At 60.4% G+C, this 49,471-nt stretch carries 47 protein-coding genes, 1 tRNA gene and 2 pseudogenes (1 of these 50 running past the window's edge); 27 read left to right on the top strand and 23 right to left on the bottom strand.

What is annotated here, in order from left to right; genetic code table 11:
- The first annotated feature begins 687 nt into the window (after positions 1 to 687).
- Positions 688 to 1,338 carry an inovirus-type Gp2 protein gene (locus tag AAFM31_RS11660; RefSeq protein ID WP_341708109.1) on the top strand — a complete coding sequence of 217 codons (651 nt, stop codon included), beginning with the start codon at positions 688 to 690 and terminating at the stop codon, positions 1,336 to 1,338.
- A 230-nt stretch (positions 1,339 to 1,568) separates the two neighbouring features.
- On the opposite strand, the gene AAFM31_RS11655 is transcribed toward AAFM31_RS11660, so the two are convergent.
- Positions 1,569 to 2,507, bottom strand: a complete 939-nt coding sequence (locus AAFM31_RS11655; protein ID WP_341708108.1) for a DUF4352 domain-containing protein — start codon at positions 2,505 to 2,507, stop codon at positions 1,569 to 1,571.
- A gap of 169 nt (positions 2,508 to 2,676) precedes the next feature.
- Between AAFM31_RS11655 and AAFM31_RS11650 the strand changes: the two genes are divergently transcribed.
- Positions 2,677 to 3,243 (top strand): recombinase family protein, encoded by a 567-nt coding sequence (locus tag AAFM31_RS11650; RefSeq protein ID WP_341708107.1) that lies wholly within the window; start codon positions 2,677 to 2,679, stop codon positions 3,241 to 3,243.
- 369 nt (positions 3,244 to 3,612) lie between these two features.
- Positions 3,613 to 4,482 (top strand): annotated as a pseudogene (locus AAFM31_RS11645) (YifB family Mg chelatase-like AAA ATPase); the annotation flags it as partial.
- Positions 4,483 to 4,632: 150 nt separating this feature from the next.
- On the opposite strand, the gene AAFM31_RS11640 reads toward AAFM31_RS11645, so the two are convergent.
- Entirely contained in the window at positions 4,633 to 6,321 is a 1,689-nt protein-coding gene (locus AAFM31_RS11640; RefSeq protein ID WP_341708106.1) for a bifunctional diguanylate cyclase/phosphodiesterase, read from the bottom strand.
- A 303-nt stretch (positions 6,322 to 6,624) separates the two neighbouring features.
- On the opposite strand from AAFM31_RS11640, the gene rep reads away from it, so the two are divergent.
- A complete protein-coding gene (gene rep / locus AAFM31_RS11635; protein WP_341708105.1) occupies positions 6,625 to 8,634 on the top strand; it encodes a DNA helicase Rep in 2,010 nt (669 codons plus the stop codon).
- A gap of 58 nt (positions 8,635 to 8,692) precedes the next feature.
- On the opposite strand, the gene AAFM31_RS11630 is transcribed toward rep, so the two are convergent.
- Positions 8,693 to 9,112 carry a c-type cytochrome gene (locus AAFM31_RS11630; protein ID WP_341708104.1) on the bottom strand — a complete coding sequence of 140 codons (420 nt, stop codon included), beginning with the start codon at positions 9,110 to 9,112 and terminating at the stop codon, positions 8,693 to 8,695.
- Positions 9,113 to 9,369: 257 nt separating this feature from the next.
- Between AAFM31_RS11630 and AAFM31_RS11625 the strand changes: the two genes are divergently transcribed.
- The 4 genes from AAFM31_RS11625 (at position 9,370) to AAFM31_RS11610 (ending at position 12,026) form a co-directional block, all read left to right on the top strand.
- Positions 9,370 to 9,446 (top strand) — tRNA-Arg (locus tag AAFM31_RS11625).
- 527 nt (positions 9,447 to 9,973) lie between these two features.
- Complete coding sequence (locus tag AAFM31_RS11620) at positions 9,974 to 10,690, top strand: hypothetical protein (RefSeq protein WP_341708103.1); 717 nt, start codon at positions 9,974 to 9,976, stop codon at positions 10,688 to 10,690.
- Between the two features lie 173 nt (positions 10,691 to 10,863).
- Complete coding sequence (locus AAFM31_RS11615; protein WP_341708102.1) at positions 10,864 to 11,718, top strand: SDR family NAD(P)-dependent oxidoreductase; 855 nt, start codon at positions 10,864 to 10,866, stop codon at positions 11,716 to 11,718.
- A gap of 98 nt (positions 11,719 to 11,816) precedes the next feature.
- A complete protein-coding gene (locus tag AAFM31_RS11610; RefSeq protein ID WP_341708101.1) occupies positions 11,817 to 12,026 on the top strand; it encodes a YgdI/YgdR family lipoprotein in 210 nt (69 codons plus the stop codon).
- Positions 12,027 to 12,053: 27 nt separating this feature from the next.
- On the opposite strand, the gene AAFM31_RS11605 is transcribed toward AAFM31_RS11610, so the two are convergent.
- The 3 genes from AAFM31_RS11605 to AAFM31_RS11595 all read right to left on the bottom strand — a co-directional run bounded on the left by AAFM31_RS11605 (position 12,054) and on the right by AAFM31_RS11595 (position 14,659).
- On the bottom strand, positions 12,054 to 12,476 hold the full coding sequence (locus AAFM31_RS11605) for a hypothetical protein (protein ID WP_341708100.1): 423 nt from the start codon (positions 12,474 to 12,476) through the stop codon (positions 12,054 to 12,056).
- A 105-nt stretch (positions 12,477 to 12,581) separates the two neighbouring features.
- Positions 12,582 to 13,223 (bottom strand): RICIN domain-containing protein, encoded by a 642-nt coding sequence (locus tag AAFM31_RS11600; RefSeq protein ID WP_341708099.1) that lies wholly within the window; start codon positions 13,221 to 13,223, stop codon positions 12,582 to 12,584.
- Between the two features lie 50 nt (positions 13,224 to 13,273).
- Positions 13,274 to 14,659 carry a hypothetical protein gene (locus tag AAFM31_RS11595; RefSeq protein ID WP_341708098.1) on the bottom strand — a complete coding sequence of 462 codons (1,386 nt, stop codon included), beginning with the start codon at positions 14,657 to 14,659 and terminating at the stop codon, positions 13,274 to 13,276.
- A gap of 615 nt (positions 14,660 to 15,274) precedes the next feature.
- Between AAFM31_RS11595 and AAFM31_RS11590 the strand changes: the two genes are divergently transcribed.
- Positions 15,275 to 15,925: a response regulator transcription factor gene (locus tag AAFM31_RS11590; RefSeq protein ID WP_341708097.1), complete on the top strand. Its 651-nt coding sequence runs from the start codon at positions 15,275 to 15,277 to the stop codon at positions 15,923 to 15,925.
- Here AAFM31_RS11590 and AAFM31_RS11585 read toward each other — a convergent pair.
- The 3 genes from AAFM31_RS11585 to AAFM31_RS11575 all read right to left on the bottom strand — a co-directional run bounded on the left by AAFM31_RS11585 (position 15,895) and on the right by AAFM31_RS11575 (position 20,231).
- Positions 15,895 to 17,646 (bottom strand): hybrid sensor histidine kinase/response regulator, encoded by a 1,752-nt coding sequence (locus AAFM31_RS11585; protein ID WP_341708096.1) that lies wholly within the window; start codon positions 17,644 to 17,646, stop codon positions 15,895 to 15,897. The two genes, AAFM31_RS11590 and AAFM31_RS11585, sit on opposite strands and share 31 nt — an antisense overlap.
- Positions 17,647 to 17,754: 108 nt before the next feature.
- A complete protein-coding gene (locus tag AAFM31_RS11580) occupies positions 17,755 to 17,910 on the bottom strand; it encodes a hypothetical protein (protein WP_341708095.1) in 156 nt (51 codons plus the stop codon).
- Between the two features lie 137 nt (positions 17,911 to 18,047).
- On the bottom strand, positions 18,048 to 20,231 hold the full coding sequence (locus AAFM31_RS11575) for a heavy metal translocating P-type ATPase (protein ID WP_341708094.1): 2,184 nt from the start codon (positions 20,229 to 20,231) through the stop codon (positions 18,048 to 18,050).
- A 77-nt stretch (positions 20,232 to 20,308) separates the two neighbouring features.
- Here AAFM31_RS11575 and cadR point away from each other — a divergent pair.
- A pseudogene (gene cadR / locus AAFM31_RS11570) lies at positions 20,309 to 20,754 on the top strand (Cd(II)/Pb(II)-responsive transcriptional regulator).
- Positions 20,755 to 20,757: 3 nt separating this feature from the next.
- Here cadR and AAFM31_RS11565 read toward each other — a convergent pair.
- Complete coding sequence (locus tag AAFM31_RS11565; RefSeq protein WP_341708093.1) at positions 20,758 to 21,441, bottom strand: tellurite resistance TerB family protein; 684 nt, start codon at positions 21,439 to 21,441, stop codon at positions 20,758 to 20,760.
- Positions 21,442 to 21,609: 168 nt separating this feature from the next.
- On the opposite strand from AAFM31_RS11565, the gene AAFM31_RS11560 reads away from it, so the two are divergent.
- From AAFM31_RS11560 to AAFM31_RS11545, 4 genes are all read left to right on the top strand, one after another.
- Positions 21,610 to 22,281 (top strand): NAD(P)H-binding protein, encoded by a 672-nt coding sequence (locus AAFM31_RS11560; RefSeq protein ID WP_341708092.1) that lies wholly within the window; start codon positions 21,610 to 21,612, stop codon positions 22,279 to 22,281.
- Between the two features lie 137 nt (positions 22,282 to 22,418).
- Entirely contained in the window at positions 22,419 to 24,023 is a 1,605-nt protein-coding gene (locus AAFM31_RS11555) for a response regulator (RefSeq protein WP_341708091.1), read from the top strand.
- The gene (locus AAFM31_RS11550; RefSeq protein ID WP_341708090.1) at positions 24,020 to 24,718 is read left to right on the top strand and encodes a HAMP domain-containing sensor histidine kinase; all 699 of its coding nucleotides are present in this window, start codon (positions 24,020 to 24,022) and stop codon (positions 24,716 to 24,718) included. The genes AAFM31_RS11555 and AAFM31_RS11550 overlap by 4 nt, the downstream gene beginning before the upstream one ends.
- A gap of 98 nt (positions 24,719 to 24,816) precedes the next feature.
- Positions 24,817 to 25,188 (top strand): YbaN family protein, encoded by a 372-nt coding sequence (locus AAFM31_RS11545; protein WP_341708089.1) that lies wholly within the window; start codon positions 24,817 to 24,819, stop codon positions 25,186 to 25,188.
- On the opposite strand, the gene amt is transcribed toward AAFM31_RS11545, so the two are convergent.
- The 5 genes from amt to AAFM31_RS11520 form a co-directional block, all read right to left on the bottom strand.
- A complete protein-coding gene (gene amt, locus AAFM31_RS11540) occupies positions 25,185 to 28,580 on the bottom strand; it encodes an ammonium transporter (protein WP_341708088.1) in 3,396 nt (1,131 codons plus the stop codon). The two genes, AAFM31_RS11545 and amt, sit on opposite strands and share 4 nt — an antisense overlap.
- 256 nt (positions 28,581 to 28,836) lie before the next feature.
- Complete coding sequence (locus AAFM31_RS11535; RefSeq protein ID WP_341708087.1) at positions 28,837 to 29,859, bottom strand: NADP-dependent oxidoreductase; 1,023 nt, start codon at positions 29,857 to 29,859, stop codon at positions 28,837 to 28,839.
- 143 nt (positions 29,860 to 30,002) lie between these two features.
- Positions 30,003 to 31,073: a GGDEF domain-containing protein gene (locus AAFM31_RS11530; protein ID WP_341708086.1), complete on the bottom strand. Its 1,071-nt coding sequence runs from the start codon at positions 31,071 to 31,073 to the stop codon at positions 30,003 to 30,005.
- Between the two features lie 54 nt (positions 31,074 to 31,127).
- Positions 31,128 to 31,673, bottom strand: coding sequence for a gamma carbonic anhydrase family protein (locus AAFM31_RS11525; RefSeq protein ID WP_341708085.1), 546 nt, complete (start codon positions 31,671 to 31,673; stop codon positions 31,128 to 31,130).
- Between the two features lie 4 nt (positions 31,674 to 31,677).
- The gene (locus AAFM31_RS11520) at positions 31,678 to 31,803 is read right to left on the bottom strand and encodes a hypothetical protein (protein WP_341708084.1); all 126 of its coding nucleotides are present in this window, start codon (positions 31,801 to 31,803) and stop codon (positions 31,678 to 31,680) included.
- Between AAFM31_RS11520 and prlC the strand changes: the two genes are divergently transcribed.
- Both prlC and AAFM31_RS11510 read left to right on the top strand, forming a co-directional pair.
- Positions 31,802 to 33,844: an oligopeptidase A gene (prlC, locus tag AAFM31_RS11515; protein WP_341708083.1), complete on the top strand. Its 2,043-nt coding sequence runs from the start codon at positions 31,802 to 31,804 to the stop codon at positions 33,842 to 33,844. The genes AAFM31_RS11520 and prlC overlap by 2 nt on opposite strands.
- Positions 33,841 to 34,107 (top strand): YheV family putative zinc ribbon protein, encoded by a 267-nt coding sequence (locus AAFM31_RS11510; RefSeq protein WP_341708082.1) that lies wholly within the window; start codon positions 33,841 to 33,843, stop codon positions 34,105 to 34,107. The genes prlC and AAFM31_RS11510 overlap by 4 nt, the downstream gene beginning before the upstream one ends.
- 45 nt (positions 34,108 to 34,152) lie before the next feature.
- Here the strand turns inward: AAFM31_RS11510 and AAFM31_RS11505 are convergent, their stop codons facing one another.
- Positions 34,153 to 34,797, bottom strand: a complete 645-nt coding sequence (locus tag AAFM31_RS11505; RefSeq protein ID WP_341708081.1) for a hypothetical protein — start codon at positions 34,795 to 34,797, stop codon at positions 34,153 to 34,155.
- A gap of 413 nt (positions 34,798 to 35,210) precedes the next feature.
- Between AAFM31_RS11505 and coxB the strand changes: the two genes are divergently transcribed.
- From coxB to AAFM31_RS11485, 4 genes are read left to right on the top strand one after another with little or no spacing between them, the layout of a single operon-like run.
- Positions 35,211 to 36,335 (top strand): cytochrome c oxidase subunit II, encoded by a 1,125-nt coding sequence (gene coxB, locus AAFM31_RS11500; protein ID WP_341708080.1) that lies wholly within the window; start codon positions 35,211 to 35,213, stop codon positions 36,333 to 36,335.
- A gap of 10 nt (positions 36,336 to 36,345) precedes the next feature.
- Complete coding sequence (gene ctaD / locus AAFM31_RS11495; RefSeq protein ID WP_341708079.1) at positions 36,346 to 37,929, top strand: cytochrome c oxidase subunit I; 1,584 nt, start codon at positions 36,346 to 36,348, stop codon at positions 37,927 to 37,929.
- Between the two features lie 15 nt (positions 37,930 to 37,944).
- Complete coding sequence (locus AAFM31_RS11490) at positions 37,945 to 38,511, top strand: cytochrome c oxidase assembly protein (protein ID WP_341708078.1); 567 nt, start codon at positions 37,945 to 37,947, stop codon at positions 38,509 to 38,511.
- A gap of 29 nt (positions 38,512 to 38,540) precedes the next feature.
- On the top strand, positions 38,541 to 39,428 hold the full coding sequence (locus AAFM31_RS11485; protein ID WP_341708077.1) for a cytochrome c oxidase subunit 3: 888 nt from the start codon (positions 38,541 to 38,543) through the stop codon (positions 39,426 to 39,428).
- Between the two features lie 21 nt (positions 39,429 to 39,449).
- Here the strand turns inward: AAFM31_RS11485 and AAFM31_RS11480 are convergent, their stop codons facing one another.
- A complete protein-coding gene (locus tag AAFM31_RS11480; protein WP_341708076.1) occupies positions 39,450 to 39,662 on the bottom strand; it encodes a twin transmembrane helix small protein in 213 nt (70 codons plus the stop codon).
- Positions 39,663 to 39,714: 52 nt separating this feature from the next.
- On the opposite strand from AAFM31_RS11480, the gene AAFM31_RS11475 reads away from it, so the two are divergent.
- The 5 genes from AAFM31_RS11475 (at position 39,715) to AAFM31_RS11455 (ending at position 43,704) form a co-directional block, all read left to right on the top strand.
- Positions 39,715 to 40,479 carry an SURF1 family protein gene (locus AAFM31_RS11475; protein WP_341708075.1) on the top strand — a complete coding sequence of 255 codons (765 nt, stop codon included), beginning with the start codon at positions 39,715 to 39,717 and terminating at the stop codon, positions 40,477 to 40,479.
- Complete coding sequence (locus AAFM31_RS11470) at positions 40,457 to 41,059, top strand: hypothetical protein (RefSeq protein WP_341708074.1); 603 nt, start codon at positions 40,457 to 40,459, stop codon at positions 41,057 to 41,059. The genes AAFM31_RS11475 and AAFM31_RS11470 overlap by 23 nt, the downstream gene beginning before the upstream one ends.
- Positions 41,060 to 41,062: 3 nt before the next feature.
- A complete protein-coding gene (locus AAFM31_RS11465) occupies positions 41,063 to 42,109 on the top strand; it encodes a COX15/CtaA family protein (protein ID WP_341708073.1) in 1,047 nt (348 codons plus the stop codon).
- A 63-nt stretch (positions 42,110 to 42,172) separates the two neighbouring features.
- The gene (gene cyoE / locus AAFM31_RS11460; RefSeq protein WP_341708072.1) at positions 42,173 to 43,078 is read left to right on the top strand and encodes a heme o synthase; all 906 of its coding nucleotides are present in this window, start codon (positions 42,173 to 42,175) and stop codon (positions 43,076 to 43,078) included.
- Entirely contained in the window at positions 43,069 to 43,704 is a 636-nt protein-coding gene (locus AAFM31_RS11455) for an SCO family protein (RefSeq protein ID WP_341708071.1), read from the top strand. Before cyoE ends, AAFM31_RS11455 begins: the two co-directional genes overlap by 10 nt.
- 7 nt (positions 43,705 to 43,711) lie before the next feature.
- Here the strand turns inward: AAFM31_RS11455 and znuB are convergent, their stop codons facing one another.
- Genes znuB through AAFM31_RS11440 form a run of 3 tightly spaced genes read right to left on the bottom strand, consistent with a single transcriptional unit; the run spans position 43,712 to position 45,751 of the window.
- Positions 43,712 to 44,497 (bottom strand): zinc ABC transporter permease subunit ZnuB, encoded by a 786-nt coding sequence (gene znuB / locus AAFM31_RS11450; protein WP_341708070.1) that lies wholly within the window; start codon positions 44,495 to 44,497, stop codon positions 43,712 to 43,714.
- Positions 44,490 to 45,260, bottom strand: a complete 771-nt coding sequence (znuC, locus tag AAFM31_RS11445) for a zinc ABC transporter ATP-binding protein ZnuC (protein WP_341708069.1) — start codon at positions 45,258 to 45,260, stop codon at positions 44,490 to 44,492. The genes znuB and znuC overlap by 8 nt, the downstream gene beginning before the upstream one ends.
- Positions 45,257 to 45,751, bottom strand: a complete 495-nt coding sequence (locus tag AAFM31_RS11440; protein WP_341708068.1) for a Fur family transcriptional regulator — start codon at positions 45,749 to 45,751, stop codon at positions 45,257 to 45,259. The genes znuC and AAFM31_RS11440 overlap by 4 nt, the downstream gene beginning before the upstream one ends.
- Positions 45,752 to 45,856: 105 nt before the next feature.
- Between AAFM31_RS11440 and AAFM31_RS11435 the strand changes: the two genes are divergently transcribed.
- A complete protein-coding gene (locus AAFM31_RS11435; protein ID WP_341708067.1) occupies positions 45,857 to 46,756 on the top strand; it encodes a metal ABC transporter solute-binding protein, Zn/Mn family in 900 nt (299 codons plus the stop codon).
- Here AAFM31_RS11435 and AAFM31_RS11430 read toward each other — a convergent pair.
- From AAFM31_RS11430 to AAFM31_RS11420, 3 genes are all read right to left on the bottom strand, one after another.
- On the bottom strand, positions 46,753 to 47,289 hold the full coding sequence (locus AAFM31_RS11430; RefSeq protein ID WP_341708066.1) for a metal-dependent hydrolase: 537 nt from the start codon (positions 47,287 to 47,289) through the stop codon (positions 46,753 to 46,755). The two genes, AAFM31_RS11435 and AAFM31_RS11430, sit on opposite strands and share 4 nt — an antisense overlap.
- Before the next feature lie 130 nt (positions 47,290 to 47,419).
- Positions 47,420 to 48,373: a homoserine kinase gene (locus tag AAFM31_RS11425; protein ID WP_341708065.1), complete on the bottom strand. Its 954-nt coding sequence runs from the start codon at positions 48,371 to 48,373 to the stop codon at positions 47,420 to 47,422.
- An 8-nt stretch (positions 48,374 to 48,381) separates the two neighbouring features.
- Complete coding sequence (locus AAFM31_RS11420) at positions 48,382 to 48,666, bottom strand: DUF2782 domain-containing protein (RefSeq protein ID WP_341708064.1); 285 nt, start codon at positions 48,664 to 48,666, stop codon at positions 48,382 to 48,384.
- 72 nt (positions 48,667 to 48,738) lie between these two features.
- Between AAFM31_RS11420 and polA the strand changes: the two genes are divergently transcribed.
- Positions 48,739 to 49,471: the beginning of a DNA polymerase I gene (gene polA, locus AAFM31_RS11415; protein ID WP_341708063.1), read on the top strand. The gene runs 2,009 nt beyond the window's last position; only the first 733 of its 2,742 coding nucleotides appear in the window; the start codon lies at positions 48,739 to 48,741; its stop codon lies beyond the right edge, outside the window.

Here is a 49,471-nt window from a genome sequence, read left to right as displayed (position 1 = left end):
AAGGTGGCGGCTTGACTTAAACCAAACAGCCTCCGCGAAACCCGGGGCGGTTCATATTTCTTTAGCGCCTACACAATAGACGAGAGCGGGAGTGATGATTTGAAAATTGAGGTATCCACTCTAGATTTCAACACATGGAACTACTATGCACGATCTACAGGCATGACTATGCTTGCGATTACTCAAGGAGACATGTCGCAAGATCAATATGAATCAGCACTTGCACTAGAGGAGCTTGAACAGAAGATTAAGTCCGAGCTGCAAGACGCTGCATCATAAGCCTTAGAAGCCCACCAGAGCCCGCCTAAGCAACGAAATGGTGCGCCCCCAAGGTAGGCATAGGGCCTCCCCTTTTTATAAATATAAATAATCCAGATTAAGCAATAAAAGATTCAATCCAAAACAGTCGAAACCGCTTGACGAATACTAGATTCGTGGTAAAACTAAATACCCCCGACCAGCAACTAACTATGACAACTTTTTTGTCGATTAAGTAAGCGCCAGCACTCGCCAGACGGGAAGCACGGCAATCAAAGCCAGCCGGGTAATCTTTAATATCTATATCTACTAGATCTTACTACTAGTCTAGATACTGATATCTTAAACCATCCAATTCTTTAGATCCTTGAGCTTAGGCTCAGGGCTTTCTTCGTCTTGGATTTAGACAAATCAAATTAAAGGAGAAAGATGAATAAATTAAATACAAGCCATCTATACGGTGGATACCCAGTAAACACAAATGGAGAAGAAGAACAACGCTTGGATACGGATATATTGGAAGCTCAAAAGCTACGCTTCGAAGAGATGACAAATCGCTATTCACAATGCTTATTAATACGCTTCGATCTACACATTCCCAAGGACACACCAATCAACCCACTGGAAGAAAACAAGCTTGTTAGTCGTTTTTTTAATGAACTGATCCATAAGTGCTTAAAAAGAGGCTTCGGTGGTCGTGAAAAACACAAATATGCAGCCTATTTCTGGGTGCGTGAGATCAATAAAGCTAAGAATGCACACTATCACTGCTGGATAATGGTAGACAGGCATAAGATCAAGTTCGCAGGGATGTACAAGGATCGCTCAGGCCTAGCAGGCAAGATCATAGAGATTTGGAAAAGATTATCTGGCGGAGGACACATTCAGCCACCTGAAACCAACCAAGGAGGGTTAAACGTGAGGCAGGAGTATCCAGACGAAGCCAACGAAGCATTCTATGCAATCTCATACCTAGCCAAAAGGAGAGGTAAAAACTACTCGAAAGAAAAGGATGAGAGAAACTGGGCAGGAAACACTCTAGGAAAGATCCCACCCCGAAAAATAAAGCTAGCTTCATAGCTTCTCATAAAATGAAAACATGGAGTCACCATGTACTCTTCTAAATGAAGCCCCTGTTGCAGGGGCTTTCATTAAATCTACAGGATCAATACAGGAAGGCAAAGCCAGAACACCACAAAATACAGGAAGCAATAATCGCGGCAAAATCAGCATTAACAATGTTTCGAAGCACTTAATCCAAGCACGCCGATACTTTAACCTCCTGTTATGGCCAAAATCACCCCAACAAATTAATTGCTATTGGCTTCTATTCTACCGCACCACAAGCGCTGCCCCTCAGGATTCCTGCCCGGAACCCAATACACCATCCCGGAGATCTCATCTGGAATCCTATACACCAACTTGGTAGACATGGATACCAACGGATTCACCTGCTTAAACCAAATATTATACCCGTCCGTCATGATCGACTCGGTACTGTCGTACTCATATTCCACACCATCATAATTAATGAACAAGCTACCCGCTAAAGGAAGTCGAGACTCTGTATCCATATTCTTGAACGAGGCATCAACTATGTAAAACCTTGAGCCTTCCCACACTTTGGGCTCAGCAAACCTATTCCCGGTCCCTACTGTTTCCACAGCTTTGCAGCTATTAACCTTTACCTCAAACTGCCCAACCCTAGCCTCTGACACCATAGATGCCACAGCTTCAGAAACGTCTTCCGCGAAATCCGCGTACCTTCCACGCAACATAATTCCGCTATAGAACTCACAAGCAAGTAAATCCATATATTCCGGGCGAGTATAATAATACCTCCCCCCTAAGACCACTGCATTGGTTATAGAGTAATCATTATCCCAGATATCTCGTAATATCTCCTTTTTACCACCATATTTACTCTTCATTTTAAATAGCGGAGAGGCTTCAAAAACACGGACATAGCCTTCGTTAGAGGTACCGCCAGCAATTGAAGATCCGCCTGTTAAATATGCCATGAAGTCGTCAAAAAATAGACGATTCGCAAGATCCTCAAAGGGTTGACGCGCCATTAAAGGAATTGTCGAGTATTCAGACTCACAACCATCAGCATATGAATTTTCAGCAGCAACCTTTGCATGCATTTGCGCGATCGGAAACACGAGTCGCTCACCAGCAGAAGCCCCCCCAACCCAGCACAGCGAGGCCTGAAGGATAAAAAGAAAACATCTCAGATTAACGCCCACATTCACTCCTTAATTGTGAATCTATCCAAGACACATGCTAGTTAAAAACGACCGTTATTGACACCAGTAAGGATGCTGCCCGCATCTGGTATCAAAAAATAGGGATTGCAACTTATGGCCATGCACATATAATGACCCCTAATTTATGATCTATTACGGAGTCAGCCCCATGAGTCGCACTTTTGCATACTGCCGCGTATCCACCACCGACCAGACCACAGAAAACCAAGCCCAAGAAATCCGTGCATCAGGCTTTCATCTGGAACCACAGCGGATCATTGAAGAAACAGTCAGCGGATCAGTACCAGCCAACGAGAGAAAAGGATTCAAAAAGCTGCTAGAGCGCATGGAAGCTAGTGACATACTGGTAGTTACCAAGCTAGACCGGCTAGGACGCAATGCGATGGATGTTAGAAGTACAGTCGATAAGCTATCCAGCCTTGGTATCAAGGTGCATTGCCTAGCCCTTGGCGGAGTTGACCTCACCAGCCCAGCGGGAAAGATGACAATGGGGGTTATCGCTGCCGTAGCAGAGTTTGAGCGTGACCTGCTCGTAGAGCGCACCCAATCAGGCCTAGCCAGAGCAAAGAGCGAAGGAAAGACACTAGGACGCCCTCAGAAAGCTTCAACAGAACAAGTGCTGGCGCTGAAAGCACAGGGACTGAGTCAGTCACAGGTAGCAGAAAAACTGAATATCTCAGTGAGCACCACTAAACGACTCTGGAACAAGACCTAAAGGCAAGCGAGAAGGCACCATAAATTCCGCCAGAGGGGCGATAGAGGCATACCCAATACCTACCTACCACATTGGAATAAGAGCGCCTTAAATCAGCTTAAAACGCCATATAGGACATGACAGATGTGAGAGGACTAGTTCTCGATGTTTTAGCCACGACGAAACTGCTCCACTGTCAGCAGCTTACCATCTTCTCTGTCAGAACCAATAGCTGATGAGGTGAGCCGCAAAAGTTCAATCGGAGGCTGTCTGGATATTTTGAAATTGCTAGCGAATGCCTTACTCCCTCCTCTGCCTGCTTAACGCTCTCCGCCTCACTGGATACAACAGATCAAAGCCGACTTGGCAATTTTTGGTCTTTTAGGATACAACATTTTGCTGTTTGGCCCTCCCGGCACCGGCAAAACCCTGCTCGCCAGCCGCCTGCCCGGCATCCTTCCGCCGCTGCAGGAGAACGAAGCACTGGAAGTCGCGGCGATTCAATCGGTCTGCGACCGCACACCGCTCCGCAGCTGGCCAGTGCGTCCGTTTCGCTCGCCCCATCATGGTGCGTCCGCCGCCGCGCTGGTCGGCGGCGGCAGTCAGCCGCGTCCGGGCGAGGTCAGCCAGGCCCACCACGGCGTACTGTTTCTCGACGAGTTGCCGGAGTTCGACCGCAAGGTGCTGGAAATGCTGCGCGAGCCGCTCGAGTCCGGGGCTATTCACATCGCCCGGGCACGTGAACAACTGCGCTTCCCCGCCCGGTTTCAGCTGGTTGCGGCGATGAACCCCTGCCCCTGCGGCTATCAGGGTGATCCATCCAGCCGGTGCCGCTGCACGCCCGAGCAGATCCAGCGCTATCGCGCAAAGCTGTCCGGCCCCCTGCTCGACCGTATTGATCTGCACGTCGCGATGCGCAACGAACCCTTCAGCCTGCAAGGCAACGCCGCGCCAGGCAAACCTGACAGCGTAACCGCCGCCGCACAGGTGGCGGCCGCACGCGCGCGCCAACTGCAGCGTCAACAGAGTTTGAATGCCCACCTTGGGCTGGAGGGATTACGCACGCACTGTCGTTTGGACGAACCCGATGCGCAGTGGCTGGAGCAGGCTGTCATCCGGCTCGGGCTGTCACACCGGGCCAGCCACCGGGTACTCAAGGTCGCCCGGACGCTGGCCGATCTCGATTGCGCGGAACATATCAGCCGTTCGCAGCTGGCCGAGGCGCTGCAGTATCGGCAGCTTGATCGCCAACCGAGCTAAGCACGCATCGCCATGAGAACTGGCGAGCGCGGGTAGGTGGTCTATAGTGGAAAGCAGTGGGGCGGCACCGGTGCTGAGAGGCTGGCGCCAGCGGTGCCGGTTGTCGCCTTGCGTTGAATCTGCCGCAATCAGGAAATCAGCGAGAGTCCGCTAGCTGGCTGGCTGGAGCACTTCCTCACGCCCGACCGCGTAAGCGTCCATGAAGTAGCACAACTCCTCGAAGGCCAAAGCAGGACTGATGAAATAGCCCTGCACCTGATCACAACCCAAACTGCGCAGGATCTCCAACTGGTCGCGATGCTCGACGCCCTCAGCGACGACCTCCAGGCCCAGACTGTGGCCCATGTCGATCATCGCGCCGACCAGCTGCCGATCAGCCGTGCGCTCGGCAATCGCCTTGACGAAGCTACGATCAATCTTCAACAGGTTGATCGGCAGGCTGTGCAGGTGGACGAACGAGGAGAAGCCAGTGCCGAAGTCATCCAGCGAGAAACGCAGACCCAGGCAGGTCATCCCGTCCATGGTCATCAGCACCTGCTCGGGCTGCTGCATGACGGCGGTTTCGGTCAGCTCAAACTCCAGCCAGTGCGGGTCAATGCCGGTGCGCTCAAGCAAGCGTTTGACGGTCGATAGCAGGGCGCTGTCCTGGAACTGACGGAAGGACATGTTCACCGCTACGTGCACCGGGTCCATGCCCAGCTTTTTCATCTGCGCCAGGTCATGGCAGGCCCGGGCAATCACCCAGTAGCCCATCGGCACGATCAGACCGGTTTCCTCGGCCAGCGGAATGAACTCGTTGGGGCCCAGCAGACCGCGTTCAGGGTGACGCCAGCGAATCAAACCCTCCAGCCCAACAATCTTGCCGCTATTGAGCTCGACGCGCGGCTGGTAGTGCAGTTCAAATTCGCTGCGCCGCAGCGCGTGACGCAATGACGCTTCAAACTCGATCAGGCTGTGTGCCTGTAAATTGATGCGCTCGTCGTAGAAATGGTAGTTGCAGCCGCGCTGCCCCTTGGCCTGCAGCATCGCCAGGTTAGCGTGCAACAGCAGGCTGTCGACGGTCTGCCCGCCTTCAGGATACGTCGCGATACCGACGCTGCAGCCAAGCAGCATGCCTTCGCTGTTGACATTGAAGGGCTCAGCGAGCTCATTGATGATCTTCTGCGCGATCTGCAGCAGGTTGCCTGCCGAGCCGTAATCCTCGACCACCAGCGCGAACTCGTCGCTGCCCATGCGGCCGATGGTATCGGTGTTGCGCAGCACCGAGCGCAAACGCTCCACCACATCGCAGATAATCGCATCGCCAGCGCTGTGCCCGAGGGTGTCGTTGACGTGGCGGAAGTTGTCCATATCGACGCAGAACACCGCCAGCGGCTGATTGGTGCGCAGCGCTCGACGCATGCCCTGCTTGAGTCGATCCTGCAGCATCTGCCGATTGCAGGTGCCGGTCAGGGGGTCAAAGCTGGCGGCCCGCTCAAGGGCGCTGCGCAGCCGATGTCGTTCGATGGCGTACTGCAGGCAGCGCACGATTTCACTGGCGGAGGACTGATCCCAGATGCTGTCGTTCAGCCCGCTGTTGAAACTGGAGAAGTCTGGCTCGCTGACCAGATGGATGACGGGGACGCCGCAGTCTTGCAGCAAGGACAGGTTGGCGGTGCGGGCCAAGACAGCCTGCACTTCGCCCTGGTTGATCCGCGTCTGCAACTGATGCCAGTCATCTGCGCGCTCAAGCACGAAGGGCAAACGTGCCACTGCCGATAGCCGCCGACAGAGCTGCACAAAGGCTCCGTGGTCGCTATCCAGCAACACTATTCGCTGCGTCGCACTGTCATCGCTCAACTGGCGATCCCCCAAGGTTCGAGAACAACACTCACTGTAACCATCTCACCCTCCAGCCAGTGCAAGCTATCTGCTTGATTTGACTGACATCTTTCTTATAAACCACCCAAGAACCAGGTAGAGCAGGCGTGTTACGCAGTGCCTCGAAAAGCAAAGATTCTTTTAAATTTAGATATATACAGCATTTTTGTGAAGTCAGTTATAGCGAAATTTTGCGTAATTACCAAGTTTCCCGCGCACCGCTCATCCGGTCTCTGAGCGAAAACTGATACTATTGCCCGCCCGCTCAGGAGTCTCCGAACCGTGTCACGCCTCAACCCACGCCAACAGGAAGCCGTCGAATACATCAGCGGACCGCTGCTGGTACTGGCAGGCGCGGGCAGCGGAAAGACCAGCGTAATCACCCGCAAGATCGCCTACCTGGTCAAGGAGTGCGGCATCCGGGCGCAGAACATCATCGCGGTGACCTTCACCAACAAAGCCGCGCGCGAAATGAAGGAGCGGGTCAGCCAGCTGATCAAGGGGCCAGACGCCCGCGGCCTGACCGTTTCGACCTTCCACAACCTCGGCCTGAACATCATCCGCAAGGAGCATCAGCGGCTTGGGTACAAGCCTGGCTTCTCGATCTTTGATCAGCAGGATGCCATGGCTTTGATTACCGATCTGATGCACAAGGACTACGGGGCAGACGACGGCGGAGAAGGCATTCAGGCGCAGATTTCCAACTGGAAGAACGATCTGATCCTGCCTGACGAAGCGCTGGCCAAGGCCAAGACCCCGCAGGAACAGACCGCCGCCAGCGTCTACATGCACTACCAGCGCACGCTCAAGGCCTACAACGCGGTCGACTTTGACGACCTGATCCTGATTCCGGTGGTGCTGTTTCGCGACAACCCGGACGTGCTGGAGAAGTGGCAATTCCGCATCCGTTACATGCTGGTCGACGAATATCAGGACACCAACGCCAGCCAGTACCTGCTGGTAAAAATGCTGGTCGGCGCGCAATCACGCTTCACCGTGGTGGGCGACGATGACCAATCGATCTACGCCTGGCGCGGCGCGCGCCCGGAGAACCTGGCGCTGCTCAAGGAAGACTTTCCGCAGCTCAAGGTGGTCATGCTGGAGCAGAACTACCGCTCCACCAGCCGCATCCTGCGTGCCGCCAACACCCTGATCGCCAACAATCCGCACGTGTTCGAAAAGCAACTGTGGAGCGAGCTAGGCTACGGCGAGCCGCTGCGCGTGATCCGTTGCCGCAACGAAGAGGCCGAAGCCGAGCGGGTGGCGGTCGAAATTCAGAATCAGCACCACCAGCACAAGCGCGCCTGGCGTGACTTCGCGATCCTCTACCGCGGCAACCATCAGGCACGCCTGATCGAGCTGAAACTGCAGCACCATCAGATCCCCTATCACCTGTCCGGCGGCACCAGCTTCTTCAGCCGCCAGGAAGTGAAGGATCTGATGTCCTACCTGCGCCTGCTGGTCAACCAGGACGACGATAACGCCCTGCTCCGAGTCATCAACGTACCGCGCCGGGAGATAGGCCCAGCCACGTTGGAGAAGCTCGGCACCTACGCCAACGAACGCCAGATCACCATGTACCAGGCCTGCAGCGAAATCGGACTAGGCGAACGACTGGACGCCCGTTACACCGAGAAGCTACAGCGTTTCATCACCTGGCTCGATGGCATCCGTAAGCAGTGCTACGAGGGCGACCCGATTGAAACCCTGCGGCGCATGGTGCTGGATCTCGACTACGAGAATTGGATTCGCCAGAACTGCTCCAGCGACGAGATCGCCGCCAAGCGCATGGGCAACGTCTGGTTTCTGCTCGACTCGATCAAAAGCATCCTGGAAAAGGACGAGAGCGGCGAAAGCAACATCGAAGACGCCATCGCCAAGCTGGTTCTGCGCGATATGCTCGAACGCCAGGAAGAGGAAGAGGATTCGGATCGGGTGCAGCTAATGACCCTGCACGCCTCCAAGGGCCTGGAGTATCCGCACGTGTTCATCATGGGCATGGAAGAAGAAATTCTCCCCCACCGCTCTAGCATCGAGGCCGACAGCGTCGAGGAAGAACGCCGCCTGGCCTACGTCGGCATTACCCGTGCGCGCAAGACGCTGACGTTTACCTTCGCCGCCAAGCGTCGCCAGTTCGGCGAAGTCATCGACTGCGCGCCCAGCCGCTTCCTCGACGAAATTCCGTCCGAGGATTTGGAGTGGGAAGGCACCGAGGAAGCCCCGGTCGAGCAGAAGCAGGCGCGCGGTAAAGCGGCGTTGTCCAATCTGCGCGACTTGCTCAAAGGTTCCTGAGCCGGAAAGCAAAACGCCCCACACAAGGCGGGGCGTTCATTGCAGCGCGAAGGTCGGATCAGAGACCGGACATTTCCTTGATCGCTGCCATCAGCTCTTCGTCAGAGCAGTCACCACAGGTACCTTTCGGCGGCATCGCGTTCAGACCAGCAACGGCGTTTGCCAGCAGCATATCCAGATCACCACCATGACGGGCAGTCCAGGCAGCGGTGTCGCCAATCTTCGGAGCGCCCAGTACACCGGAGCTGTGGCAGGCAGAGCAGAACTTGCCGACTACGTCCGCACCCGAACGCGGGCCTGCAGCCGCAGCACCACCGCCGGCAACCTCGTCAGCACACGGATCACCTGCCAGGCAGACGGTACCGTAAGGCTTCAGACGTTCAGCGATAGCCTCTTCGTTCGCGGTGGCAGCGAAAGCATTACCGGCAACTACGGCCAGCATGGCCGCCGAGGCCAGCAGAATCTTCTTCAAAGTCATCACCTTGTGCATCCTCATCATGGCTATAAGTGTTGCGCCCAAGTGCATTGCCCGGACAATGTGCGCGAGTATACCGATAAACCCCCACCCGACAAAGTACCTCACTTGCCGCAGACCGCAAGGAATCCGCCCCGGGGCATGGACGTCGCCCCGTTCAATGCGTATCATTGCCGCGCTGAAACGCACCTGCCGCCGACTGCAACACGCAACGGCAGCCAAGGTGCGGCCAAAGGTCGCAATGGCCATGACAGCGCAACGCACTCGTAGCTCAGCTGGATAGAGTACTGCCCTCCGAAGGCAGGGGTCGTGGGTTCGAATCCCGCCGAGTGCGCCATCTCTCCCGAATGTCCTCAAGCGTCATCAACCATCGCCTGACTCAGCTATAGCCGAATATCGCTTGATAGTCGCTCATACTTGATGTTGCCGTTACTACCCAGCGCCGCGCTTTTCCCGGCGCAAAAATCGCTCATAAACGTGCCGACGAGCCTCTTCCATTCGGCGATCGCTCCGCATGCTGACACTAAAAAATACACGCGCCGGCGCCGAGCAAACCAACGGCGCCAGTCAGCAGCGGTCTCAAATGGCGGTTCGCCTGAACGAACTGGTAGCGCGCTTCCGTCTTTAAGCCTGCCCATGCGCGGGTTATTGCCCGCTCAGCCTGCCCGGCACTTGCTCGACTAATCCGAGCAACACAGCAAAACGCCGCCCACAGACAAGCCAAATCGGTTAGAGTGCGCGCGCCCATCAGACAGAGACAAGACGCCTCTATTTCAGCCATCACAGCGATTTAGCCGCGCGCAAGAGGGCTCTGTCTGGGCGACTCACAGTGAAGGTGAAACACATTCAGGAGAATACCGAAACATGAAGCACACTCGCATCCAGGCAGGCCTGCTGAGCCTGATCGCTGTCGGCATGCTGACCGCTACCCAAGCCAATGCATTTGGCCTGGACTCGCTGAAGTCAGCCGCGGGCGCAGCGCTGAGCGCAACCGCGCAAGGTGGCGAAGCCGCCGGCGCCGAGAACCTGGCAGAGCAGCAGGACGCGCTGATGCAGCGCTTCAATGCCAGCATGAACAACATGCTGACCGCCCAGGCCAAAACGCTGGAAGCCACTGGCCAGAACGACATTGCCAGCCGCACCCTGGCCGCCGCAGCCAACTATGCCGAAGGCGCCAAGGTCGACGGCGCTTCGCTGGCTGCCGACACCGAGCTGACCAGCAACAATCAGGCACTGATTCAAAGCCTGCTGTCACAGAGCGGCACCCTGAGCAGCGCCAACCGCAACACCTTGGCCGCCGCCGTCCCCTACTACCAGAACGGTCTGCAGGAAGGTTCTGCGCTAAGCGGCGCGTTTCAGAGCTGGCTCAGCAACGCCAAGGGCAGCGCCGGCTCGCTGCTGTCGAACCCTCTGGCCGCCGGTGAGCTGACCAACAGCATCACCCAGGCCAGCGCTGTCGCCAGCAAACTGCCCAATCTGATCAATGCCTGGAGCGGCACCTCGCAGTCGTTCCTGAACCTGGCTAACGCCAATCAGGTAGACGCTGGCCAGATCCAGTCGATCCTCGCTGCGCTCAACTAAGCCCGATCCGCTGTACCCGGGCGCCGTTGGTGCGCCCGGTCTCGCCTCTCTCCACCAGCCCCACTCTTTGCAGCAGACTGTCGCCAACTCGACAGATTCCGCGACCCGCAACTCCCTAAGGTGAAGGCCCGGCCGGGCCAGACACGGCGCGTCCCCTTACGGAGAATAAAAAGATGAGTTACGCATCCAAGGTGGTATGGATCACCGGTGCCTCCTCCGGCATCGGTGAAGCACTGGCCAAAGCCATGCTCGAACAAGGCGCCGAGGTCATTCTGTCCGGTCGCCGCGCCGACGCGCTGCAAGCCCTTGCAGCCGTAGCACCCGAGCGCACGCTGGTGCTGCCCTTCGAGACCACCGACTATGACCGTCTGCCGGCACTGGTCGAACAGGCCTGGGGCTGGCGTGGGCGTATCGATCTGCTGGTCAACAACGCCGGGATCAGCCAGCGCAGCCTGGCACTGGACACCAGCCTGCAGGTCTATCGCCAACTGATGGAAGTGGACTACCTTGCGCCCGTGGCCCTGACCCAACTGCTACTGCCGCGTCTGGTTGAACAAGGCAGCGGCCAGCTGGCCGTCGTCAGCTCGGTGGCGGGCAAAGTCGGCGCGCCGCTGCGCACCGGCTACTGCGGCGCCAAGCACGCGGTGGTTGGTTACTTCGAAGCTCTGCGCGCCGAAGTAGAGCAGGCCTACGGCATCGGGGTCAGCATCATTCTCCCCGGCTCGGTACGGACCGCCATCGCCACCAACGCGCTGGAAGGGGCCGGCAACGCCCGCGGCCGCTCGGATGCCAATATCGAGAACGGTATCGACCCTGATGACGCTGCGCGCACTATCCTCGACGGCCTGAGCACCGGTCAGCACGACATCATCGTCGCCGAAGGCATGGAACTGATGGCACTGCAGATGCGCGCCAGCGACCCTGAGCGCACCTTCGCCTTCACTGCCGCCGAAGGTGCCAAGCTGGCCCAACAGCGCGCCGAGCTGGGCGCCGGAGCGTCGATCGACCCGAACGCGGTCAACACCTGAGCCACCGACGCGTGGCAACCCACTCGGGCTGGAGCTAACGTCTATGGGGAAGCGCATCACGGGTGTGATGCGCATGATCTCTGCGAAGGAGTGACCCCATGAAACAGCTGATTCTGGCGCTCGTATGCGCCGTGGGTTTGGCCGGGTGTTCCAGCGAGTACATCATCAGCACCACCAGCGGTGACATGATCGCCACGGACAGCAAGCCCAAGCTCGACGAGGACACCGGAATGTACGTATTCGAGGATGATGAAGGTCGTGAGCAGGCGATTCCGGTTTCCAGCGTCAAGCAGATCATGGAGCGCTGAGCACCGCGCAGCCGTTACCTTGCTCTGTCAGGCAGGGTGCCCAGTGGGGCACTCTGCTGGGAGCACCTCAAACACCGCGCGGCGATAGGCCTCCAGATCAAACCAGAACGGCCCGAGGCCGCGATAATCACGCTCCAACGAGCCGCCCATCGTCCACTGCACCCAGCCACTCTGCTCGCGAACCTCCGCGTACAGGTGCGAGCAATCAACGTCGCCACAACCGCACCCCAACAGCACCAGACACGCCGGATGGCCGTCGGCGCTGCGCTGCCAGGCAGCGCGAGAATACCAGTCCACGTCATCGACGCGCAGAAAGGTATCGCCGAACGGGAAGTAGCCCTGAGCAAGCTCAAACTGCCGCACTAATTCAGTCAGCGGCTGGTCGTCTATCAGCACTTCCAGGCGCTTGTGGCCCGCCAATTCTTGCCAGCGCAATTGCAACGTGTTCACACCCATCCCCAGACAACGGCCGCTCAATCGTCAGGCAGTATATCGGCCAAGCTGCCCAATGCCAGGCGTAGCGCATTGCCACCGGCAGCAGACGGCTTTAACGCCTCAGCGTCTTGGCGACAGTGGCACGAACTGAATGACATCCTCCGGGGCAGGTACCGAGCTCATCTGCCAAAAGGTTCCAGACGTGTTGCGAGCTCTGGCTTCGAAGAACAGATAGTTGCCCCGGGCATTGTAGGTATCCAGCACCTTGGCCGGGCCCTGATAGCTGTTGTACAGGCGATACCAGCCGTTCGCACTCGGATCCAGCGTCCAGAACTGTCCGCTGTAGTTGCCCATCTTCGCCATGTGCGGCTTGGCAGTGTCGCTATCGATGTTCATACCCTCGCCCAGCGCCATGTTCCAGATCCGGTACATGCCGTTGCTTTGCTGCTGGAGCCGCCACTGCTGCCGCTTGTTGTCGTGTTCGCGATCCACATCGGTCATCATCAGGCGGTTGTTGCCATCCAGCGTCAGCACCTTGCCCTTGCCCAGAAAGCTGTTATAGAGGTAGGTGCCTTGCGGCTCCAGATCCTGCACCAACGCCTGCAGCTGACTGCCATCAACCGGGGCGGTTGTGCGCGTTGCCGGTTCGGCGCCGCTTATTTCAGCCAACTGCGAAACCCCGGCCTGGCCCCAGGCCGCCGTCGTTGCGAGCGCCATGATCATGACGACCCATCTGCTGGTTTGCTTGATTATCTGGCTCATATTCACGTCTCCTCTTCGCTGTGGGTACGCGGGTGCCGTCACCCGCGCTGTCACGGACGCCCTTCTTCGAACAACAGCGAGTCGAGCGCACGTTCGCGCACGGCATCACTCGGCTGATTGTCGCGAATGCTGACACTGGTCCCGTCTTCAGCAAGGATGTAGGGCGTCAGAACAATGATGATTTCGCGTTTCTGGTATTCGTCATCGGTCGAGGTGAACAGCTTGCCCAGCAGCGGCAGGTCACCGAGGATCGGCACCTTGCGCTCCACCTGCTCGCTGTTCTTGCCTACCAGCCCACCAATGATGATCGGGGTGCGATCCGGCACCCGGGCGAAGGTGCGGACCTTCTTGCTGTTGGAGCCCTGCTTCTCAGCCAGCATGATCTGGCCGTCTTCAGAATCGGCGAATACCGCGCCGGAGTTTTCGTCGTCTTCAGCATCGACGGTGGCATCAATCTCCAGCGTCAGCCATTTACGGTCCGCCGATACCCTGGGCTTAAGATTCAGGGTGATGCCGATCGGCAGCGGTTCAAAGCTGTAGGAGCTGATCTGCAAACCGCCAAACTCGGTCAGGGTGCTGGAAACAATGGGTGTTTGAATAATGTCGACGACCTGAATCAAGGCCTGCCGGTTGCTGACCGCCAATACGCTCGGACGCGAGAGCACCTCGGCCTTGCCCTCCTCAATCAGCGCCTTGAGTTCAACCCGAAAGCCCTCCCCCGGATTAAACAGGCGCAGACCGGTATCCGGGTCACGAATGGTGTTGCGCAGGAACGACAGAGCGGGCTCACCAGCGGTGAGGGTGCCAAGACCGAAGGTACGATCCCCCATGGCCTGTTCGAACTCGACGCCGAACTCGCTGCTGTCCTCGTCGCGCACCTCCAACACCATCGCCTCGATATAGACCTGGGCCGAAGGCTCATCCAGCTTGTTGGCCACCAGCCACTGCAGCTTGTCGAACTCGCGCTGCTGCTCGGGGTGGTAATAGACCAAAAAGCGATCCAGCTCCGATGCATTGGGCGAGGCGTCCAGCGACGAAGGCGCTGCGGGCATCTGCGCTGGCTGCGGCGCGTAACCACCGGGCTGCCCATAGGGCTGTGGCACCTGCCCGTACTCCTGCACACTGGTTACCACATCACCAAACGACACCTTCATATCCGCCGGCTGCGACAGCACCGTCACCACCGGCAAGTCCTGGCAGGCGTAGCCAACCCCGGAAAAGGCCGGCTGCTGCAGATCCATCACGTTGTAGCCCATCGCTGCCAGCGAAGCCGCGATGGTGCCAAGACTGTTGTTGGAGATACGCAGGGTCCCGACCATCAGGTCACGCAGGCGAAAAAATCCACCATCGCACGGGGCCACATCAGCGTAGAACGCGGTCATGGGATCAACCGCTGGGGTCTGCGCGTCAGCGCGCTGGGCCGCCGCTTCGAGCATCACCAACTGCGGATTCGGCGGAACGCTAACTGGTTCAGGTGGCGCTGTTTCGGGTGCGCTGGAACAGGCCGACAACAAGGTCGCCACTGCCAGCAGACCCGTCAGACGCCGCGGTCCCGCCCCGCATCGGCGAGTGGAGTCAGGAGCAGATCCGGAGGCAGAAAGCGCCGCTAAAACAGGACGAGGAGGTACAGCGGAAAGGCGGGTAAACAACATAGCGGCGCTCCTTGCGATGCAGACGCCTTCCCAGGTCGCCTGCGGGCGATCTAGGTGCAGTGTCTCTGTCGATAGACGGCAACGAAGGCAGGCGCAGCACTGGCGCGCATTCGCGTTATTTGTGTGGCATTCAGGATCGGAGTATCGCGACGACGATGCAGCATGACACCTCCCGTCAACCTGTTGATCGCTGATAGCCGACTAAACACGCTCCGGCATCAGTACTGACTGAGTATTGGTCAGGGAGGACGGGCTGAGTATTAACCATTTGAGGTAAATTGGCGCCGATCTGTCGACAAAGTCGTCTTACGCGCGTATCAGTCACCTACAATGGCAGGCAGCGGGATCTACCCCGCAAACCAGAGCGTGCGCGAAGACGAAAGGAACACCCACGGCCCCATGAAGATACTCGTGGTAGACGACCACCAGCTGTTCATCGACGGTATACGTTACCTGTTACTGCAGCTGGAAGAGGAGGTCGAAGTCATCGAATGCAACAACAGCGAGTCGGCCATCGACCTGCTGGAGTCGCCGAGCGAGTTTGATCTGGTGCTGATTGATCTGGTCATGCCAGACCTCAACGGCATTTCGATCATTCAGCGGCTGCACTCACGTGGTCTGTGGCGCCCGCTGGTGGTCATGTCTGGCGAAGAGAACCTGCGCACCATCAAATCGGCGATGGACGCGGGCGCGCTCGGTTTTATCCCGAAGACCTTCGGCAGCAGCGCGATGCTCGACGCCCTGCGCCAGATACTTGCTGGCGAGCTGTTCCTGCCTGACGGCCTCGAAGAACGCTTGGCCGCGTTGGCCCCGAGACGCTCCGCCGAGGTCGGCGATATCACGCCGCGCCAGCACGAGGTGCTGGAGCTGATGGCGCTGGGCTACTCCAACCGCCAGATCGCCACCAGCCTGTTTCTCACCGAGCATACGGTCAAGGCGCACATCCGCACCCTGTTTCAGACCCTGCAGGCATCAAACCGCACCGACTGCGTGCAGCTGGCCCGCCGCAAGGGACTACTTCAGGACGGCGACGCCGACAGCGATAGCTGATGCTGGATGGCGCCGCGTAGCTCCAGCGGGCGCACCGGCTTGTGCAATAACTTCAACCCGCTCGCCTCCGCCCGATGCAACTGCTCACGGCTGGTCTCACCGGTAACCAGCAGCGCCGGTATCGACCGACCGATCATCGCCCGGACCTGAGCCACCGCGCCCACCCCGCTCACCTCCTCGCCCAGACTCAGGTCCGACAGCACCAGATCCGGCGTTCTGCCGCCACTGCGCAGCATGTGCAGCGCCTCGTCCAGATGCTCACAGGCGATCACGTCGAAGCGCCAGCCGCTGAGCAGCGTTTCCATCGCATTGAGTACGTTGCGATCATCGTCGATCACAAGGATCAGCTTGCCCGCGGCCGACCAACTGCTCTGCCCCTGCTCACGCTCAACCCTGCGCGCCTGCTCCGGGTCGCCCTGCGGGATGCAAAATGAAAATACCGATCCACGCCCCACCTCCGAACGCAACTGCAGCGGATACTCCAGCAGCTCGCACAAACGCCGCACAATGGCCAGCCCGAAACCCAGTCCCTTGTCGCGCTCATCGTTGCTGCGCTGCAGTTGCTGAAACTCGGTAAACGCCTGCTCGTGGCGATCCGGAGGAATCCCCACGCCGGTGTCCCAGACCTGCAACAGCACCCTGCCCTGACGTCGCCTGGCGCTGATCAGCACTCCGCCGCGCCGGGTGTAGCGCAGGGCATTGCTGATCAGGTTGCGCATGATCCGCTCCAGCAAGGCACGGTCGGCCTGCACCACGACGCTGGGCACGTGCATGCGCAGTTGCAGGTGATGGCGCTCGGCTGTCTCGCGGTACTCCTCGTAGAGTCCGCCCAGGCAGGTCGCAATATCGAAGTGGCTATACTCGGGCTGAACGACGTTGGCATCCAGCCGGGAGATATCGAACAACGCGTCGAACAGCTTGCGCATGGCGTTGAGCGACTGATCGATACGACCAAACACCCGGGCCTTTTCGCGCTCGTCATCCACCCCCTTGAGCGCATCAACAAATAGCGACAGTGCGTGCAGCGGCTGACGCAGGTCGTGGCTGGCGGTCGCCAGCACCCGTGATTTGGCGTGGATGGCTTCCTGCAGCGCCTCGGACTGCTGTTGCAGCTCCTCCGCCAGGGTCACGCCCTGAATGTGCAGGCGCATTTCCGAGCGCACAATGCCGTTCAATTTGCGGGTAAAGGCGATGGTAGCGATCAGGGTCGCGAATACCATCAGCGACAGGGCGACGTAGGCCAGTTCACCCAGCGACATCAACTTGATCGCCAGAGCCAGCAAAATTGGCGTGCCGTAGCCGTAGTAGAGCGGCAACCAGTGGGTCCCGGACGACAGCGAGCCGACGCCCAGCGTCACCAGCAACGTCACCAGAAACAGCTGAAGCGGCGCAGATTCCTCGACGAAAAACAAAAAAGCGGCCGAGACCCAAAGCAGCGCGCAGTAAACCGCTATCGCCAGCAAGCCCTGATGCCAGGGTGCCGCCGTCTCGGGCGTCACATCAGCTCGCTGGTAGGCACGGGTCAGCAGAAAACGTGCAACGATGCCCAGCACCAGCAGCGCGAACCACCCCAACAGCAGCAGGGGCGGCTGCGACTGCCACAGCACGATCACGACAGTCAGGGGAACCAGCACGGTAAACACGGCCCACTCGCGCATGGTTGCGAAGTGCGGAGCCAATGCATCAAAGGAAATCTGTCGTTCAATCGCGTCGAGGGTCATCCGTTACGCCTGATCGCCTGTCATTAGCGGAAACAGGGGCAAGCATAGCAGGGAAGCAACGCAGCAGATGGGAAGCGTCCGGCAGACCGCGGACGCTAGAGCGAAAAATCAGAAGCGGCTGAAGATGTCGCTAACGGAAGCAATGGGCATGCTGACAAAAGATGGCGCCGGCAGATCAGACTGCGCGGACACAAACACGGAAGCGGCGCAGAGGGCCACGGCAAGCACGGTTGGCATCAACCATGCGGAATAGCGACGAGTCATGTCGTTCTCCTTGCATGCCTCCCGTAGGGGCACGCTTATATTGTTCTTGTTCGTGGAAAACAGTCTGTTGCAGAAATCGCTACCAGTCCAGCAAAAAATGCCACCAATCGTCGGGTTGTCTCGACGCAGCTCCTGTTCTAGACACTGTCACGCAATAGACGCAAACCGTTGAACACTACCAGCAGGCTGACCCCCATATCGGCAAACACCGCCATCCACATGGTTGCGACGCCCATCAGCGTCAACGCAACAAACACGGCTTTTATGCCTAGCGCCAGCCAGATGTTCTGGCGCAGCACCCCCAGGGTGCGGCGCGAAAGGCGGATAAAGGCAGGCAGCTTGCGCAGGTCATCATCCATAAGCGCAACGTCGGCGGTTTCGATGGCGCTATCACTGCCCGCCGCGGCCATGGCAAAGCCGATGTCGGCTGCCGCCAGCGCCGGGGTGTCGTTGATCCCGTCACCGACCATACCCACTATCCGGCCTTTCCCTCCTTGCGCCTTGATCAGCGTCAGCTTGTCCTCGGGCAGCAGGTTGCCATAGGCGTGATCGATGCCGACCTGAGTGGCAATCGCCTGCACTGTGGGCGCGTTGTCGCCGCTGAGTATCAGACTGTCGACCCCCAGCGCGTGCAGCTCGCGAATCGCATCACGGCTGCCCGGTTTCAGGGTATCCGCCACGGCAAACAGCCCCAGCGCCTGTTGCTCACTGCACAGCACAACCAGCGACTTGCCCTCGCGCTCCAGATCGCTCAGGCGCTCCTGCAGTGCCGTCGTCATCAGCCCGCGCGCTACCGCCAGTCGCGCATTGCCGAGGTAATGCCGCTCACCGTTGATCAGCCCGCTGACACCCTGGCCAGGCAACGCGGTGAAGTCATCGACCTCCAGCAGCGGCTGGCGATTGGCATCGGCCAGCGCCCGGGACACCGGGTGATCCGAGCGCGCCGCCAGGCTCGCCGCCAGTTGCTGCGCGGCAGCCGCATCCAGCCCGTCGAGCAGCTGAAAATCGGTCTGTACCGGCCGGCCCTCGGTCAGGGTGCCGGTCTTATCGAGGGCGATCAGGTCCAGTTGGCCGCCCTGCTCCAGGTGCACGCCACCCTTGATCAGCAGGCCCTTGCGTGCGCCGGCGGCCAGCGCGCTGACGATGGTTACCGGGGTCGAAATCACCAGTGCGCAGGGGCAGGCCACCACCAGCAACACCAGCGCTCGGTAGATCCATTCGTACCAGCCGGCATCGGTAAACAGCGGCGGCAAAACGGCCATCAGCAGCGCCAACAGACACACCGCCGGGGTGTAGCGCGCGGCAAAACGGTCAACAAAGCGCTGGGTCGGCGCCTGCTCACTCTGCGCCTCTTCCACCGCGTGAATGATGCGCGCCAGCGTGGACTGGCTGGCCGCGGCAGTGACCCGATACTCAAGGGTGCCGTTCTGGTTGATGGTGCCGGCAAAGACGCTGTCACCCGTTTGCTTATCGACCGGCATGCTCTCACCGGTGATCGGCGCCTGATTGACCGTGGAGCGCCCGCTGACTACCTCACCATCGAGCGCAACACGTTCCCCCGGACGAACCCGCACACGGGTGCCAACCACAACGTCTGCTGCAGCCACTTCACGCCAGCTGCCATCGTCCTGCTGCACGCTGGCCTGCTCGGGGGCAAGCGCCAGCAGCCCGCTGATGGCATCACGGGCCCGGCCCAGCGAGCGTGCTTCGATATGCTCGGCGATGGCGAACAACACCATCACCATCGCGGCCTCTGGCCACTGGCCTATCAGCACCGCGCCGGTCACGGCGATACTCATCAGCGCGTTGATATTCAGCGTTCGATGCCGCAGCGCCACCCAGCCCTTGCGGTAGGTGTCGATACCGCTAAGCGCAATCGCCAGCAGGGCCAACAGCGCGCCGAGCCAGCCGGGGCCATCAGCAAAATGCACCACCTCGGCAGCCAGCGCGACCGCGCCCGCCAGCGCCAACGGCCACCAGGGCTGGCTGCGCACGGCATCGGGGCGCGCGTCTTCCACCAGCAATCGCGGACTGAACCCCAATTCGCTGATGGCCGCAATCACGGCGTCGCGCCGCTGCGGCAGATGGCTGACCGACAGCACCCGCTGCAGCAAGTTGAACTGCAGTTGGCCGACGCCCGCCATACCGGCAAGGCGCTGGCGGATCAGTCCCTCCTCGGTTGGACAATCCATCTGCTCGATATGGATCCGGCTGACCTGTTCACCGGCCGCAGGCTCCAGCTCCCGGTCCGGCAACGCAGATTCGGCGGAGCAGCAGCTGTTCGCTTGACTGACGTGATCATGGGCGTGATGAGCAGACATGTGACCTCCGGGCAACTTTGAGGCACAGTAGAAACCCTCGAGCCACTACAGAGTCAAGCCTGCCGGAGAAGATACGGGTGAAAATCGGAGAACTCGCCAAGCGCACCGACTGCACAGCCGAAACCATCCGCTATTACGAGCGCGAGGGGCTGTTGCCCGAACCACGCCGCAGCGAGGGCAACTACCGTCAGTACAACGAAAGCCACGTCGAACAACTGGTGTTCATTCGCAACTGCCGGCTGCTCGACATGACCCACCATGAAATCCGCGAACTACTGGCGTTACGCTGCCAACCGCAGGCCAGCTGCGGCGATGTGAACGGCCTGATCGACGCCCATATCGGCCACGTCAGCGAGCGGCTTGCCGCTCTGGCACAGCTGCAACAGCAGTTGATCGAACTGCCCAGCACTGTGGCGACGGCAGCGACGTCGACCACTGCGGCATCATCGCTCAGCTGCAAACCAGCGGCAGCGTACAGCCACAGGACGCCGAGTCCCACGTCGGCCGCAGCCACCGCCACTGACGCTCAGACCGTGGTTGCCTGGCGCTCCAGCTCGACGCGCAGCTGCGGGTCAAGACGCAGCTGACTTGCCAGTTCCTGCAAGTAAGCGCGCTCCATGAAATTCTGCTCATCGACCACCAGCAGACTGGCCAGATACATCTCTGCCGCCATCTCCGGTGTCTGCGCCGCGCGGGCTACCTCCGTCGGATCGAGCGGCTTGCGCAGTTCGGCGTCAAACCAGGCATGCAACTGCGCGTCGCCCGTCAGCCGTGCGATCTCACCGTCAATCAGCTCGCGCTCCCGATCATCGATATGACCGTCGGCTTTGGCTGCGCCGATCAACGCTCGCAAGATCGCATGGCTATGCTGTTCTGCCTGCGCTGCCGGCAGCCGATCAACCGTTTGCGGCTCACCCTGCGGTGCGCTGCTGCTGTTCTGTTGCCAATGCTGCCAGGCCTTGTAGGCGACCACACCGAGCGCCGCCAGACCGCCATACTTGACCGCCTTGCCGCCCATCTTGCGCGCCTTTTTGCTGCCCAGCAGCAGACCGACTGCACCAGCCGCGAGCGCGCCACCACCCGCACCGGAGAGCAGGCTACCGAGCTGGCTTGGCCCCGGACGGTCGTTACCCTGGCTGTTCTGGCCCGTGCCAGACAGCGCGCCGCTGGCGGATTTGAGCAGTTGATCAAGCAGGCTTTGGGTATTCATTTAGGTCTCCACTGATGGCATGTCGGTTGCTTCGACAACAGAGTGAGTCCGAACGCTGCCGGGCACCACGTCATACTTTGTTGCCGCATTTTTCGGTATGGCGCCGCCAGTGTGCGTAACTTGCGCTTAACTGAGACTTAACGCGCCATCGTGATTCGGGGGTTAGGCATGGAAGAAAACAACAAGGGCAAGACACTTCTGGTTCTGGGCGGCAGTGGGTTGGTCGGGATGGAGGTGCTGCGCCAGGCACTCGCCAACCCCGGTATCGCCCGCGTCGTTGCACCCAGCCGCACACCACTGCCGATGGCAGTCAGGCATTACGCACACTTGGAAAATCCGCAGGTCGACTTCGAGGCCCTGCCGGAAGACGCCGACTGGTGGCAGGCCGATGCCGCGATTTGCGCACTAGGCACCACGCGCCAGCACGCTGGCTCCAAAGACGCATTTCGCGCGGTTGATCGTGGCTACGTCACCGCCTGTGCGCGCCATGCCCGCCGCGCTGGCACCCGCACCTTCGTGCTCAACTCTTCGCTCGGCGCCAGCCCGCGCTCCGGCTCCTTCTATCTGCGCGTCAAAGGCGAAGTTGAGCAGGACTTGGCGGCGATGGATTTTCGCTCGCTGACCCTGGTACGCCCGTCACTGCTGGACGGCGCGCGGAGCGAGGAGCGCCCGGGAGAACTGGTCGGGCTGTTGCTGTCGCGCACCTTCAAGCCGGTTATTCCCAAGCGCCTGCGCGCGGTCAAGGCCGACGACGTCGCCGCCACCATGCTGCAGGCGGCGATGATGGCGCCTGCGGGCAAGCACGTTATCGAGTCCGATGCGATAACCCGACGCCGCTGAGCACTGCAGGCAGGAACCAGTCGGCTGAATTGTGATTCTGCCGTCTGGTTCAATAGTGGCTCTTTGATTTCACTGTATACTTGCGCGCAAGGTCTAGACTGAACAACGGCACTCAACCGCAGGACTACGCAAAACCTATGATCGTCTACAGCAATACGCGCTTTCTGGTGGTCGATGACTTCAGCGACTTTCGCTCCTCGGTGAAAGCCATGCTGACCCAGATGGGCGCCCAGCAAATTGATGTGGCCGCCAGCGGGGCGGAGACGATCGCGCTGTGCAGCAAAACGCGCTACGACGTTATCCTGCACGACTACAACCTCGGCGATGGCAAGAACGGCCAGCAGGTGCTCGAAGAGCTCCACCAGGCCAAGCTAATTGGCCCCCACTGCATCTTCGTCATGGTCACCGCCGAGAGCAGTCAGGCAATGGTAATGGCGGCACTGGAGTACGAGCCGGACGCCTACCTGACCAAGCCGTTCAACCGCTCCAGCCTGCAACAACGGCTCGACCGCCTGGTCGAACGCAAGAAGCTGCTCGCCCCCATCCTCGACGCGCTGGCCGCAAATGATCAGGCCGGCGTGGTCAACGCCTGTGACGCCTTGCTTAAGCAACAACCGCGTCTGGCGCCGCTGTGCCTGCGTTACCGCGCCAAGGCGCTGGCCGCACTCGGCCGTGATGCGGACCTGCAGGCATTGCTGCAGAGCGTGGTCGACGACCGACCGCTGCCCTGGGCTCTGGTCATGCTCGCCGATCACCTGCTCGACCGGGGCCAGCTGGATCGCGCCGAAACGCTTTACGAACAGGGCATCAACCTGTTCCCGATGCTGCCGACCCTGTACGACGGCCTGGCCCGCGTCAAGCAACTGCGGGGCGACCAGCTGAAGGCTCAAGTGTTCCTCGAGCAGGCAGTCAAGATCTCGCCCAACAACCCGCAGCGGCAAGCCGAGTTAGGCCGCATCGCCCGCGAGAATCAGGACCCGGATCGCGCTGTGCGCGCCTTCCGTCAAGCTGTCACTCTGGGTCGCCACTCGGCATTTCGCGACCCAGAGCATCACCTCGGTCTGGCTGACAGCCTCTGCGCTCAAGCTGGCGACAGCGCGCCCAGCCCCAAGGCGCTGCTGGAGATTCGCCAGACAATGGACGATATGACCAGCAGTTGGCGCGGCGATGATGGACTGACAGCCCGCGGCGAGTTACTGCAGGCAGGCGCGCTGAAACGGGCGGGCAAGACCGCCGATGCCGCGCAGCTGGCCAGCAACGCTGCCGGACGCCTGGCCGGTCTGGACGGCTTTTTTGCCGCAGATACAGCATTGCAGATTGCCGCCCAGCTGCGCGAATTGGGGCAGGCCGAGCAGGCTGATCAAATGCTCAGCACCTGCGCCGAAATTTACGGCGACGACCCCAAGGTCATGGCCGGCATCGCCGAACAGACCAGCGACCCGGAAATCCTGCGCAGCGGCGATCAGGCCATGGAGCTCAATCGCCAGGGCATGCAGCTGTATCAGAAGAAGAGCTTTCCCGAAGCGCTTGAGGCGTTTCGCAGCGCGCTGGCGCTGCAGCCACGCAACATCAGCTACGCACTGAACACCGCGCAGTCGCTGTTGCGTCTGGCGCTGGCCAACCCCGACCCGGCATTGCGTCAGGAATGTCTCGACTGTCTGCAGCGCGTGCGCAACATGCCATCGAGCGACGCCCGCTTCGAGCGCTACACCAAGCTGCGGGAAAAGGCCGAATCGCTATGAGCGATCAACCCGAAGAGCAAGGCCTCGACTTCTCCACCGTGATCGCCTCCACGGTGCACGATATGAAGAACTCGCTTGGTCTGCTGATGCAGTCCTACGGCCAGCTGGTTGAGCGCCTGCCGGCCAGCGAGCACGACAGCACCGAGCGCGGCGTCATTGAGTACGAGTTCTTGCGTCTCAACGGCATGCTGGTACAGATGCTGGGCCTGTATAAACTCGGCGTCGACCAACTGCCGCTGCGCCCGAGCTACCTGGATGTAGAAGAGTTCCTCGAAGACCAGTTGGCCCGACACGACGACATCCTCCGTTCACGCCACATTCAGGGCAGCTACGAAGTCGATGAGTTCGGCCTGATGGGGTTCTTCGACGCCGAGCTGGTCGGCTCGGTGGTCGGCAACGTGATCAACAACGCAATCCGCTACACGCGCTCGGCCATTCATCTGAAGGCCGGCATGGAAGACGATCAACTGGTCATCACCATCAGCGACGACGGCAGCGGCTACCCGCCCGCCATGCTGGAGAACCAGTCGGATTACATTCTCGGCATCAACATGAGTACCGGCAGTACCGGCCTGGGTCTGTACTTCGGCGAGCGGATTGCCCAGCTGCATCAGCGCAACGGTGTCTGCGGGCATATCGCGCTGAGTAACGGCGGCAAGCTGGGCGGCGGCGAGTTCCGGATCTGGCTGCCCTGACGCGCCGTGACGCGCGCCAGCACTTCGGGATAAGCTGAGCGGGAATCCCGCGGAAGCACTGTCATGCACTACCTCAACCATTCAACCGAAGCGCGCCGATGATCTGGTTCTGGCGATCACTGGCTTCGCTGTGCGTTACTCTTGGCGCGATCGGTGTCGTGGTGCCCGGCTTGCCGACCACACCCTTTCTGCTGGTCGCCGCCTGGGCCTCGGCCCGCGGCTGGCCAGAGCTGGAAGCGCGCCTGCTACTGCACCCGCACTATGGACCGCTGATCCGCGATTGGCGCGAGCATCGCGCAGTGCCGCGCCGGGCCAAATGGGCGGCTAGTGCGCTAATGCTCAGCAGCGTGCTGATGATCTGGCTGCTGCCTGCCCCCATCTGGCTGCGCTGGAGTCTGCCGCTATTTTTGTGCTGCGTCGCCGGCTGGCTCTGGACAAGACCGGAACCCCGGCGAGACACAGCTCGCTAGCGCGGCATCATCCGCACACCGTTAAGCTCACTAAGTGGCTGCGGACGCCCCAGATGGTAGCCCTGTGCATGATCAACACCTAGCTCGCGCAGCTGGTCCAGAATCTCCTCGCTTTCAACAAACTCGGCCACCGTCTGCAAGCCCATTTCGTGACCGATATTGTTGATGGAAGCGACCATCGCACGGGCAATCGGATCGCAAACGATGTCCTTGACGAACACGCCGTCGATCTTCAGGTAATCCACCGGCAGCGACTTCAGATAGGCAAACGACGACAGCCCCGAGCCGAAGTCGTCCAGCGCAAACTGACAGCCGATATCCTTGAGCCGCTGCATGAACACGATGGCCTTGTTCAGGTTGGCAATGGCGCTGGTCTCGGTGATCTCGAAGCACACCAGATTGGCTGGCACACCATGACGCTCGATGGTGTCCAAAACGAACTCGAGAAAGCTCTCTTCACCAATCGACGCCGCCGACAGGTTGATTGAGTAGTTGCCCAGAGGGCCACTCTGACGCCGGTTGTAATCACCCAGCCAGGCAAGGAAATTACCCACCACCCAGCGGTCGATGGCCGAGGCCAGATCGTAGCGCTCCGCCGCCGGCATGAAGGCCCCGGGCGGTATGACCCGACCATCCTCACCGAGCATCCTTACCAACACCTCATAGCCGGGCAGAGTCTCATGCGCGCTGATGGCATGAATCGGCTGTACGTAGAGCCGCAGCAGATCCGCGTCCAGCGCCTGCCGCAGGCGGTTAACCCATTGCATCTCGCCCCGCCGCTCCTGCATCTGAGCGTCGTCGGCCTGATACAGGTGAATCCGGTTGCGACCCGCATCCTTGGCCGCATAGCAGGCGCTGTCAGCAGCGCTGAGCAGGACATCAAGGCTGGCCACCTGCTCCTCGATTTGCACCAGACCGATGCTCACGCCAACCGCAAAGGTCTTGCCTTCCCAACTGAAGCGGTATTCCTCGACCAACGCCCGAATGCCGTCCACCACCGGAATCGCCTCTTCCAGGGTGCAGCCGCTGAGCAGCAGCCCGAATTCGTCGCCGCCAAGCCGCGCCAGCACGTCCGAGCTGCGAATGTGCGACTGGAATAACTTCGCCAACTGGCGCAGCAGCTCGTCGCCAGCGGCGTGCCCACAGGTATCGTTAACGATCTTGAACTGGTCAAGATCCATGTAGCACAGCACCTTGTCGGTCCGCTGGCCCGGCCCCGGCTGCAGCGCCAACGCCACCCGACGCTCGAACTCCTTGCGATTGACCAGCCCGGTCAGGGTGTCATGGGCCGCCTGGTGCGACAGCTCTAGCGCCAGCCGGCGGTTGACCGTGACGTCGCGGAACGTCAGCACCGCACCGATGATGTGCCCTTCGGCATCGCGGATCGGGGCCACCGCATCCTGCACCGTGACCTCGCTGCCGTCCTGACGCCGCAATTGGGTCATGCTGCCGGCCTGCCGGCTCAACGCCTGGCGGTAGCGCCGCAGCAAGGCGCTGACCGGGTTGAGCAGCTTTTCACCGGAGCTCTCGTCAAACAGGCAATAGACCTCGTCGAGCGGCTTGCCGACCGCGTCCGCCTCGCGCCAACCGGTCAACTGCTCGGCAACCGGGTTGAGATAACGCACCCGCGCATCCGGGCCGGTCGTGATCACGCCGTCGCCAATCGACGCCAGGGTTACCTGCGCCAGCATCTTCTCTTGGAACAGTTGCTGCTCTATCCGTCGTCGCTCGGTGATATCGCGAATCATGCAGGTATACAGGTCGTCTTCCAGCGAGCCGCTGCTCACGGTCAGCTCAGCGACAAACTGCTCGTGCTCGTTGCGGCTGAACAGCACCTCCTGTTTGATTTCACTTCCGGCCTCGGGCAGAGGCAAGCCGTCCCAGTTGCGCTCGGCCACCAATCGCGCCAGCGGCTGACCAATCAATGCCCCGGCAGACAAGCCAAACAGGCGCTCGGCGCCCGGGTTGCAGGTCGCCAGTATTCCCGCCCGGTTGCAGGTCACCACGCCATCGCGGATGTCCCGAATAATGCTCTGGGTCACGCCGACCGCGCGGCGCAGGGCATGAATAACCTTGTTGTACTGGGCGGCGATTTGACCGACTTCAGTAAAGGGCTCAACCGGCACGTCCCGCTCGAAACGGCCGTCGCGCTGATGCGCCGCCATGGCTTCGAGCAGCTCAATCAGTTCAGTACGGGCACCGTGTTCAGAGACATTCAGCCCGGCCAGTTCGTCGTCGGGCGTGACCCGCATCGGCCAGAAGCGGTTGATCGCGCGCAGCAGCAACCAGGTCAGGCCGAAGGCCCATAGCCCGGCCACCAACACGCCCTCCAGCTGAGCGATAAACTGCTGACCACGACTCAAGCCAGTCCCCAGCGCCGACAGGTCGGCGAACAGCGCCACTGCCAACGTGCCCCAGATGCCGCTGGCCAGATGCACCGGCACCGCGCCGACCGCATCGTCAATCTGCAAACGGATGAGCAGTCGATCGGCCAGATACATCACCAACGCACCGATCAGCCCGATAAAGAACGCCGAGGCGGCGTCCACCACATGCGCACCCGCGGTAATCGCCACCATGCCGGCGATCAAACCATTGAGCGGATAGACTGGGTCAACCACCCGCCAGCGCAGCCAGGACATCACCATCCCGCCGAGCGTACCGGCGATCGCCGCCAGCACCGTATTGGCGATAATCCCCGGTACACGGCCGTCGAAGCTCAGCGTGCTGCCGCCATTAAAGCCGAACCAGCCGAACATCAGCATCAACGCGCCCAGCATCGCCAGCGGCAGGTTGGAGCCAGGCATGCTGCGGCCATCGCGATCCTGCTCAAAGCGGCCCTGACGCGGCCCCAGAATCAGAATCACCGCCAACGCCACCCAACCACCGACGCCGTGAACCACTGTTGATCCGGCAAAGTCGACAAACCCCCGGTCGGCCAGCCAGCCCAGCCCGTCAGCAAACACCCCGCCCCAGGCCCAGTGGCCAAACAGCGGATAGATGAACCCGGCGATGATCAACGTCACCAGCAGGTAGGAAGAGAAACGCATGCGCTCGGCGGCAGCGCCGGAGACGATGGTCGCTGCCGTGGTGCAGAACATCGCCTGAAACAGGAAGAACGCGGAGTGCCAGGTGTCGGCGAAGGGCAGCATGGAGAAGCCCTCGCCATACCAGCCCCCGGCGCTGCCGCCGAACATCAGCCCGAACCCGAACAGCCAATAGCAGAACACCGCTACGCTGAGGTCAGCCATGTTCTTCACGGCCACGTTGATGGCGTTCTTGCTCCGGGTGAGCCCCGACTCCAGACAGAGAAAGCCGATCTGCATGTTGAACACCAGTCCGGCACACAACACCAACCACAGAACATCAAGCATCGGGATGGGCATGGGCATTACCTGTTCCATTTGGTAACTGGCACTTTGATAGCGCAGCCGGTTCAGGCTCGCACCCTAATGGTGCGACGGACGAGCAGTCTGACGCTATGCGGCTCAGGATAGTGCAGATAGATGCAGTTTCTGTACCAAATGTCGTCGATCTGGTCAGAAAGTTGTCGCCAGAAAGGCGTACAGGAAGGTGCCCGAACGAGCAAAAAAGCGGGGGAAGCGCGCTATCTCGGGCGCTTGCGCGCCCGAGACAGGCAGAGCCACATCAGTCAGCGATATGAACCAGCTGCTTACCGAAGTTCTTGCCCTTGAGCATGCCTTTGAACGCTTCAACCGCGTTCTCCAGCCCTTCGGCAACGGTTTCGCTGTACTTCAGCGCGCCCGATGCAACCTGGCCGGCCAGCAGAGCAGTGATTTCCTGATGCTTGTCCTGCCATTCGGTGACCAGGAAGAAGCGATGCTCCGGCTTGGGATCCAGTGCGCCGAAGATATGGAACGGGGTTTCGACCTTGCTCTGGTCTTCCGCGTTGTAGGCAGACACATAACCGCAGATCGGCACGCGCGCACCCGGGTTGATCAGCTTGGCGACTGCCTTGGCAACCTCGCCACCGACGTTTTCAAAGTACACATCAATGCCATTCGGGCAGGCTGCAGCCAAATCAGCGTCCAGGTTGCCCGCCTTGTAGTCGATGCAGGCGTCGAAACCCAGCTCTTCAACCACGTAACGGCACTTCTCCGGGCCACCGGCGATGCCGACAACTCGGCAACCTTCCTGCTTGGCAGTTTGACCGACCACGGTACCGACCGGACCGGAAGCAGCAGCCACGACAACGGTCTCACCCGCCTTCGGCTTGCCAACGTACATCAGACCGCAGTAGCCGGTACGGCCCGGCATGCCGGCAACGCCCAGGTAGGTCTGCAGCGGCACGCCCTGATCCTTGATCTTGTAGACCATCTCGGCGTTGCCCGGAATGATGCAGTACTCCTGCCAGCCGGAATAGACGGTGACGACATCACCCACTGCATAGTTATCAGACTTGGACTCGACGACGCGACCAACGCTTTCGCCGACAATCGGCGCGCCGATTTCGATCGGGTCCATGTAGCCCTTGCTGTCGTTCATGCGCGGGCGCATGTAGGGGTCCAGCGACAGCCACAGGGTCTTGATCAGTACTTCGCCGTCCTTGAGCTCACGAACCGGCTCTTCGGTCAGAACCAGGTCACCGTCCTGAATTTCACCCTGCGGGCGCTTGTTTAGGACGATCTTGCGGTTGATATGAGCAGACATGGAGTGCCTCTTGTTTGACTTGAATGAATGGGCGGATTACTCCGCGAACTCTCGGATCATAAACGAACCGGCGCCGCTGCCAGCACCGAACCACCTACTATTCACAGACTTGATTGGCCGCCAATCCGCAGGCCGAAACGGGCTCAGCCGATATCACTGACCAACAGTGGGCCGCCCTCGCTGATGACCCGATTGCGCCCGAAGGCCTTGCCCCGATAGAGTCGCTGGTCGGCGCAGCGATAGAGCCCTGCCGCATCATCCGCATCGCGCGGCCAGCAGGCGACGCCAAAGGTTGCCGTAAGCTGCAGCGGCCGGTCCTGCCAGACCAGTGGAGAGCGCTCGAGCTGCTCACACAGCGTCTGCACCAGCTGCTCAGCTGCTACCGCATCGGTGTTGTGCAGCAGCAGGCCAAACTCCTCGCCACCAAGCCGGCCGATCACATCGCTGCTGCGCAGCCGCTTGCCCAGCACTCGACACAGATGCTGCAGCGCGCGGTCGCCGGCTTCGTGACCCCAGCTATCGTTGACCTGCTTGAAGTGGTCCACATCCAGCAGCACCAGCGCGAAACCATCGCTGCTGCGCTGGCCCTGCTCGACGTACTGGGCAAACAGCTGCTGGAATCGCGCGCGGTTGTAGACCCCCGTGAGGCCGTCCCTCTGGGCCATGCGTTCGAGCGAGTGCTGAGCCACAGCACGACGGCCCTCGTAGAAGTGCACAAACAGCAAAATCATCAAACCGCAAATCACGGCGTTGCCCACATCAATCAGTCCGGCAGCGGATTCCATATCCGCGTAGCGCAGCAGGTACAGAACCGCGGCCGCCAGCATAAAGGGCACGGAGAGCATCAGCCCAGCCCGCCGCCCGAGCAGCAGGTAAGCCAAGATAGGCACCATGTAGACCCAAACGAACGCTGTCATGGAAGCGTCAGGCATCAACATGATGTAGAGCTGGAAGCAGAAGGTGGGCAGCAAGTAGCCGTAGATCCAGGGTGTCAGCCAACGCACCCGGGTAATCTTCCAGGCCGCCCAGAGCAGGAAGCTGCCGACGAGGATCTCCAGCGTCGCCAACAGTGCATTGTCATTGCGAAACTGCAGCAGGGCAAAACCGCAGAGCACCAGCCCGGTACAACTGAAGATCAGCCGCAGCAGCATCCTGCGGGCTGAATCCTCCAGCCCGGCACCGGTACGCCGCTCCATTCCCTGCTGTTTCTGCACTGGCCTGCCCTGCCCGCTGAAATTCCGTCGGCCAGCAGTATAGCCAACCGCAGCTCAGCTGGAAGCCCAGTTCTCCAGCAGATGCTGATCCTTCAGACGAACGTAGTTGGCCGCCGAGTAGGTAAAAAAGGCGCGTTCCTTTTCAGTCAGCGCTCGCACCTGCTTGGCCGGGCTGCCCATATACAGGTAACCACTCTCCAGCGTGCGGTTAGCCGGCACCAGAGAGCCGGCACCGATGATCACCTCATCTTCGACCACAGCGCCATCCATAACGATGCTGCCCATACCTACCAGCACCCGGCTGCCGATAGTGCAGCCATGCAGCAGCACCTTGTGGCCGATGGTCACGTCGTCGCCGATATTCAGCGGATACCCGTCCGGATTGAACGGGCCGGCGTGAGTGATGTGCAGCACGCTGCCATCCTGCACGCTAGTACGGTCGCCGACACGAATGCTGTGCATGTCACCGCGGATGATCGCGCCAGGCCATACCGAGCAGTCGTCGCCAAGCTGCACATCGCCCAAAACTACCGCCGATGGATCAACGAAAACCCGGTCGCCCAGTACCGGCTGCCAGTCCCTGAATCCACGTACGTTCATCGCTTCACCCTTGAATTTTGCGGCTATCGCCGTCATTGAAAACATCTAACGCCGTTACGATGCCAAGCGCGTCCGGGTCGATTACCATGGACGCATTGTAAGTCATCGCCTGAATCAGGATACCCGTCATGCCCAATCCGTTGCTGCAACCCTACGATCTGCCCCCCTTCGCCGAGATCCGTGCCGAGCACGTCAAGCCGGCCATCGAGCAGATTCTGGCCGACAACCGGGCGCAGCTCGACGCCCTGTTGGCCAATCCGCCCGCGCAGTGGACCTGGGCCAACCTGATCGAGCCACAGGACGACATGGGCGAACGCCTGGGCCGCGCCTGGTCGCCGGTCAGCCACCTCAATGCGGTAATGAACAGCCCCGAGCTGCGCGAAGCCTACGAGAGCTGCCTGCCGCTGCTGAGTCAGTACTACACCGAGATGGGCCAGAACCAGGCGCTGTTTGATGCCTACCAGCAACTGGCTGACAGTGACGAGTTCGCTACCCTGGACAAGGCCCAGCAAACGATTCTTGAGCACGCCATGCGAGACTTCCGGCTGTCGGGCATTGCGCTGCCGCCGGAGCAGCAGAAGCGCTACGGCGAACTGCAGATGCGCCTGTCCGAGCTGCAGAGCACCTTCTCCAACCAGGTACTGGACGCGACCCAAGCCTGGACCAAGCACATCACCGACGCAGCCCAGCTCGACGGGCTGCCCGAGTCCGCACTGGCCCAGGCCAAGCAGGCCGCCGAAGCACGCGAGCTGGATGGCTGGTTTATCACGCTGGAGTTCCCCAGCTACTTCCCGGTCATGACCTACGCCACCGACCGTGCACTGCGCCAAGAGGTCTACACCGCGTTCTGTACCCGCGCCTCCGATCAGGGCCCGAACGCCGGTCAATTCGATAACGGCCCGGTAATCGACGAGATCCTCGGTCTGCGTCAGGAACTGGCCGAGCTGCTCGGCTTCGCCAACTATGCCGAGCTGTCGCTGGCAACCAAGATGGCCGAAAGCACCGACCAGGTGCTGGGCTTCCTGCGTGATCTGGGTGCGCGCAGCAAACCGTTCGCAGAACAGGACCTGGCAGCCCTGAAGGCCTTCGCCGCCGAACAGGGCTGCGACGATCTGCAGCCATGGGACGTCGGTTTCTACAGTGAGCAGTTGCGCCAGCAGCGCTACGCCATTTCCCAGGAAATGCTGCGCCCGTACTTCCCGATCGATACCGTGATCAACGGCATGTTCTCCATCGTCCAGAAACTCTACGGTATCGAGCTGCGTGAGGTCGCCGAGTTCGAGCGCTGGCACAAGAACGCGCGCCTGTTTGAAGTAATCGAACACGGCGAAGTCATTGGCCGCTTCTTCCTCGACCTGTACGCGCGCGCCAACAAGCGCGGCGGCGCCTGGATGGACGGCTGCCGTGACCGCCGTCTGCTGCCCGACGGCGCATTGCAGCGCCCGATTGCCTATCTGGTCTGCAACTTCACCCCAGCCGTTGGCGGCAAGCCGGCGTTGCTGACTCACGACGAAGTCACCACCCTGTTCCACGAGTTCGGTCACGGTCTGCATCACCTGCTGACCCGGGTGAACTACGCCTCGGCCAGCGGCATCAACGGCGTGGCTTGGGACGCGGTCGAGCTGCCGAGCCAGTTCATGGAGAACTGGTGCTGGGAACCGGAGGGTCTTGGGTTGATTTCCAGCCACTATGAATCGGGCGAGCCACTGCCACAGGACCTGCTGGACAAGATGCTGGCGGCCAAGAACTTCCAGTCGGGCCTTGGCATGCTGCGCCAGATTGAGTTCTCGCTGTTCGACTTTGAACTGCACGTACGCAAGCAGCCGGAGCTGAGCGCGCAACAGGTGCTGGATCAGGTGCGTGAGGAAATTGCGGTGGTCAAGGTGCCGGCCTTCAACCGCTTCCAGAACGGCTTCAGTCATATCTTCGCCGGCGGCTACGCGGCGGGGTACTACAGCTACAAGTGGGCCGAAGTACTCTCGGCTGACGCCTTCTCGCGGTTCGAGGAAGAGGGTGTCCTGAATGCCGAGACCGGCCGTGCTTTCCGTGACAACATTCTCGCTCGTGGCGGCAGCGAGGCTCCGATGGCGCTATTCGTCGCGTTCCGCGGCCGTGAGCCGTCGATTGACCCGCTGCTGCGCCACTCGGGTCTGACCGGAGAAGCCGCATGAGTCAGGGCCCGACAAAACGCTTTATCGCTGGCGCGGTCTGCCCGGCGTGCAGCGCCATGGACACGATCAAGATGTATGAGGAAGACGGCGTACCGCACCGCGAGTGCGTAAGCTGCGGCTACGCCGATACGCTGGATGCGCGCGGCAACTCGGTACCCAAAGAGCTGACCACACGGGTTAATGAGGGACGCAAGGCACCCGCCAAACCGACCTCGCAAACGGTACAGTTCTTCCCGAACCCAAGGCTGAAGAAAAAGGACTGACTCCGTCCTGCGTCCGGCTCAGTTACGCTGAGCCGGAGCGCGACATCACGCGGCGCCACGCAGCTCGATATCAACCCCCAACTGCTGCGACATGCACGGCCACTGAGCCCACAACTGGCGCACGCCTGCCGGATCCTGCTGGGCCTGATAGGCCTTGAACGCCTCCGACTCAAACAGATCATCCGGCAACAGGCCGGCAACTGCCGCCTCGACCGCAGCATCCAGTTGATTGGCAAAGGTGTCACCCATCAACTGGTGCACGATCAGATTGGCACGGGTGATATCCATCGGAATCAGCGGCGCCACGCCGTGGGCGACATACAGGTCATTGACCTCTTCAACCAGTCGGTGGGCCAGGTAGGCTTCGTCCAGCAGGGTAATCAGCCCCTTGTGTTCCGCGGGCAAACCCGGCGGCTGCAGGAAAAAGGCTTCGGCAACCTTCAGCACCGGCAACAATCTTTCACGCAGCTGGGCCTCTTTTGCCACCGCGGCAGCGGCCTCGAGAACATTGGGCACCTGCTCAATATAGGCCTGAACAAAGCTTTGCAGCGTATCCACTTCATTGCTTTCCAAGCGAATTGATGGGTGCAGCGCAGGAACTCGGGAGGCCAACCAGCGCCGCATGCCCTCAATCGAGTCCGGTTGCGCCATAGCTTCGGCGATACGGCTTTTAAGGCCTGTGATATTCATTTGGAAACTCCACAACGACGGCTAACTGCTGCGGGAGCCCAGCAGCACATTGATATCATTCACATTGCGGGAAAACCTAGCAGAGGTGTCCCACTCCGTCAAAGTGACTCATCGGGAGGCATTAGACTGAATTGACATAAAAACGTCACCCTCTCTCCCAGCCTCTTGCCCATCCCTCGCCAAATCGGCCTTGTAGCCCTGCTGACAAATATCGTCCCAACATTGCGAAGGCAGAACCCCTGTCTATACTCGGATTGTCGGTAGCCTGTGGGGGAGTTCCGACCGGGGGGTGATACACCGCGTTCTTCGCGCTGCGCATCCTGCGGTTTCGGGTATCTGCGCAGTGATGTACCTGCTTGATACCCCTCATTCCGTGCACCGGAAGCGATAAAAACAATAAAGGGGAACCGGGAATGTTGCGAGCTGCAATCACCTGGCCGGTTGGCCTGTCCCTGTGTGCGCTTGGCCTGTCGGCCCAGGCCGAATGGGGCGTCAACATGCGCCGAGGCGTCACTGAAGTCAGTCAATCCGTGTTCGATCTGCACATGACCATTTTCTGGATCTGCGTGGTCATCGGCATCGTCGTGTTCGGTGTCATGTTCTGGTCGATGCTGATGCATCGCAAATCCGAGGACAGCAAACCGGCGACCTTCCACGAACACGTCGGCGTCGAGATCCTCTGGACGGTCATCCCGCTGGTAATCCTCATCGTCATGGCTGTTCCGGCCACCAAAACCCTGATCGAAATCTACGACGCCGACGAAGCCGACGTAGATATCCTGGTCACCGGCTATCAATGGCGTTGGCAGTATCAATACGTCGGCGAGGGCGTCAGCTTCTTCAGCACCCTTACCACGCCACGGGATGAAATCACCAACGTCAGTGCCAAGAGCCCCGACTACCTGCTCGAGGTAGACAACCCGCTGGTGATCCCGGTCGGCAAGAAGGTGCGCTTCCTGGTAACGGCTTCCGACGTCATCCACTCCTGGTGGGTGCCGGACTTTGCGGTCAAGAAGGACGCCATTCCAGGCTTTATCAACGAAGCCTGGACCCGGGTAGAAGAACCGGGCATCTACCGCGGCCAGTGCACCGAACTCTGCGGCAAGGACCACGGTTTCATGCCGGTCGTAGTGCAAGTTCTGCCGCAGGACGAATACGACACCTGGCTGGCCGAGCAGAAGGCAGCAGCAGCCAAAGAAGCCGAACTGCGCGAGAAGAACTGGACGCTCGAAGAGCTGATCGAGCGCGGCGAGAAGGCCTACGCCACCGCCTGCGCCTCCTGTCACCAGCCCAATGGCGAGGGCCTGCCGCCGATGTTCCCGGCACTCAAGGGCAGTCCGATCGTCACTCAAGACATGGCCGCGCACCTGGACATCGTGCTCAACGGCAAACCCGGCACCGCCATGGCGGCCTTCGGCAAGCAGCTGTCTGAAGTCGACATCGCTGCCGTAATCACCTACGAGCGCAACGCCTGGGGCAACGACACCGGCGAAATGCTCTCCCCCGTCGATGTGCTGAAAGCCAAAGAAGGCCAATAGGAGACCTGCCATGAGTGCTGTGATCGATACCCATCACCACGACCATGCTCACGGTCCTGCCAAGGGCCTGATGCGCTGGGTGCTGACGACCAACCACAAAGACATCGGCACCATGTACCTGTGGTTCAGCTTTGCCATGTTCCTGCTCGGCGGGTCGATGGCCATGGTCATTCGTGCCGAACTGTTCCAGCCGGGCCTGCAGCTGGTGCAGCCCGAGTTCTTCAACCAGATGACCACTACCCATGGCCTGATCATGGTCTTTGGTGCAGTCATGCCGGCCTTTGTCGGTCTGGCCAACTGGATGATTCCACTAATGATCGGCGCGCCGGATATGGCGCTGCCGCGGATGAACAACTTCAGCTTCTGGCTGTTGCCAATGGCCTTCGGGCTGCTGGTGGCGACACTGTTCATGGAAGGGGGCGGCCCGAACTTTGGCTGGACATTCTATGCACCGTTGTCGACAACCTACGCGCCACCAAGCGTCACCTTCTTCATTTTTGCCATTCATCTGGCCGGTATCAGCTCGATCATGGGCGCGATCAACATCATCGCCACCATCCTCAACCTGCGCGCCCCCGGCATGACCCTGATGAAGATGCCACTGTTCGTCTGGACTTGGCTGATTACCGCTTTCCTGCTGATCGCGGTGATGCCGGTGCTGGCCGGCGTGGTGACCATGATGCTGATGGACATCCATTTCGGCACCAGCTTCTTCAACGCAGCGGGTGGCGGTGACCCGGTGATGTTCCAGCACATCTTCTGGTTCTTCGGTCACCCCGAGGTGTACATCATGATCCTGCCGGCGTTCGGTGCGGTCAGCCAGATCATCCCGACCTTCAGCCGCAAGCCGCTGTTCGGCTACACCTCGATGGTGTACGCCACCGCCTCGATTGCCTTCCTGTCGTTCATCGTCTGGGCGCACCACATGTTCACCGTCGGCATTCCCATCACCGGCGAGCTGTTCTTCATGTACGCGACCATGCTGATTGCGGTACCGACCGGCGTGAAGGTGTTCAACTGGGTGACCACTATGTTCCGCGGCGCGCTGACCTTCGAAACACCGATGCTGTTTGCGGTGGCCTTTGTCATTCTGTTCACCATCGGCGGTTTCTCCGGCCTGATGCTGGCGATTGCTCCGGCTGACTTCCAATACCACGACACCTACTTCGTGGTGGCGCACTTCCACTACGTACTGGTGCCGGGCGCGATCTTCGGCATCTTCGCCTCGGCCTACTACTGGCTGCCGAAATGGACCGGCCACATGTACGACGAGACACTGGGCAAGACCCATTTCTGGATGAGCTTCATCGGCATGAACCTGGCGTTCTTCCCGATGCACTTTGTCGGCTTGGCCGGGATGCCGCGCCGGATTCCCGATTACAACGTGATGTTCGCCAACTTCAACATGATCTCGTCGGTAGGCGCCTTCATGTTCGGGGTTACCCAGCTGCTGTTCTTGTTCATCGTCATCAAGTGCATAAAGGGTGGCAAGAAGGCAGCAGCCAGTCCTTGGGAAGGGGCTGAGGGGCTGGAGTGGACCGTGCCATCACCGGCGCCGTACCACACCTTCACCACTCCACCCGAGGTGAAGTAAGCGGAGGCGCTGGCCATGAGCGAGCAGCAGTCCAACAAGCCTGTCGTGGTAAGACTGGTACTGACGGTCGTCGGCATGTTTGCCTTCGGTTTTCTGATGGTGCCGCTGTATGACGTGATGTGCGATGCCCTGGGGATCAACGGCAAAACCAGCAACACCGCCTACCAGCAACAGGTAGAGCACATCGACGAGAGCCGCACCCTGCGGGTGCAGTTCGTCGCCACGCGGGCGCAGGGCATGTCGTGGGGCTTCAATCCGGATGCAGAGCAACTCAGCCTGCATCCGGGCGAAACCCGCGAAATGGTTTTCCACGCCCACAATCCGACCGATCGGCCGATGGTGGCGCAAGCCATTCCCAGCGTCTCGCCAGCCAAGGCCGCGGCTTTTTTCCACAAGACCGAATGCTTCTGTTTTACCCAGCAGGTATTGCAACCAGGGGAAAGCGTAGAGATGCCAGTGCGCTTCATTATCGACCCGGCACTGCCAGTCGACGTGAAGCACCTGACTCTGGCCTACACCCTGTTTGATGTTTCTGAGCGGATGCCTGACAAGCTGACGGAAGCGTCAGCCCAGGCTCACTGAGCAAGATTGCCGGACAAGGAGAACAACAGATGGCCAATCACGAAACCTATTACGTTCCGGCCCAGAGCAAGTGGCCGATCATTGCCTCCGTCGGTCTGCTGCTGACCGTATTTGGCGCCGGCAGCATGATGAATGGCGACAACGCGGGTGCTGGCGGCAGCCTCGGCAAGTGGATATTCTTCGCCGGCGCGCTGACCATCGCCTGGATGATGTTCGGCTGGTTCAGCAACGTGGTAAAGGAAAGCCGCGAGGGGCTCTACAGCCCTCAGATGGACCGCTCCTTTCGCATGGGCATGGGCTGGTTTATTTTCTCAGAGGTGATGTTCTTCGCCGCGTTCTTCGGCGCGTTGTTCTATGTACGCACCTTCGCCGGACCATGGCTCGGTGGCGAGGGTGACAAGGGCGTGACCAACATGCTCTGGCCCGAGTTCGTCTACCAGTGGCCGCTGATGGTCAACCCTGACCCAGCAACCTTCCCCGGCCCGAAAGAGGTGATCAGCGCTTGGCAACTGCCGCTGATAAATACCATCCTGCTGATTTCTTCCAGCGTCACCGTCACCTTTGCCCACCATGCACTGCGAGCCGACAAGCGCGGCGCCACCAAGGCCTGGCTCGGTCTGACGGTAGCATTGGGCACCGTGTTTCTGATTTTGCAGGCGTTGGAGTACCAGCACGCATACCAGGATCTGGGGCTGACCCTGAACTCCGGCATCTACGGTGCCACCTTCTTCATGCTTACCGGCTTCCATGGTGCCCACGTGACCATGGGCACACTGATTCTGGCGATCATGCTGATCCGCATCACCAAGGGTCACTTCACACCGCAACAGCACTTCGGCTTCGAAGCGGCCAGCTGGTACTGGCACTTCGTTGATGTTGTCTGGGTCGGCCTGTTCATCTTTGTCTACATCGTCTAAGCGATGCGGGTCCGCGTGCTGTTAATGCAACCAGGGCGTATTCCAGACCAGGTTGCCCGACCAGAAGCCCCAGGCGATCAGGCCCACCAGCAGGATCGTCAGGCTGATGCGCACGCTCAGGGCGGTTACCAGCCGCCCGCGACCATCCGTGTCTTTCATCAGAAAAAACAGGCCGCTAAACAGACTGATCACGATCAGCGCCAGCAGAATCAAAATGGCCATCTTGAGCCACATGGGCGTCCCCTTCTTGTTGTTATGTTGGGCTCAAGTATAGCGAGGGCGCACCATGCTGCTCGCTGACTCCAGCCCGCGCAGCCGCCGCTTTGCGCCTGGCTGGCCGCTGTGGGTATTCACCTTGTGTTTGCTGCCGGTTCTGCTCGGACTTGGCAGCTGGCAACTGCAGCGCGCGACAGAAAAGCAGACCATGCAGGCATCAATCGACGCCCTGCATCAGACCCCCGCGTTGCCTCTCGCAGCGGTAACCCAGCAGCCCCCAACAGACTGGCAGCCGCTGATTTTGAGAGGACACCTTGACCGCCAGCACACCTGGCTGCTGGATAACCGCACCCGTGACGGGCAAGCCGGTGTTGAGGTACTGCAGGCCTTTCACGACACCAGCGGCGAATGGTTGTTGGTCAATCGCGGCTGGCTGCCATGGCCCGACCGGCGTCTGGCGCCTGCGTTCAATACACCCGCCGGCGAGCTGCAACTGCTTGCCGAAAAGGTACCTGCCAATAGCGCTGGCTGGCGCCCAGGCAACCGCCAATGTGGCGCCCAAAGCACGCCATGTGTAATAGCCCAACTCGACCTCAAGGCGCTAAGAGCGGAATCCGGCATTGCATTACAAGACTGGAGCGTCCGGCTGACCGGCGAGGGCTCCGCCGCCGTACTGCAGCTCGACTGGCCAGCGCTGCCGATGAGCGCAAGCCGCCATACCGGGTATGCAATTCAGTGGTTCAGCCTCGCCGCCGCCCTGACCGCACTTTTTATCTGGGCCGGTTTTCGGCCCGACCATCGGGGGAATAATAATGATGAGCCTCACCGAGCCTGACCAGACCCAGCAACGCCCGCGCGGCCAGCTCAAGCTGCTCGCCGTCATCGGCGTCGTGGTAGTACCCATTCTGCTCGCCGCGCTGATGGCGCACTTCGGCATCGGCGTGCCGCAGGCGCATTCAAACAAATCCGCCATGGTCGAACCGGCCATCCAGCTCAGCGACTGGCAACTGGCGCTCGAACCAATCGGCTATGGCGCCCCCTGGCGGCTACTGGTGACCCACACCGGCGCCTGCGAACGTGAGTGCATGGCGCTGATCCACGAGGCCCGGCAGATCAATGTAGCCGTCGGCCGCGAGGCAGACCGCGTCGAGCATGTCCTGGCTTCACCGGTCGCCCTGCGCGACGATGAACTGACACGACTGGAAAGCGAATTTCCGCGCCTGCAGCGCGGCCAATTCGACAGCAACGCCTACCTGCACAGCCTGCAGACCCAGCCCGACAGCTGGCTGATTGGCCCGCAGCTCTGGCTGGTCGACCCACTCGGCCGCGTCGTGCTGCACCACAGTGCCAGTCAGCCCGGCAAAAACCTGCTGGATGACCTGAAACGTCTGCTGAAACTCTCCAAGGTGGGCTGAGCCATGCGTAAACCCGGCTACAAACTCGCTCTGGCAGGGCTGATACTCTGCTTTATCGTCGTGATTCTCGGTGCCTACACCCGGCTGGTGCATGCCGGGCTCGGCTGCCCGGACTGGCCCGGCTGCTACGGCTTTCTGACCGTGCCGCAAAGCGATCACGCGCTGGAAACGGCGCAGCTGCGCTTCCCGGACGACCCGGTCGAAGCCTTCAAGGCCTGGGCTGAAATGATTCACCGCTACGCTGCCGGCACCCTCGGGCTGGTCATCCTCGCCCTTACCGCAATCGGAATCAGCCAGCGTCGCAACCCGGACTATCCGACCGGCCTGAGCCTTGGCCTGCTGGCACTGGTGGTATGTCAGGCACTGTTCGGGATGTGGACCGTCACCCTGAAACTCTGGCCGCAAGTAGTAACCGCGCACTTGCTGGGCGGCTTCGCTACCCTCAGCCTGCTGCTGCTACTGGTATTGCGTCTGTCTGGTCGGCTGCCGGCGCTAAACCCCAGCCGACCGATAATGCGCCTGCGTTCGTTGGCGAAGGTGACCCTGGCCGTGGTGATCGTACAGATCATGCTCGGCGGCTGGACCAGCACCAACTATGCCGCGGTCGCCTGTATCGACCTGCCCACCTGCCATGGTGAATGGTGGCCGGAGATGGACTTTCACACCGGATTCAATCTACTGCATCAGGAGATCGGCCCGAATTACCTCGGCGGCATGCTGGAAGGGCCGGGCCGTACCGCCATTCATTTCACTCACCGCCTCGGTGCGCTCGTGACCACCTTTTTTGTGCTGCTGCTGGGCTGGCAGCTCTGGCGGGCACAGCTGCGCGGACTTTCGGTATTGCTGTCTCTGGCCTTGGTAGCACAGGTCAGTCTTGGCATTACCAACGTACTGGCGGCTCTGCCGCTGGCGGTCGCCGTTGCGCATAACGGCATGGCCGCACTGCTGCTGCTGTGCACGCTGACCGTCAACTATCGCCTGCGCGCACCGGCGCCGGAACGGGTTCGACTGGTAGCACGGCCGCGTCGCTCACTGGCGAGCCACGCCTGAGGCATCCATACTCCGGATACAACAACACAGGTGCGCCAAACGCACCGACAGGGGGAACAGACCATGGCGAGCATTACTCATGCGGTGCCGGTCAGAGCTGGCTGGCGCGACTATCTGGAACTGACCAAGCCCAAGGTCGTCGCACTGATGATCATCACCTCAGCCATCGGCATGCTGCTGGCCAGTGACCAGGCAGTGCCCTGGAGTACGCTGCTGCTGGGCAATCTCGGCATCGCCCTGTGCGCGGGGTCTGCGGCGGCGGTGAATCACGTGGTCGACCGCCGAATCGATATCCACATGGCACGCACCCAGCGCCGTCCGCTGGCGCAAGGACGGGTAGAGCCACTCAATGCGGTGCTCTTCGCCATCCTGCTTGGCAGTGCAGGCTTGGCCGTGCTGCTGTCGTGGGTAAACACCCTGACTGCAGTGCTGACCCTGGCCTCCCTGCTTGGCTATGCCCTTGTCTACACGGCCTTTCTCAAACGCGCGACGCCGCAGAACATCGTTATTGGCGGTGTCGCCGGTGCAGCGCCGCCGCTGCTCGGCTGGACCGCCGTCACCGGGCAGATTCAGGCCGAGGGGCTGCTGCTGGTGTTGATCATCTTCGCCTGGACACCGCCACACTTCTGGGCGCTGGCGATTCACCGCAAGGCGGAATACGCCAAGGTCGACATCCCCATGCTGCCGGTCACCCACGGCGAGCACTACACCAAGCTGCACATTCTGCTGTATACCTTTATCCTGCTCGCCGTGAGCCTGCTGCCGTTCGTGATTCACATGAGCGGCCCGCTCTATCTGGTGGCTGCATTGGTTTTGGGCCTGCGCTTTATTGACTGGGCCATCGCCCTGCTTCGTAACAGCCGTCCGCATGCGGCCATCAAGACCTTCAAGTATTCACTGTGGTACCTGCTGTGGCTGTTCGTGGCCCTGTTGCTGGACCACTATATCGAGGTGGCTGGATGGCTTTAACCGGGGTACAGAAAACCGTACTGGTCTGTGTAGCGAGCATCGCGCTGGTGGTGGGGGCGGTCGTCAACAAGGTCATGCGGCCAGCGCCGCTGGATCGCACCGCCTTGCAACAGGCAGGGATCTACCTGTTCGACACGCCCAGACCGATACCCGACATAAGCCTGGAGTCGGCAGCGGCCCAGCCTTGGGGGCGCGATGACCTGAACGGTCAGTGGGATCTGCTGTTCTTTGGCTACACCTTCTGCCCGGACATTTGCCCGACCACGTTGGCCGAACTGCGGCAACTGACGCAAAAGCTGCCCGAGGATACGCGCAACCAACTACAGGTAACGCTGATCAGCGTAGACCCGAATCGCGATACCCCGGAGCAACTGGCAACCTATCTGGACTTCTTCAACGCCGGCTTTGCCGGTGCTACCGGCGACTCCGAGCAACTGGCCGCGCTAGCCAAAGCCCTGTCGGTCGCCTACATCGAGCCGGACACCAGCAGCGAAAACTATCTGGTGGATCACAGCGGCCAGGTCATCATTGTCGACCCCAGCGGTCGCTATGTCGGCTTCATTCGTCCACCACTGGATACCGACAAACTGGCCCAGTGGCTGCCACGGATCATCAGCGCCGAATAGGCGCTGCTCAGCTGCGGCGCGGAATTGCCAGCGCCAGCATGAACATCGCCGCCGCGCAGACCACAATCGAGGGGCCTGCGGGCGTGTCGAGGTGCCATGACAGCGCCAACCCGCCAAGCACAGCCAGCATTCCCAGCACACTGGCGCCCAGCGCCATCTGCTCAGGGGTTCGCGCGTGGCGCTGCGCCGCCGCTGGCGGAATGATCAGCAACGAGGTAATCAGCAGCACACCCACCACCTTCATCGCCACCGCAATGACGATGGCAATCAGCAGCATCAGCGCCAGCCGGATCGCCGTCACTGGCAAGCCTTCAACCCGCGCCAGTTCCTCATGCACGGTGATCGACAGCAGGCTGCGCCAGAGTACGCTCATCAGCACCAGCACCACGATCAGCCCACCGATCATCCAGCCCAGTTCATTCAAACTGATGGCGAGCAGGTCACCGAACAGATAGGCCATCAGATCGACCCGCACGTTTTCCGTCAGCGCCAACACCACCAGCCCAAGCGACAGCGTGCTGTGCGCCAGAATCCCCAACAGGGTATCGCTGGCCAGCCATTCTTTATGCTGCAACGCTACCAGCAGTACCGCGATCAGCACGCAGCCAACCGTCACCGCGAGAGTCAGATTGATGTCGAGCAACATGCCAAGCGCCACACCGAGCAGTGCCGAGTGCGAGAGCGTGTCACCGAAATAGGCCATCCGCCGCCAGACCACAAAGGAACCAAGCGGGCCAGCAACGAGCGCCAGTGCCAAACCGGCCAGCAGTGCGTAAACAAGAAAATCAGGCATGCTTGCAGTCAGGTCCGTGGCTGTGTTCGTGGGGCACGACTTCGCCGTGCAGATCGTGGGCGTGATCGTGATGGTGGTTATAAACCGCCAGCGCGCTGGCTTGATCGCCGAACATGGCGACAAAAGCCGGGTCCAGACTGACCTGCTCGGGGTGCCCGGAGCAGCAGACGTGGCGATTGAGGCAGACGACGGTATTGGTTGTCGCCATCACCAGATGCAGATCATGGGAAACCATCAGCACGCCGCAACCATAACGGTCGCGCAGTCGGGTAATCAGCTGGTACAGCTCAATCTGACCGTTGACGTCAACGCCCTGCACCGGCTCATCCAGCACCAGCAGGTCGGGCTGACGCAACAGCGCCCGGGCCAGCAGAATACGCTGCAACTCGCCGCCAGATACCTGCTGCAGCGGCCGCGCCAGCAGATGCTCGGCGCCGACTTCCTGGAGAGCCGCCTCGACGGCCGGGCGTTTGGTACCGGGCACCAGCAACAAGAAGCGCAACACCGTCAGCGGCAATGACGGATCAATCTGCAGCTTCTGCGGCATGTAGCCAATACGCAGACGAGAGCGGCGCCAGACCTTGCCGCCACTGGCCTTGAGCAGGCCAAGAACGATACGTACCAGGCTGGTCTTGCCCGCCCCGTTGGGGCCGATCAGGGTAACGATCTCACCACGTTTGACGCTGAGATTGACCCCTTCCAGCACATCGGTGGCATTGAGCCGCAGGCTGACCTGCTTGAGAGATAGCAGCTCCTCGCTCATGCCGCCGCCTGACACTGGGCGCATAGCCCGCCGATTTCCACGGTTTCACTGTTGACCGCAAACCCCTGCGCCGCAGCGGCTGCAGCAATTGCATCGCTGATACCGGACTGTTCCAGCTCGATAGCGATGTGGCAGTTGAGGCAGATCAGAAAGTGCCCCTGATGCCGGTGTTCCGGGCTAGGGCAGCCAATGAACGCATTCAGTGAAGCAATCCGATGGACCAACCCCTGCTCCTGCAGGAAGTCCAGCGCCCGATACACCGTCGGCGGCGCAGCGCGGCGACCATCGTCGCGCGACAACGTTTCCAGAATGTCGTAGGCACCAAGGGGTTTATGGCTTTGCCAAACCAGCTCAAGCACACGCTTGCGCAAGGTGGTGAAGCGCACCCCGTCTCGAGCGCAGACCTGCTCGGCCGCGCTCAGCGCATGGCTGACGCAGTGCGCATGATTATGTGGCTGTTGTGGATCAGGAAGGGTCGTGGAGTCGCTCATGCTGCCGCCTCGCTGGCTGCGTCCCGCGGATCGAATGACAGCCGGGACTTTTCAGAGGTCAATGACCTGTTATCATATAACAATTCTGCTTTCCGAGGTATTCCCATGTCGATCCGTTCCCTGCTGGCCTTGGCCATCGGCCTGCTGCTGTCTTCTTCTTGTTTGGCAGACAGCCGCGTGCTGACCAGCATCAAGCCGATTCAGCAGATCAGTGCCGCACTGCTCGAGGGTATCGACGAACCCGCGGTATTGCTCCCACCAGGTGCCTCTCCCCACGCCTTCGCTCTGCGCCCCTCAGACCGTCGCACCCTGGCCAACGCCGAGCGCATCTACTGGGTCGGCCCCGATCTTGAGCGTTTCCTCGATAGCCTGCTGCACGATAACCCGCAGGCACGCGAGCTGATGAAGGTCCCGGGCTTGGTATTGCGCGAATTCGATGAAGAGCATGCCGAACACGGTCACGACGATCACCATCACGACGCCGGCAACCTGGACCCACACATTTGGCTGTCACCGGCCAACGCGCTAACCATCGCCCAGTGGATGAAGGCAGACCTGGCGCCGCTTTACCCGGAGCAAGCGCTGCAGTTGGACGCCAACCTGCAGCGCTTCGAAACGCGCATCAATGCCGAGCAGGAAAAGCTGAGCGCGCGCTTCGCAACGCTGAAAGACAAACCCTACTTCGTCTTTCACGACGGTTACGGTTATCTGGAAGAATATCTGGGCATCGAGCACCGTGGTGTATTCAGCCTGGCCCATGAGATTCAGCCCGGCGCCCGCCACGTCAACGCCCTGCGTGATCAACTGCGCAGCGCCGGCCGTGCCTGTGTATTCAGCGAACCTCAATTCACCCCACGACTGATCAACAGCCTGACCGAGGGCCTGCCGGTCGAAACCGCACAGCTTGACCCGCTTGGTGCTGACATTACTGTCAGTGCAGACGGCTATATCGAACTCTTGAACTCGCTGACCGGCAGCTGGGCTGTCTGCCTGGAATCGCTCTAACAGGCACTCTCTGTAGACTTCGAGTGCGCGCCAGGCATCCAGCCGCGCCTGATGCGCCAGCGCCAAACCGCCCAGGCGCAGATCGACAGTTCGACCAGAAATACCCAGTGCACAACGAAATTCAGCCACCAGGGCTTGTAGCGGGCGGTAACCGTGACCAGGGCAAAGCGCTGATCGACGAACGGCGCCAGCCACCAGATATCCCCAGCCAACGTATCCAGCGACACATGCAGCATACCGCCCAGGCTGAAGGTCAGAGCCAACCAACCAGCCGCAGCCTCACGACGAAACCTTGCCAGTAACAGCGAGCCCGCAATCAGCCCAAGCCACAGTAGCGGCCAGTGGCTCGGGTAGCGGTGATGATGTTTCATGCCCATATCGACGAAGTGGAAATAAAACATATCCAAGTCAGGCGCTATAGCGCCGAACATGCCGGCGACCAGCAGCCAGGAGGGCCGCACAGGCAGACGACGCGCGCGCTCCACAAGGTAACTGGAAAGAATATAGCCGGATGGCAGGTGGGCAATCAGCATGCAGCAGGGCTCCGCGGAGCGAACACAGGATTATGTCGCCTCCTGCGCTATGACCGTACTCTACCCGACTGGTTCGCGCTACACGGATCAATGGTGCGCTGCACAACGCGAAGCAGCTAACGAAGCAACGCTAGAGGGCCAAAGGCAGACCTACAGAAACCTGCTGATGCTGTTTTAACAACTGCAGAAAATGCTCGGGATCCTTGACCAGCACACCGGCCTGACCGGCGTGCTGCTCTGCCGCAATCTGCCGGGACAACCAGAATCGCAACGCAGCAAGCCGCAGCATGTCAGGCCAGCACTCCTGCTCGGCCGGGGTAAAACGCCGCAGCCCCGCATAACCCGCCAACAGCGCGCGGACGCGCCGGGGTTCCAGCGCTCTGGCCTCATCCAGGCACCAGTCATTAACCGCGATGGCGACGTCATAGAGTGCCCAGCCAGAGGCGGCGTTATAGAAGTCGATCACCCCGCTCAGGTGGTGCCCATCGAACATCACGTTGTCACGGAACAGATCCGCATGCAGCACCGCAGAGGGTAACTCCGGCGGCTGTTGCTGCCAGCGCTCAAGCAGCCCAATCAGACCCTGCAACAGCGCACCGGTCGAGCCCGGCTGGTGCGACAGTTGAGCAGTCGCCTGAGCCTGCATCCACTGCAGGCCACGCTCGCTGCGACGGGCTAACGGTGTAGCGCTGGTAGCCGCATGCAGCTGCGCCAACCAGCGACCAACCGCTTCACAATGCGCCGCATCCGGCTGCTCGACATGCCGCCCAGCCAGCCGCGGCTGCAGCAGGCCCTGCTTACCATTGAGCTGATGCAGCGCCTGACCCTGCCGATCGGTGACCGCATAAGGCACGGCCAGGCCAGCCTGATGCAGACAGTCGAGCAGCTCAACGAAGAACGGCAAGGCTTCGGGGTCGCCACGCTCGATCAGGGTGAGCACAAACTCCCCACCAGTGCAGCTGACGAAGAAATTGCTGTTCTCGCTGCCGCCGTCGATGCCCTGAAAGTCAATCAGCCGACCGACCTCAAACCCGGCAAGAAAGGCGTCCAGCTGCTCGCGGCTGACCGGCGTGAATACGGACATGCCTCAACTCACCACTCGAAAATTTTCCACGACGGAATGCGCATGCCGTTGGGCTGGTCGGACCGCACATAGTTGCCATCCTCGTCGACCGCCACCAGATAGTAAGGAGCACCGCTCTTGGGTGTCACCTTGATGGCATAGAGGAAGCCATTGACCCGATACTCCTCAACCGTGCGATCACCTTCCTGACGGATGGTTACCTCGGGCTCGGTGGGGACCGCGTCCTGCGCCATGACCGAAACACTGCCCAACAGCAGGAAAGCGGCCAATCCAAAGCCAAGTTTGCGAATCATGTTAGTCTTGTCCTTTGCGTGAATGATGCCTTCATTCTAGCCCCAATGACTTTCAAATTGTTGACCTGACGCATGACAGATACCACTCCGCTCGTCCTTGTGGACGGCTCGTCCTACCTTTATCGCGCCTTCCACGCCTTGCCGCCGCTGACCACCAGCAAAGGCCTGCCCACCGGTGCGGTAAAGGGCGTTCTGAACATGCTCAAGAGTCTGCGCAAGCAGTACCCGAAAAGCCCCTTCGCCGTGGTCTTCGATGCCAAAGGCCCAACCTTTCGCGACCACATGTTCGAGCAGTACAAGTCGCATCGCCCGCCGATGCCCGACGAACTGCGCGCCCAGATTGAGCCGCTGCACGCCGCCGTGCGCGCACTCGGCCTGCCGCTGTTGTGCGTTGACGGCGTCGAAGCAGACGACGTGATCGGCACCCTGGCCCGCCAGAGCGCAGACGCCGGGCGTGCAGTAGTGATCTCCACCGGCGACAAGGATATGGCCCAGCTGGTGGATGAGCACATCACACTGGTCAACACCATGACCAACACGGTGATGGACATTCAGGGCGTGCACGACAAGTTCGGCATCGGCCCCGAGCTGATCATCGATTACCTCGCGCTGATGGGCGACAAGGTCGACAATATTCCGGGCGTCCCGGGTGTTGGCGAGAAGACCGCCCTCGGCCTGCTGACTGGCGTCGGCGGAGGGCTCGACGTCATCTACAGCAGCCTCGACAAGGTGCCCGAGCTGCCGATTCGTGGCGCCAAGAAGCTGCCCGAAAAGCTTGAAGAGCACAAAGAGATGGCCTATCTCT

It is taken from the genome of Halopseudomonas sp. (genome assembly GCF_038130085.1).
GTDB lineage: Bacteria > Pseudomonadota > Gammaproteobacteria > Pseudomonadales > Pseudomonadaceae > Halopseudomonas.
The sequence above is the reverse complement of the archived record's forward strand: the minus strand, read 5'-3'. Positions and strand labels throughout refer to the sequence as shown.

Bases quoted from the DNA above. Each gene is read 5' to 3' on its own strand.
- cyoE (WP_341708072.1), top strand. From the start codon at position 42,173: ATGGCGAGCATTACTCATGCGGTGCCGGTCAGAGCTGGCTGGCGCGAC.
- AAFM31_RS11420 (WP_341708064.1), bottom strand. From the start codon at position 48,666: ATGATTCGCAAACTTGGCTTTGGATTGGCCGCTTTCCTGCTGTTGGGC.
- AAFM31_RS11575 (WP_341708094.1), bottom strand. From the start codon at position 20,231: ATGTCTGCTCATCACGCCCATGATCACGTCAGTCAAGCGAACAGCTGC.
- AAFM31_RS11465 (WP_341708073.1), top strand. From the start codon at position 41,063: ATGCGTAAACCCGGCTACAAACTCGCTCTGGCAGGGCTGATACTCTGC.
- AAFM31_RS11510 (WP_341708082.1), top strand. From the start codon at position 33,841: ATGAGTCAGGGCCCGACAAAACGCTTTATCGCTGGCGCGGTCTGCCCG.
- AAFM31_RS11505 (WP_341708081.1), bottom strand. From the start codon at position 34,797: ATGAATATCACAGGCCTTAAAAGCCGTATCGCCGAAGCTATGGCGCAA.
- AAFM31_RS11455 (WP_341708071.1), top strand. From the start codon at position 43,069: ATGGCTTTAACCGGGGTACAGAAAACCGTACTGGTCTGTGTAGCGAGC.
- AAFM31_RS11550 (WP_341708090.1), top strand. From the start codon at position 24,020: ATGAGCGATCAACCCGAAGAGCAAGGCCTCGACTTCTCCACCGTGATC.
- AAFM31_RS11630 (WP_341708104.1), bottom strand. From the start codon at position 9,112: ATGACTTTGAAGAAGATTCTGCTGGCCTCGGCGGCCATGCTGGCCGTA.
- AAFM31_RS11490 (WP_341708078.1), top strand. From the start codon at position 37,945: ATGAGCGAGCAGCAGTCCAACAAGCCTGTCGTGGTAAGACTGGTACTG.
- znuC (WP_341708069.1), bottom strand. From the start codon at position 45,260: ATGAGCGAGGAGCTGCTATCTCTCAAGCAGGTCAGCCTGCGGCTCAAT.
- AAFM31_RS11475 (WP_341708075.1), top strand. From the start codon at position 39,715: ATGCTGCTCGCTGACTCCAGCCCGCGCAGCCGCCGCTTTGCGCCTGGC.
- AAFM31_RS11650 (WP_341708107.1), top strand. From the start codon at position 2,677: ATGAGTCGCACTTTTGCATACTGCCGCGTATCCACCACCGACCAGACC.
- AAFM31_RS11565 (WP_341708093.1), bottom strand. From the start codon at position 21,441: ATGAATACCCAAAGCCTGCTTGATCAACTGCTCAAATCCGCCAGCGGC.
- ctaD (WP_341708079.1), top strand. From the start codon at position 36,346: ATGAGTGCTGTGATCGATACCCATCACCACGACCATGCTCACGGTCCT.
- coxB (WP_341708080.1), top strand. From the start codon at position 35,211: ATGTTGCGAGCTGCAATCACCTGGCCGGTTGGCCTGTCCCTGTGTGCG.
- znuB (WP_341708070.1), bottom strand. From the start codon at position 44,497: ATGCCTGATTTTCTTGTTTACGCACTGCTGGCCGGTTTGGCACTGGCG.
- AAFM31_RS11620 (WP_341708103.1), top strand. From the start codon at position 9,974: ATGAAGCACACTCGCATCCAGGCAGGCCTGCTGAGCCTGATCGCTGTC.
- AAFM31_RS11535 (WP_341708087.1), bottom strand. From the start codon at position 29,859: ATGTCTGCTCATATCAACCGCAAGATCGTCCTAAACAAGCGCCCGCAG.
- AAFM31_RS11595 (WP_341708098.1), bottom strand. From the start codon at position 14,659: ATGCTCGAAGCGGCGGCCCAGCGCGCTGACGCGCAGACCCCAGCGGTT.
- AAFM31_RS11480 (WP_341708076.1), bottom strand. From the start codon at position 39,662: ATGTGGCTCAAGATGGCCATTTTGATTCTGCTGGCGCTGATCGTGATC.
- AAFM31_RS11425 (WP_341708065.1), bottom strand. From the start codon at position 48,373: ATGTCCGTATTCACGCCGGTCAGCCGCGAGCAGCTGGACGCCTTTCTT.
- AAFM31_RS11525 (WP_341708085.1), bottom strand. From the start codon at position 31,673: ATGAACGTACGTGGATTCAGGGACTGGCAGCCGGTACTGGGCGACCGG.
- AAFM31_RS11470 (WP_341708074.1), top strand. From the start codon at position 40,457: ATGATGAGCCTCACCGAGCCTGACCAGACCCAGCAACGCCCGCGCGGC.
- AAFM31_RS11435 (WP_341708067.1), top strand. From the start codon at position 45,857: ATGTCGATCCGTTCCCTGCTGGCCTTGGCCATCGGCCTGCTGCTGTCT.
- AAFM31_RS11610 (WP_341708101.1), top strand. From the start codon at position 11,817: ATGAAACAGCTGATTCTGGCGCTCGTATGCGCCGTGGGTTTGGCCGGG.
- AAFM31_RS11545 (WP_341708089.1), top strand. From the start codon at position 24,817: ATGATCTGGTTCTGGCGATCACTGGCTTCGCTGTGCGTTACTCTTGGC.
- AAFM31_RS11520 (WP_341708084.1), bottom strand. From the start codon at position 31,803: ATGACGGGTATCCTGATTCAGGCGATGACTTACAATGCGTCCATGGTA.
- AAFM31_RS11590 (WP_341708097.1), top strand. From the start codon at position 15,275: ATGAAGATACTCGTGGTAGACGACCACCAGCTGTTCATCGACGGTATA.
- AAFM31_RS11485 (WP_341708077.1), top strand. From the start codon at position 38,541: ATGGCCAATCACGAAACCTATTACGTTCCGGCCCAGAGCAAGTGGCCG.
- AAFM31_RS11440 (WP_341708068.1), bottom strand. From the start codon at position 45,751: ATGAGCGACTCCACGACCCTTCCTGATCCACAACAGCCACATAATCAT.
- prlC (WP_341708083.1), top strand. From the start codon at position 31,802: ATGCCCAATCCGTTGCTGCAACCCTACGATCTGCCCCCCTTCGCCGAG.
- AAFM31_RS11555 (WP_341708091.1), top strand. From the start codon at position 22,419: ATGATCGTCTACAGCAATACGCGCTTTCTGGTGGTCGATGACTTCAGC.
- AAFM31_RS11615 (WP_341708102.1), top strand. From the start codon at position 10,864: ATGAGTTACGCATCCAAGGTGGTATGGATCACCGGTGCCTCCTCCGGC.
- AAFM31_RS11660 (WP_341708109.1), top strand. From the start codon at position 688: ATGAATAAATTAAATACAAGCCATCTATACGGTGGATACCCAGTAAAC.
- amt (WP_341708088.1), bottom strand. From the start codon at position 28,580: ATGCCCATGCCCATCCCGATGCTTGATGTTCTGTGGTTGGTGTTGTGT.
- AAFM31_RS11560 (WP_341708092.1), top strand. From the start codon at position 21,610: ATGGAAGAAAACAACAAGGGCAAGACACTTCTGGTTCTGGGCGGCAGT.
- AAFM31_RS11585 (WP_341708096.1), bottom strand. From the start codon at position 17,646: ATGACCCTCGACGCGATTGAACGACAGATTTCCTTTGATGCATTGGCT.
- AAFM31_RS11580 (WP_341708095.1), bottom strand. From the start codon at position 17,910: ATGACTCGTCGCTATTCCGCATGGTTGATGCCAACCGTGCTTGCCGTG.
- AAFM31_RS11600 (WP_341708099.1), bottom strand. From the start codon at position 13,223: ATGAGCCAGATAATCAAGCAAACCAGCAGATGGGTCGTCATGATCATG.
- AAFM31_RS11430 (WP_341708066.1), bottom strand. From the start codon at position 47,289: ATGCTGATTGCCCACCTGCCATCCGGCTATATTCTTTCCAGTTACCTT.